This is a genomic window from Streptomyces sp. P9(2023) (genome assembly GCF_032436795.1).
Lineage (GTDB): Bacteria > Actinomycetota > Actinomycetes > Streptomycetales > Streptomycetaceae > Streptomyces.
This window is the reverse complement of the sequence record NZ_JAUPWM010000023.1, coordinates 56,226-97,484: the sequence shown is the minus strand read 5'-3', so window position 1 is coordinate 97,484 and position 41,259 is coordinate 56,226. Positions and strand designations below refer to the sequence as shown.

34 protein-coding genes and 1 pseudogene (1 of these 35 cut by a window edge) are annotated in these 41,259 nt (G+C 72.9%); 18 read left to right on the top strand and 17 right to left on the bottom strand.

Going from position 1 to position 41,259, the window contains the following annotated elements; genetic code table 11:
- Positions 1 to 6: 6 nt before the first annotated feature.
- From Q5762_RS25430 to Q5762_RS25420, 3 genes are all read right to left on the bottom strand, one after another.
- Positions 7 to 780 carry a polysaccharide deacetylase family protein gene (locus tag Q5762_RS25430; RefSeq protein ID WP_315894558.1) on the bottom strand — a complete coding sequence of 258 codons (774 nt, stop codon included), beginning with the start codon at positions 778 to 780 and terminating at the stop codon, positions 7 to 9.
- Positions 781 to 800: 20 nt separating this feature from the next.
- Complete coding sequence (locus tag Q5762_RS25425; protein ID WP_315894557.1) at positions 801 to 1,808, bottom strand: glycosyltransferase family 2 protein; 1,008 nt, start codon at positions 1,806 to 1,808, stop codon at positions 801 to 803.
- A gap of 65 nt (positions 1,809 to 1,873) precedes the next feature.
- Positions 1,874 to 2,722: a glycosyltransferase family 2 protein gene (locus Q5762_RS25420; RefSeq protein ID WP_315894550.1), complete on the bottom strand. Its 849-nt coding sequence runs from the start codon at positions 2,720 to 2,722 to the stop codon at positions 1,874 to 1,876.
- Between the two features lie 607 nt (positions 2,723 to 3,329).
- Here Q5762_RS25420 and Q5762_RS25415 point away from each other — a divergent pair.
- Entirely contained in the window at positions 3,330 to 4,136 is an 807-nt protein-coding gene (locus Q5762_RS25415; protein WP_315894549.1) for an SGNH/GDSL hydrolase family protein, read from the top strand.
- Here the strand turns inward: Q5762_RS25415 and Q5762_RS25410 are convergent.
- Positions 4,120 to 5,712 carry a serine/threonine-protein kinase gene (locus tag Q5762_RS25410; RefSeq protein ID WP_315894548.1) on the bottom strand — a complete coding sequence of 531 codons (1,593 nt, stop codon included), beginning with the start codon at positions 5,710 to 5,712 and terminating at the stop codon, positions 4,120 to 4,122. The two genes, Q5762_RS25415 and Q5762_RS25410, sit on opposite strands and share 17 nt — an antisense overlap.
- Positions 5,713 to 6,093: 381 nt before the next feature.
- On the opposite strand from Q5762_RS25410, the gene Q5762_RS25405 reads away from it, so the two are divergent.
- Complete coding sequence (locus Q5762_RS25405; RefSeq protein ID WP_315894547.1) at positions 6,094 to 6,357, top strand: hypothetical protein; 264 nt, start codon at positions 6,094 to 6,096, stop codon at positions 6,355 to 6,357.
- A gap of 93 nt (positions 6,358 to 6,450) precedes the next feature.
- Here the strand turns inward: Q5762_RS25405 and Q5762_RS25400 are convergent, their stop codons facing one another.
- The 3 genes from Q5762_RS25400 to Q5762_RS25390 are packed head-to-tail and all read right to left on the bottom strand — an operon-like array spanning position 6,451 to position 9,467.
- Positions 6,451 to 7,647 (bottom strand): CaiB/BaiF CoA-transferase family protein, encoded by a 1,197-nt coding sequence (locus Q5762_RS25400; protein ID WP_315894546.1) that lies wholly within the window; start codon positions 7,645 to 7,647, stop codon positions 6,451 to 6,453.
- A 57-nt stretch (positions 7,648 to 7,704) separates the two neighbouring features.
- On the bottom strand, positions 7,705 to 8,472 hold the full coding sequence (locus tag Q5762_RS25395) for an ABC transporter permease (RefSeq protein ID WP_315894556.1): 768 nt from the start codon (positions 8,470 to 8,472) through the stop codon (positions 7,705 to 7,707).
- A gap of 56 nt (positions 8,473 to 8,528) precedes the next feature.
- Positions 8,529 to 9,467: an ATP-binding cassette domain-containing protein gene (locus Q5762_RS25390; protein ID WP_315894545.1), complete on the bottom strand. Its 939-nt coding sequence runs from the start codon at positions 9,465 to 9,467 to the stop codon at positions 8,529 to 8,531.
- Positions 9,468 to 9,529: 62 nt separating this feature from the next.
- Between Q5762_RS25390 and Q5762_RS25385 the strand changes: the two genes are divergently transcribed.
- Entirely contained in the window at positions 9,530 to 10,243 is a 714-nt protein-coding gene (locus tag Q5762_RS25385; RefSeq protein WP_315894544.1) for a TetR/AcrR family transcriptional regulator C-terminal domain-containing protein, read from the top strand.
- A gap of 47 nt (positions 10,244 to 10,290) precedes the next feature.
- Here the strand turns inward: Q5762_RS25385 and Q5762_RS25380 are convergent, their stop codons facing one another.
- The 3 genes from Q5762_RS25380 to hmgA form a co-directional block, all read right to left on the bottom strand.
- Complete coding sequence (locus Q5762_RS25380) at positions 10,291 to 11,502, bottom strand: type ISP restriction/modification enzyme (protein WP_399495263.1); 1,212 nt, start codon at positions 11,500 to 11,502, stop codon at positions 10,291 to 10,293.
- A 119-nt stretch (positions 11,503 to 11,621) separates the two neighbouring features.
- Positions 11,622 to 12,374: a GntR family transcriptional regulator gene (locus tag Q5762_RS25375; RefSeq protein ID WP_315894543.1), complete on the bottom strand. Its 753-nt coding sequence runs from the start codon at positions 12,372 to 12,374 to the stop codon at positions 11,622 to 11,624.
- A gap of 33 nt (positions 12,375 to 12,407) precedes the next feature.
- Complete coding sequence (gene hmgA / locus Q5762_RS25370) at positions 12,408 to 13,730, bottom strand: homogentisate 1,2-dioxygenase (RefSeq protein ID WP_315894542.1); 1,323 nt, start codon at positions 13,728 to 13,730, stop codon at positions 12,408 to 12,410.
- Positions 13,731 to 13,881: 151 nt separating this feature from the next.
- On the opposite strand from hmgA, the pseudogene Q5762_RS25365 reads away from it, so the two are divergent.
- The 8 genes and pseudogenes from Q5762_RS25365 to Q5762_RS25330 form a co-directional block, all read left to right on the top strand.
- A pseudogene (locus tag Q5762_RS25365) lies at positions 13,882 to 15,020 on the top strand (right-handed parallel beta-helix repeat-containing protein); the annotation flags it as partial.
- A gap of 245 nt (positions 15,021 to 15,265) precedes the next feature.
- A complete protein-coding gene (locus Q5762_RS25360) occupies positions 15,266 to 15,952 on the top strand; it encodes a hypothetical protein (protein WP_399495262.1) in 687 nt (228 codons plus the stop codon).
- Positions 15,949 to 17,244, top strand: a complete 1,296-nt coding sequence (locus Q5762_RS25355; protein WP_315894541.1) for a hypothetical protein — start codon at positions 15,949 to 15,951, stop codon at positions 17,242 to 17,244. The genes Q5762_RS25360 and Q5762_RS25355 overlap by 4 nt, the downstream gene beginning before the upstream one ends.
- 51 nt (positions 17,245 to 17,295) lie before the next feature.
- The gene (locus Q5762_RS25350) at positions 17,296 to 17,970 is read left to right on the top strand and encodes a TetR/AcrR family transcriptional regulator (RefSeq protein ID WP_315894540.1); all 675 of its coding nucleotides are present in this window, start codon (positions 17,296 to 17,298) and stop codon (positions 17,968 to 17,970) included.
- Between the two features lie 75 nt (positions 17,971 to 18,045).
- Entirely contained in the window at positions 18,046 to 20,253 is a 2,208-nt protein-coding gene (locus tag Q5762_RS25345; RefSeq protein WP_315894539.1) for a molybdopterin oxidoreductase family protein, read from the top strand.
- A 158-nt stretch (positions 20,254 to 20,411) separates the two neighbouring features.
- The gene (locus Q5762_RS25340) at positions 20,412 to 21,833 is read left to right on the top strand and encodes a CitMHS family transporter (protein WP_315894553.1); all 1,422 of its coding nucleotides are present in this window, start codon (positions 20,412 to 20,414) and stop codon (positions 21,831 to 21,833) included.
- Between the two features lie 154 nt (positions 21,834 to 21,987).
- Positions 21,988 to 22,680 carry a hypothetical protein gene (locus Q5762_RS25335; RefSeq protein WP_315894538.1) on the top strand — a complete coding sequence of 231 codons (693 nt, stop codon included), beginning with the start codon at positions 21,988 to 21,990 and terminating at the stop codon, positions 22,678 to 22,680.
- Positions 22,667 to 23,422, top strand: a complete 756-nt coding sequence (locus Q5762_RS25330; RefSeq protein ID WP_315894537.1) for a class F sortase — start codon at positions 22,667 to 22,669, stop codon at positions 23,420 to 23,422. Before Q5762_RS25335 ends, Q5762_RS25330 begins: the two co-directional genes overlap by 14 nt.
- Positions 23,423 to 23,521: 99 nt before the next feature.
- Here the strand turns inward: Q5762_RS25330 and Q5762_RS25325 are convergent, their stop codons facing one another.
- Genes Q5762_RS25325 through Q5762_RS25315 form a run of 3 tightly spaced genes read right to left on the bottom strand, consistent with a single transcriptional unit; the run spans position 23,522 to position 32,350 of the window.
- Complete coding sequence (locus tag Q5762_RS25325) at positions 23,522 to 26,908, bottom strand: AAA family ATPase (protein ID WP_315894536.1); 3,387 nt, start codon at positions 26,906 to 26,908, stop codon at positions 23,522 to 23,524.
- 55 nt (positions 26,909 to 26,963) lie between these two features.
- The gene (locus Q5762_RS25320; RefSeq protein WP_315894535.1) at positions 26,964 to 29,828 is read right to left on the bottom strand and encodes an FG-GAP-like repeat-containing protein; all 2,865 of its coding nucleotides are present in this window, start codon (positions 29,826 to 29,828) and stop codon (positions 26,964 to 26,966) included.
- Positions 29,825 to 32,350, bottom strand: a complete 2,526-nt coding sequence (locus Q5762_RS25315; protein WP_315894534.1) for a S8 family serine peptidase — start codon at positions 32,348 to 32,350, stop codon at positions 29,825 to 29,827. The genes Q5762_RS25320 and Q5762_RS25315 overlap by 4 nt, the downstream gene beginning before the upstream one ends.
- 191 nt (positions 32,351 to 32,541) lie before the next feature.
- On the opposite strand from Q5762_RS25315, the gene Q5762_RS25310 reads away from it, so the two are divergent.
- From Q5762_RS25310 to Q5762_RS25300, 3 genes are all read left to right on the top strand, one after another.
- Positions 32,542 to 33,024, top strand: coding sequence for a DUF3574 domain-containing protein (locus Q5762_RS25310; protein ID WP_315894533.1), 483 nt, complete (start codon positions 32,542 to 32,544; stop codon positions 33,022 to 33,024).
- 97 nt (positions 33,025 to 33,121) lie between these two features.
- The gene (locus Q5762_RS25305) at positions 33,122 to 34,513 is read left to right on the top strand and encodes an aldehyde dehydrogenase family protein (protein WP_315894532.1); all 1,392 of its coding nucleotides are present in this window, start codon (positions 33,122 to 33,124) and stop codon (positions 34,511 to 34,513) included.
- 85 nt (positions 34,514 to 34,598) lie between these two features.
- A complete protein-coding gene (locus Q5762_RS25300) occupies positions 34,599 to 35,678 on the top strand; it encodes a Zn-dependent alcohol dehydrogenase (RefSeq protein WP_315894552.1) in 1,080 nt (359 codons plus the stop codon).
- Here Q5762_RS25300 and Q5762_RS25295 read toward each other — a convergent pair.
- Genes Q5762_RS25295 through Q5762_RS25285 form a run of 3 tightly spaced genes read right to left on the bottom strand, consistent with a single transcriptional unit; the run spans position 35,675 to position 38,121 of the window.
- On the bottom strand, positions 35,675 to 36,631 hold the full coding sequence (locus Q5762_RS25295) for a DMT family transporter (protein WP_315894531.1): 957 nt from the start codon (positions 36,629 to 36,631) through the stop codon (positions 35,675 to 35,677). The two genes, Q5762_RS25300 and Q5762_RS25295, sit on opposite strands and share 4 nt — an antisense overlap.
- A gap of 56 nt (positions 36,632 to 36,687) precedes the next feature.
- Entirely contained in the window at positions 36,688 to 37,383 is a 696-nt protein-coding gene (locus Q5762_RS25290) for a winged helix-turn-helix domain-containing protein (RefSeq protein ID WP_315894530.1), read from the bottom strand.
- Positions 37,384 to 37,401: 18 nt separating this feature from the next.
- Positions 37,402 to 38,121, bottom strand: coding sequence for a TetR/AcrR family transcriptional regulator C-terminal domain-containing protein (locus tag Q5762_RS25285; protein ID WP_315894529.1), 720 nt, complete (start codon positions 38,119 to 38,121; stop codon positions 37,402 to 37,404).
- A 73-nt stretch (positions 38,122 to 38,194) separates the two neighbouring features.
- On the opposite strand from Q5762_RS25285, the gene Q5762_RS25280 reads away from it, so the two are divergent.
- The 3 genes from Q5762_RS25280 to Q5762_RS25270 all read left to right on the top strand — a co-directional run bounded on the left by Q5762_RS25280 (position 38,195) and on the right by Q5762_RS25270 (position 40,458).
- Positions 38,195 to 39,346 (top strand): acyl-CoA dehydrogenase family protein, encoded by a 1,152-nt coding sequence (locus tag Q5762_RS25280; protein WP_315894528.1) that lies wholly within the window; start codon positions 38,195 to 38,197, stop codon positions 39,344 to 39,346.
- A 138-nt stretch (positions 39,347 to 39,484) separates the two neighbouring features.
- Positions 39,485 to 39,772, top strand: a complete 288-nt coding sequence (locus Q5762_RS25275) for a YiaA/YiaB family inner membrane protein (protein ID WP_315894527.1) — start codon at positions 39,485 to 39,487, stop codon at positions 39,770 to 39,772.
- Positions 39,773 to 39,831: 59 nt separating this feature from the next.
- Positions 39,832 to 40,458, top strand: a complete 627-nt coding sequence (locus Q5762_RS25270; protein ID WP_315894526.1) for a TetR/AcrR family transcriptional regulator — start codon at positions 39,832 to 39,834, stop codon at positions 40,456 to 40,458.
- On the opposite strand, the gene Q5762_RS25265 is transcribed toward Q5762_RS25270, so the two are convergent.
- Positions 40,449 to 40,910 (bottom strand): MaoC family dehydratase, encoded by a 462-nt coding sequence (locus tag Q5762_RS25265; RefSeq protein ID WP_315894525.1) that lies wholly within the window; start codon positions 40,908 to 40,910, stop codon positions 40,449 to 40,451. The two genes, Q5762_RS25270 and Q5762_RS25265, sit on opposite strands and share 10 nt — an antisense overlap.
- A gap of 110 nt (positions 40,911 to 41,020) precedes the next feature.
- On the opposite strand from Q5762_RS25265, the gene soxR reads away from it, so the two are divergent.
- Positions 41,021 to 41,259, top strand: the 5' portion of a protein-coding gene (soxR, locus tag Q5762_RS25260) for a redox-sensitive transcriptional activator SoxR (RefSeq protein ID WP_315894524.1). The gene runs 226 nt beyond the window's last position; only the first 239 of its 465 coding nucleotides appear in the window; the start codon lies at positions 41,021 to 41,023; the stop codon falls past the right edge of the window.

The following is a 41,259-nucleotide window of genomic DNA, read 5'->3' as shown; positions in this document are numbered from 1 at the left end:
GGATTCTCAGTGGCCGAGCCGGCCGGCCGCCCGCGCCGCTCCCCGGGTCCGGCGCACCACCGCGTACCCCTTCGTCAGGAGGCGGTCCTTCGCGAAGGTGCGGGTGATCGCCTGGCCCTCCACCAGACGGGCGAACTCCTCGATCCGGGTGGAGCGGCGCACCGTCAGGCGTTCCAGGGCGTACGGGCCCTGGCGGCGGCGGGCGGTCGTGTTGCCCACCGCGAGGGCCTGGGCGTAGCCGACCGCCCGGACCGTCCGGCGGACGCGCCGGTCGGAGTACCCGTACGGGTAGGCGAAGGAGACCGGCGCCCGCCCCAGCTCCTCGCGGACGATCTCCTTGCAGCGCAGGGTCTCGTACCAGAGCCGCCGGTCGTCGACCTGGTCGAGTTGGGGATGGCTGTGGCTGTGGCCGCCGATCTCCGCACCGGCGGCGGCCAGTTCGCGGACCTGGTCCCAGTCGAGCATGGTGTCCAGCGCCCCGCCCTCGTCGTGCGCGCCGCGCAGCCAGCCCGTGGAGACGAACACCGTCGACGCGAAGCCGTGCTTGGCGAGCACGGGCAGCGCGTGCCGGTGCACGCCCTCGTAGCCGTCGTCGAAGGTGATCAGGACCGGGCGCGCGGGCAGCGGTCCGCCCGTGCGCCAGGCCTCGGCCAGCTCGGACGTGGTCAGCGGGGTGAGCCCGCGGTCGGCCACGACCGCCATCTGCGCCGCGAACGCCTCGGGCGAGACGGACAGCCGGTGCGCGGCCGGCGCGGGCTCGTGGTCCACCGCGTGGTACATCAGGATCGGTACGGGTCCGTTCACGTGACCACCTCCGGAGCAGCCGCTCCCGAGGACGCGTCCGACCAGCTCGGGATCGGGCCCGACGAGAACGTCGCCCCGCCCCCGCGCGCCCGCGCCGTCGCCCGTACGTAGCCGCCCGCCGCCATCGCCACGCCCGCCACGATCGCGCCCGCCCGGCCCGCGCCGCCCGGCCGGCCGAGCAGCGCGTCGCGCAGTCCGCGTACCACCCCTGCCGGCAACACCCTTGTGGTGTAGCGGCGTTCCGCCTCCAGGCCCCTGCTCGCGCCCACGCTCCTCGACACGAGCGCCTTCGAGAGCCCTTCGGCGTACGTCCGGGTACGGAAGTAGCCGAACCGTTCGCGCGCGGCGGGGACCTTGTGGTGGATGACGGACCGGTCGTCGATCAGCAGGACCGCGTCGGGGAGGGCCTGGGAGAGCCGGATGCAGAGCTCGGTCTCCTCGCACCCCAGCGGCCGCCGGTCGCCGTCCCGCCCGATGCCTGTGGCGAAGCCGCCCGCCGCGTCGAAGGCCGTACGGCGGAACGAGGCGTTGCCGCCCAGCACGTTCCGTACCCGGACCAGGCCGGGTGGCAGGCCGCGGTACGTGCAGCCGACGACCCAGTCGAACTCCTCGGGGAACCAGTCCGGCCGCCGGCCCGACGCCCAGGCGGGCACGGTCCGCCCGCCCACCGCCATGACGCGCGGATCGTCGTAGCCTGCGGCGAAGTACCGCAGCCAGTCCCGCTCGGCCACGGCGTCGTCGTCGAGGAAGGCCACGAACTCGCCCCGGGACGCCGCGATTCCGGTGTTGCGGCCGGAAGACAGGCCGCGGGGGCCCGCGTTGGCGAGCACCCGCACCTCCTTCTCGTCCCTCTCGGCCCCGAACCGCTCCACAAGGCGTGCCAGGAGCCGCTCGTTGTGGTCGACCACGAGCAGGATCTCCTGGGCCGGAAGCGACTGGTCCCGCACGGAGTCGACCGCCGCGAGGATGTCCTCCCAGCGCTCCTCCGTGTAGACGCAGATCACGACGGAGAACCGGCGGTCGCCCGGGACGCGGTCGTTCGTGACGCCGTCGCTCGAGGCACGGCCGTTCAAGACACCTCTCCCCGGGGGACGTTGACCGAGAAGGCGGTCGGCCTGCGGCGGGCCGCGCGTCTCACGCCCTTCTCGTTGAGGATGACCTTGAGGACCCTGATGCCGTCCCGCACGGCGTTGAGGTTGCTGACGCCGTGGATGCGCAGGTACTCGTGGCTGGGTACCTCCTGGACCTTGAGGCCGGCCTTGACGACCCGGATGTTGATCAGGGTCTCGATCTCGAAGCCGGTGCAGTCCAGGGTGACCTTGTCGAGGCAGTGCCGCCAGAAGGCGTTGTAGCCGTAGCAGAGGTCGGTGTAGCGGGCGCCGAACTTGCGGTTGACCAGGGCGCACAGCGCCCAGTTGCCGAGCCGGCGGATCGGCGTCATGTCGTCCGTCCCACCGCCGTTGGCGAAGCGGGAGCCCTTGGCGAAGTCGGCCCCGCCGACCAGGGCGGAGACGTAGGAGACGATCTCCTGGCCGTCGGCGGAGCCGTCCGCGTCGACCATCACGATGATGTCGCCGGTGCAGGCGGCGAAGCCGCTGATGAGCGCGTCGCCCTTGCCCTTGCCGACCTGCTTGACGACCTTGACGTCCGGCCGGAGCTCCCGGGCCACACGCACGGTGTCGTCGGTGGAATTTCCGTCGACGAGTACGACTTCGTGGATCCAGTCCGGCAGGGACTTGAAGACGTAAGGCAGATTTTCTGCTTCGTTCATCGCGGGGATGACCACACTCACCGGCGGTGTGATCGCCAAATGCGAGGTGATCGCGCGGTATTGGGCCGCTATTCGGCTCTGTTCACTCTGGTCGCTCTGATCCACCGCTTCGAGGCCGCTGACGGCCGGGCGCAGGAATGAACTCATGAGTGGTGTTTCCCTCTCGTCCGGTGGACCGCCCGCCCCCGGGCTGTCCCGTGGTCTGTCCGGTTACGAAAGGGGGGTCCTCACCCCGTCCGTGCAGCGGTGATCGCCGTACGGCATGGGTGAGTTGGCATCTCAAACCGCGCGGCACGCGACCCGGCGCACACACAGCGCACGCCGAGACAGCACCCCCCTACCGCGCCCCGCTCCGAGACCGTCACATCGCTTGAGCCCTCCCCTGAGCTGTTGGCGCGACGGGTCGATGCGGGTGAGATGTACGACGGTATTGATGAATGCGACTGTATGGCAAGCCCTGGATCTGATGCTCCCGTTTCCGGTAATTGGCGAACCTTCGTCGGTCAGATGTGGAACCGTCCCGATCGGTTTTTCGCAATCCGTTTTCTGGTGGTGCCGTTGGGGTCGAATTGAACTCCTGCACATTGTTGTGCGAATTCTTTTCGACGAATGATCCATCAGATGGCTTGATCTCGACGGTCGCTGACGGGGGGTCTGCAGGATCTCGCCAAATCTTCTTGGCATGGACACTTCCAACAGGGCCGGGATGGCGCTACTACCTAGTAACGCAGAGATCCTGCTACAGGGAGGTTCCATGAAACTGTCCCGATTCACGGCGTTCTCGTCCTCGCTCCTGCTCGGCGCCGTACTCGCCCTCACCGGGGCGGGAGCCGCACAGGCCGCAGAAACCGCCGCCGTCGACTACGTGGCGCTAGGCGACTCGTACTCCTCAGGCGTCGGAGCGGGGAGCTATGACAGCGCCAGCGGCGACTGCAAGCGCTCCACGAAGGCCTTCCCCGTCCTCTGGAAGAACGCGAACTCACCCTCGTCGTTCGCGTTCACGGCTTGCTCGGGCGCCCGTACGGGTGATGTCACGAGCGGTCAGCTCGGACCTCTCTCCACCGCCACCGACCTGGTCTCCGTCACCATCGGAGGCAACGACGCCGGCTTCGCGGACGTCATGACCACCTGCGTCCTCCAGTCGGAGGCCTCCTGCATCAACCGCGTGAATCAGGCCAAGGCCTACGTCGACAGCACCCTGCCCGGGAAGCTCGACGCGGTGTATTCGGCCATCAGAGCCAAGGCCCCCAACGCCCGGGTCGTCGTCCTCGGCTACCCGCGCTTCTACAAGCTCGGCGGCGGCTGCGTCGCCGGACTGAGCGAGAACGAACGGCGCGCCATCAACGAGGGGTCGGACCTCCTCAACGAGGCCACCGCCAAGCGCGCGGCCGACCACGGCTACACCTTCTCCAGCGTGGTCCCCGCCTTCACCGGCCATGAGATCTGCTCCAGCGCCTCCTGGCTGCACAGCGTCAACTGGCTCAACATCGGCGAGTCGTACCACCCCACCGCGGCCGGCCAGTCCGGCGGCTACCTGCCCAGCTTCAGGGCTGTGGCGTAGGCGTAGCGGAGCCGCTCGGGGAGGCGGCCCCGCCCGTCGGGGTCGCCTGCTCGCACGTCACCGAGAACTCCACCCAGTTGGAGTTCTTCTCCACCGGGACGCGCACCTCCATCCTGATCCGGTCGCGCCAGGTCTCGTCGGTCCGGTACGTCGACTCGGTGTGCTCGACGCTCCTCTCCTGCGGGCCGTCCGCCGGGAACTCCAGCTTCCGCCAGCCCTCCTCGGCCGAGCTCTCTCCGCTCTCGGTGACCCAGCGGTACTCCACCGAGGCGGGCGTCCGGCCCACCGTGAGGGTGGCGGCGAAGGCCGGCGCCCGGTCCTCGGGCGGCGGGCAGGACCCGCTGTAGTCCTCGCGCACGGCCCGTACGTACACCAGGACCGTCGGCACCGGCGGCGCGGTGGTGGCGCTCGGGGTGGCGGTCGGCGGGGGTGTCGTCGTGGTGGGGGCGGCGGTCGTGGGCGGGACGGTCGTGGGTGGGGCGGTCGCCGGCGTACTCGTCACCGCGCCACCGCCGCCCGCCCGGTCGTCCCCGTTCCGCAGCAGCGCGTACGTCAGTCCGCCCACGGCGAGCAGCAGGAGCACCACCCCGGTCGCGAGGACGGCCACCGCGCGCCCGGAGCGGTTCTCGGGAGCCGGGTCCTGGGGGGCCGGGCTCTGCGGCAGGGGGAGCGGCAGCGGCGGGGTCGGGGCCGAGTCCGTACCGCTGTCCGGCGCCGGGCGGCCGTTCGGCCCGTACGGATCCGAGCGCACCGGTCCCGAGCTCGGCGAGCCGCCCGCGCCCACCAGCCTCAACTGCCGCTCCGCGTCGTCCGCTTGAAGCCGCTCGCGCGGATCCTTGCGCAACAGGCCCTCGATGACGGGCGCGAGCGCCCCCGCGCGGCGCGGCGGCGGCAGCTCCTCGTCCACCACGGCCTGCAGGGTGGTCAGCGGAGAGTCCCGGCGGAACGGCGAACCGCCTTCCACCGCCGTGCAGAGCAGCACCCCGAGCGACCACAGGTCCGAGGCCGGGCCCGGCGTCATGCCCAACGCCCGTTCGGGGGCGAGGAATTCGGGCGAGCCGATCAGCTCGCCCGTCATCGTCAGCGGAGACGTGCCCTCCACCGAGGCGATGCCGAAGTCGGTCAGCACGACCCGGCCGTCGTTCGCGAGCAGCACGTTGCCCGGCTTCACGTCCCGGTGCAGCACCCCCGCCTTGTGCGCGGCCCGCAGCGCGGCGAGGACCTCGGCGCCGATGAGCGCGGCGCGCCGCGGCGGCATCGGGCCCTCCGCTTCGAGGACGTCGGAGAGCGTCAGGCCGTGGATCAGCTCCATCACGATCCAGGGGCGGCCGTCCTCGGTGGCCACGTCGTAGACCGTCACGACCCCGCGGTGCGCGATCCGGGCGGCCGCCCAGGCCTCCCGCTCCAGGCGCGCGTACAGCCGCTGCTGGTCGTCGGCGCCCAGCCCGGCCGGGGCGCGGACCTCCTTCACGGCCACGTCGCGGCCGAGGGCCTCGTCCCTGGCCCGCCAGACGGTGCCCATGCCGCCCTGCCCGAGGACGTCCAGGAGCCGGTACCGCCCCGCGATCACGGTCATGGCGCGTCCCCATCCGTCGTCGGCTCCGGTGGACCATTTCTGCCCCCGGGGCGGGTGGTTCGAACGCCACTCCGGAACCGCGACGGAACCGCGACGGAATCGTGAACGGAGCCGCGAAGTGATCTTGGTGGCGGAGATCACACCTCGTCGGCGGGTGACGGATGGCGACAGGTGACGGCCTTGCGTGCAGGATGGTTCCTGACGGTCCGGCAGGTGTTCGAGACCCTGTCCAACTCACCCTGAAATCAGATGGATTCGGACAGTAGTCGTCAACCCCCGTACGAGTGCGGTGAATCCTGCCGGCGGGATACACGAGTGTCACAGCGGAGCGATAGGGTTAACCTGCCCGGGCCGGGTGCCCTCGTTAGGGTGGGGAGTGTCATGGAACAGATAGCAATGCGCAGCAGGCCGCGAGTGCCTGCCATCACATGCGGGAGCAGTGCGACCAGTTCGCGGCTCGACCGTCATCTCGCGGTGCTCGGCGGCCCCGTCGTGCCCCAGCGCGAAGCGGCCGAGGCGACGCTGCTGATGCGCGAGCTGACGTCGCGCGACGTCACGCGGAGCCGCCGCAGCAAGAGCGCCCGCGTCTCGCTCTTCGCCCCCCTCCGCCGCCTCCGCCGCAGCCTCTTCGGCAGCAAGCGCTAGTCGCGGGGTTGTGGGCATGTGTTCCGCAGGGCGGAACAGGTGGTCACAACCCGTACGACGGCGAGAGACCACCCCCGTTCACCCCGGGGGCGGTTACGCCACGACCCCGTCCACCCGTAGCGCCTCAAGCTCCTCCGGGCCGACGCCCAGCTCCCCGAGCACGGCGTCGGTGTCCTCCCCCAACGAAGGCACACGCGCCATGGGCGCGTCCGGCCCGTCCGGAAAAGTGACCGGCGGCACCAGCGACCGCAACGACCCCACCGGCGACCCCACCTCCCGCCACCGCTCCCGCGCCGCCAGCTGCGGATGCTCCGCCAGATCCGCCACCGTGTTCAGCCGCGCGCACGCGATCCCCGCCCCGTCGAGGCGCGCCAGCGCCTCCGTCGCCGTCAGCGGCGCCAGGGCCCCGGCCACCACCGCGTCGGTCGCGGTGCGGCCGGCCACCCGGGCCGTGTTCGTCGCGAAGGCCGGATCGTGCGCCAGATCCGGCCGTTCCAGTACCTGATCGGCCAGCCGGCGCCACTCGCGGTCGTTCTGGACCGACAGCAGCACCATGCTCCCGTCCGCCGTCGGATAGGCGTCGTACGGCGCGATGACGGCGTGCGCGAGCCCCGTGCGCGCCGGTGCCGTGCCTCCGTGCATCACGTGGTGCAGCGGATGCCCCATCCACTCGGCCAGCGAGTCGAGCAGCGACACCTCCACCGGCCCGCCCCGCCCGGTCGTCCCGCGCCGTACGAGAGCGGCGAGGACGCCCGCGTACGCGTACATCCCCGCCGCGATGTCGGCCGCCGGGATCCCCGACTTCACCGGCTGCTCCTCGGTCCCGGTCACCGACACGAGACCCGCCTCGCACTGCACGAGCATGTCGTAGGCCCGCTTGTGCGCGTACGGGCCGCCCGGCCCGTACCCCGAGACGTCGACCGCGATCAGCCGGGGATGCGCGGCGCACAGGGTGGCCGCGTCCAGACCGAGCCGGGCCGCCGCGCCCTGCGCCAGGTTCTGTACGAAGACGTCCGCACCGGCCACCAGCCGTCGGACCAGCTCAAGGCCGCGCTTGTCCTTGAGGTCGACGGCCACCGACTCCTTGCCGCGGTTGCACCAGACGAAGTGCGAGGCGAGCCCCCGGGCGGCCGTGTCGTACCCGCGCGCGAAGTCACCGCCGTCCGGGCGCTCGATCTTGATGACCCGGGCGCCCAGATCCGCGAGCTGGCGGGTGGCGAAGGGGGCGGCGACGGCCTGTTCGACCGCGACGACCGTGACCCCCTCCAGGGGGAGTGGCTGAGTGCTCATGACAGCCCTGCCTACCCTGTGGGCGACGCCTTGTCACCGTCGCCCACGTCACCCGCGTCATCCGCGCGCGTACCGCCGTACCGCGAGCGGCGCGAAGACCGCGATCAGCGCCAGCGACCAGAGCAGCGCGCCGGGTACCGGATGGGCCACCGGCCAGGCCGCGTCCGCCGGGACGGCCGCGTTGCCGAAGAGCTCCCGTACCGCGGTGGTGACCGCCGAGATCGGGTTCCACTCGGCGATCGTCCGCAGCCAGCCCGCCATGTTCTCGGTCGGGATGTACGCGTTCGACAGCAGCGGCAGCATGAACGTGGCGCTGCCCAACTGGCCGGCCGCCTCCTCGCTCTGCGAGGCGAGGCCGAGCAGGATCCCCACCCAGGTGCACGCGAACCGGAAGAGCAGCAGCAGCCCGAACGCGGCCAGCGCCTCCAGGGCCGTGCCCTCGATCCGCCAGCCCATGGCGAGCCCGACCAGCATCATCGGGACCATGCCGACCGCGCTGGTCAGCAGATCGGCGAGGGCCTGTCCGAGGGGCACGGCCGCCCGGCTGACCGGCATCGTCCGGAAGCGGTCCATGACGCCCCGGTGCGCGTCCTGGGCGGCCTGGAACATGCCGGTCATCACGCCGCCCGCCGCCGTCGCCACGAGCAGCCCCGGCACGAGGTACGCCCGGTACTCGGTGCCGGGCATGGCGAGCGCGCTGCCGAACACGTACCCGAAGAAGAGCAGGAAGGCGATCGGCATCGTCTGTGTCATGACGGTGATCGCGGGGGCCCGGCGGACCTTCACCAGATGCCGGCCGAGCACTGCCCACCCGTCTCCCACCACCGCCCTTGCAGAGAGCGCTTCGCGCGCACCTTCCCTTTCATCGTGGGCGAGCGCGTTCACGCGGCGGGTTCCTTCCGGTCGGTGAGGCGGAGGAACACCTCGTCGAGGGTGGGCGGACGCAGGGACGCGTCGATGAGGTGGACCCCGGCCGCGTCGAGCTCGCGGACGATCCGGGGGAGCGTGAGCGTGGCGTCCGTGGTGACCGCGCCGACCGTGCGGCGCTCGGCGTCCAGCGCCGGTGCGGAGCCGGTCAGTTGGTCGAGCACGGCCGCCGCCGCGTCGAGCTGCCCGAGGTCGGCGACCACCACCTCCGCCCAACTGCCGATCATCGCCTTGAGTTCGGCCGGGGTGCCGCGATGGGCTGCCCGGCCGCCGTCGATCAGCACGATGTCGTCGGCGAGCTGGTCCGCCTCGTCCAGGTACTGCGTGGTCAGCAGCACGGTCGTGCCACGGGACGCCAACCCCCGTACGGCGTCCCAGATGTCGTTCCGGCTGTGCGGGTCGAGCCCGGTCGTCGGCTCGTCGAGGAAGAGGACGTCAGGCGGTACGAGCAGGCTCGCGGCGAGGTCGAGCCGGCGCCGCATCCCGCCCGAGTAGGTCCGCGCGGGACGCCGGGCCGCCTCCGTGAGCCCGAACCGGTCGAGCAGCTCGTCGGCGCGGGAGCGCGGGGCGCGCAGCAGGCGGGCGAAGAGCCGGAGGTTCTCGGCGCCCGAGAGGTCGCCGTCGACCGAGGCGTACTGGCCGGTGACCGCGATCCGCTTCCGTACCCCCGCCGGGTCGCGGACCACGTCGCGTCCGGCGACCCGCGCGCTGCCCGCGTCCGGGGCGACCAGGGTGGTGAGGACCCGGACGGCGGTGGTCTTGCCCGCGCCGTTGGGGCCGAGGACGCCGCAGACCGTGCCCTCGGGGACCGCCAGATCGAGCCCGCGCAGGGCGTGGACCTCGCCGTAACGCTTCTGCAGACCCTCACTAAGTACAGCGTACGTAGTAGTCATGGGTCGACCGTACCGCACTACGTACGCCGTACGTAACTAGGATGGGGGCGAGGTGATGATCCATGGCGGGCCGAGCGGCCGAACCGGAAGTGATCTGGGCGCGCCCCGAGCGCACGGGCCGTGGCCCGAAACCCGCGTACAGCAGGGCTGACATCGTGGCCGCGGCCGTCCGCATCGCCGACGCCGACGGCATCGACGGGCTCTCCATGCGGCGGATCGCGGCCGACATCGGCTGCGGCACGATGTCGCTCTACAACTACGTGCCGCGCAAGGAGGACCTGTACGAGCTGATGGTCGACGCCGTCAGCGGCGAGTACGAGCTCCCCGATCCTCCGAGCGGTGACTGGCGCGCGGACATGCTCACGGTGGCCCGCCAGGCGCGGTCCATCCTGTACCGCCACCCCTGGGTGATCCGGCTGATGACGACCGGCTACGCCTTCGGCCCCAACGCCCTGCGCTTCCTCGAAGGGTGCCTGGCCTGTCTGGACGGCCTCGACCTGCCCGGCGGCGCCAAGATGGAGCTGATCGCGACGGTCAACGGCACCGTGATGACCCTCGTCGCCAACGAACTCGCCCTCGCCGAGCGGGCCCGCGGGCTGCCCTGGTCCGAGGAGCAGGAGCAGGCCGTGCGCGGCGCCTATCTGACGGGGCGGCTCGCGGGCGGTGCGTACCCCAGGCTGGCGGCGGTGTTCGGCGAGGCCGGGGTCGAACGCCTCGATCCGGAAGAGGTCTTCGACCGGATGCTGGGGCGGGTGCTCGACTCGTTCACGCCCTGACCGTTCACACCCTGGCAGTTCACGCCCTGACCGTTCACACCCTGACCTCAGAGCAGCGCGAACTGGCCCTCCGGGCCCTCCTCCTGGTGGTCCAGTACGGAGGCGGGGCGGCGGGCCGCGTCCGGCACGGGGAGGACGCCCGCCTCGCGCAGCGCGGCCCGGGTCAGCCGTGGCCCTGCGCCGAGCGCCGCGCGGGCCCCGTCCCGCTCGGCGAGCAGTGCGAGCACGGTGATGAGTTCCAGGAGTTCGGAGGTCCACTCCTGCGGCCAGGCCGCCGGACCGATCGCCTCCAGGGTGCCGGGCTCGGCGGGCGCGGTCCGGTGCGTGAACCACTGCTCCAGCATCCGTACGCCCCCGACGTGGAACTCCCAGGCCTCGGCCGGTACGGGCGAGATCCGGCCCTCGTCCAGGGCCAGGGTCTCCTCCCCGGGTTCGTACGCCAGCGTCGTCGGCCGGGCCGGGATCGGCGCCCGTACGTAGGGGCGGCGGCCGCCGGGCAGGCGGGGCCGCTCGCCGCCCCGGGCGCCCCGCAGCTGGATGTCCGTGAGCCGCCTGCCGAGCTCCACGCCCGCCGCCCAGGCCTCCGGGTCCGCCGGGAGCGGGACGCGGCAGCCGGCGGGGGAGGGGCTGGCCGCCGCCACGGCCCAGGCCAGGAGGGCGTGGGCGGTGACCTCACACCCGTACCGCTCGCTCAGCAGGGGCAGCAGACCGGGCGCGAGGTTCGGCTCCTCGCCCCCGGGGCGGCGGAACAGCGGACGGATCCGGCCCGGGCGGCCCGCGGGGGAGCGGCCGGCGGGCAGCGCCCCGGTGACCAGGAGCGAGGGGCCGGCCGCGCCGGGCACGTACCCCTGCTCGACGGCGAAGAGCTGCTGCTCGTCGGCGACCCGCCACAACTCGGGGCGCGCGGTGTCGATGAGGCGGTGATCGGGGAGCAGCCACTGCTCGTCGAAGGGGCCGGTCGCCAGCCGTACCGGCTCCGGGCACCGCCCGCTCTCGCGGGCGAACCGGACGGTGCCGGTCCGTTGCCCGGGCAGCGCGGCCACCGAACTCGACGGCGTACGCGCCCGGCTGGGCCTGAACAGCTCCTCGCGCTCGGTCCCCTCGGCCTTCACCAGCCGGTTCCAGCGCTCGCGCAGGGTACGGACGTCCGGCGCCACGATCCACGACCTGCCGAGCCGCAGCGGCGCGACGGACCACGGCATCAGCTCGTCCAGGAGGGGCGCGTCGTCCAGCGGTACGTCTTCGGTCACGCCTCGGATGCTAGCGAGCGGGGTTGGTGCGGCTCCACCGGTCGGTGCAGTGCGTACCGTCAGTGCGAGGCCTCCACCGTCGTCAGTGCGAGGCCTCCACCGTCGTCAGTGCGAGGCCTCGACCGTCGTCAGTGCGAGGCCTCGACCGTCACCGTGAACGAGAACCGGTCGCCCCGGTACCGGATCCGGGCCACGTCCACCACCCGGCCGTCCTCGTCGTACGTGACGCCCGTGTAGTGCAGGATCGGCGAGAGCAGCGGCACCTGGAGGAGGGCCGCCGTCTCCGGGTCCGCGAGCCGCGCCTCGACGGTGTCCGTGATCCGGCTGATCCGGACCCCCACCACGTCCCGCAGTACCTTCGTCATCGGCCACCGCTCGAGGTCGGCCGGGTCGAGACCGGCCGCGACGTCCGGGTGTACCGCGTTCTCCGCCCAGTTCGTGGGCTCGCCGGTCTCCCCGTCGCTCCGCAGCCGCTTGTACGCGACCACCTCCGTGACGTCCGGGAAGAACTCGGCGAGCTCGCCCGGCACCGGCGCGGTGCCGTGGCCGAGGACGGTGGTCCGCTCGCCGGACTGCTGGGCCACGATCGCGTCGATGGAGCCGAGCAGCCGGCGCGGCGAGGAACGCCGGGCGCCGGGCTCGATGAACGTGCCGCGCCGCCGGTGCCGGCTGATCAGCCCCTCCTCCTCCAGCTCCTTGAGGGCCTGCCGCATCGTCAGCACGCTCACGCCGTAGTGCGCGGCGAGCTGCTCCTCGGTGGGAAGCCGCAGCGAGGCGTCGGGCGTGCGGCCCAGTATGGAGGCGCGCAGCGACTGCGAGACCTGATACCAGAGCGGCAGCTTGCGGTTCAGGACCAGCGAGTCGGGAGCGAAGGCGGTCACGGCGTTCTCCGTACGATGGCGACTCTGGGGCTTCTACGGCCGGAAGTGGCGCTCCAGACCCTGCCATACGTCGTCGTAGCCGCTCTGAAGGTGGTCGGCGCCGGCCGCCTGGGCGGTGGCCGTGACCGGCCAGCGGGTCTCGAACATGAAGGCCAGACCGTCGTCGATCTTCTGCGGCTTCAGCTCGGCGGCGCTGGCCTTGTCGAAGGTCTCCCGGTCGGGGCCGTGCGCGGACATCATGTTGTGCAGCGAACCGCCGCCCGGGACGAAGCCCTCGGCCTTCGCGTCGTACGCGCCCTCGATGAGGCCCATGTACTCGCTCATCACGTTGCGGTGGAAGTACGGCGGCCGGAAGGTGTCCTCGCCCACCAGCCAGCGCGGGGCGAAGACCACGAAGTCGACGCCGGCGAGTCCGGGGGTGTCGGTCGGCGAGGTGAGGACCGTGAAGATCGACGGGTCCGGGTGGTCGTACGAGATCGTCCCGATGACGTTGAAACGGCGCAGGTCGTAGACGTACGGGGTGTGGTTGCCGTGCCAGGCGACGACGTCGAGCGGCGAGTGGTCGTAGGTCGCGGACCAGAGGTTGCCGCAGAACTTGTTCACCACCTCGACCGGACCCTCGACGTCCTCGTACGCGGCGACGGGCGCGCGGAAGTCGCGGGCGTTCGCCAGGCCGTTGGCGCCGATCGGGCCGAGGTCGGGGAGCTGGAAGGGCGCGCCGTAGTTCTCGCAGACGTAGCCGCGGGCGGTCGCGTCGAGGAGCTCGACGCGGAAGCGGACACCGCGGGGGATCAGCGCGATCTCGCCGGGGTGGACGGCGAGCAGGCCCAGTTCCGTGCGGAGGAGCAGGTCGCCGCGCTCGGGGACGATCAGCAGCTCGCCGTCGGCGTCGCTGAAGACCCGCTCCATGGAGGCGTTCGCGTGGTAGAGGTGCACCGCCATGCCCGTGCGCTGGGTTGCGTCGCCGTTGCCGCCGAGCGTCCAGAGGCCGGCCAGCCAGTCCGTGCCCGGCGCAGGGTCGGGGAGCGGGTTCCAGCGCAGCCGGTTGGGGTCGGGGACGGCCTCGGTGAACGGCGCGGAGCGGACGGCTCCGTTGTCGGTCCGGGTGAACGGGGGGTGCGCGGCCGAGGGGCGGATGCGGTAGAGCCACGAGCGGCGGTTGTGGGCGCGCGGCTCGGTGAACGCGCTGCCGCTCAGCTGCTCCGCGTAGAGCCCGAGGGGGGCGCGCTGCGGTGCGTTGCGGCCGTGCGGCAGGGCGCCGGGGACCGCCTCCGAGCTGTGCTCGTTGCCGAAGCCGGTGGAGTACGGGAGGTCCTCGGCCGTCTTCCGCGCCTGCTCGGTGTTCTCCGTGGTCATCGCACGCTCCTGTCCTGATGCCCAAAACAATCCTATGCATGACCGTAGGATTCCGCGCCCGCTCGCGTCAACGGGGTCGCCGAGGTCTCGATTCGACGTGATGCGTGCGTGAGGGGTTCCAAAAGATGAACAATGCTCTACTCTCACGCGCATGACGTGGACCCGCAGGCTCCTTGTCGCGCTCTCGGTCGTTCTCGCGGCGCTCGCCGCCGCCCTCGTCACCGCCCCCGGGGCCCAGGCCCACGAAGAGCGGCCCGTCGGCTTCCCCGACGGTTCCGGCAGCGTGCCGACGCTCCGTACCGGGGAACCCGATCTCCTGGTCTGCAAGACGGACCGGGCCGACTTCGCCCGCCGGGTCTCCGGTTTCCCGGCCGATGTGAAGGCCCGGAACCTGGCCCTCCTCGACCGCTGCGCGCGCAGCGGCTTCCGCCATCTCCAGCAGGCCGTCGACGCCGTCGACCGGCCCGGGATGACCATCGCCGTCCTGCCCGGCCTGTACGAGGAGGAGCCCTCACAGCCCGCGCCGACCGGCGCGTGCGCCGCGCTGAAGGCCCCCAAGTCGGCGCTCGGGTACCAGATCCTGTCGTACGAACAGCAGAAGCAGTGCCCGCACAACCAGAACCTGGTCGCCATCCTCGGCAAGAAGAACCTGCAGATAGAGGGCACCGGCGCCTCTCGCGCCGACGTCGTCATCGACGCGAAGTACACCAAGCTCAACGCCCTGCGCGCGGACGGCTCCGACGGCATCTACTTCCGCAACTTCACCGCCCAGCGCACCACCTTCAACTCGCTGTACGTGCTCGCCGCCGACGGCTTCGTCATCGACGACGTGCTCACCCGCTGGAACGACGAGTACGGCTTCCTCACCTTCGCCTCCGACCACGGCCTCTACAAGAACTGCGAGTCGTACGGCAACGGCGACTCGGGCATCTACCCCGGCTCGGGCTCCGACATCAACGACGGCCGGGGCTACGACGTCCCGCGCTACTCCATCGAGATCACCGGCTGCCGCAGCACCACAACATCGTCGGCTACTCCGGTACGGCGGGGGACTCCGTGTGGGTCCACGACAACGAGTTCGACCACAACATGGGCGGCGCCTCCATGGACTCCGCCTTCCCCGGTCACCCCGGGCTCCCGCAGAACCACGCCCGCTTCGAGCGGAACCTGATCCACGACAACAACCAGAACTACTACCGGTACGTCGCCGACGGCACCTGCGCCAAGCCCCCGGTCGAGCGCGGCTACGAACAGGGCGTCGTCTGCCCGCAGATATCCATGCCGCCGGGCGAGGCCCAGCGGGGCACGGGGCACCCGCCGGCCGCCCCACGCCCCGCCGCCCCACGCCCCGCCGCCCCACGCCCCGCCGCCCCACGCCCCGCCGCCCCGCGCCCCGCCGGGCCGCGGCCGGGCTCGTCGGGGTCCTGCTCGCCGTCGCCCTGACGGCCACCGGGTGCGGCGGGCGGGCCACCACCCACCACAAGCCGGGTACCAGCCACCAGGAGGCGACCGGCGGGAGCGGCACCCTGCTCGCGGTGAGGGACGAGGGCGGGCACCGGCTGCGGGAGGTGCCGGCCGAGGGCGCGCCCGCAGTCCGCGCCGAGGTGCGGCCCGACACCGAGGGCGGCTGGAACATCCACCTCACCGTGGAGAGGTTCCGCTTCACCCCCGAGAGTGTCGGCGGCGCCGCCATCCCGGGCCGCGGCCACGCCCGGCTGCTGGTCGACGGCAAGGAGACCGACCGGCTCTACGGCCCCTGGCGCCACGTCCCGCCGGGCGCCCGCTCCGTCACCGTCCGGCTCCACGCCGACGACCACACCGTCTGGGCGGTCGGGGGCAAACCCGTCGAGGCCACCGTCCCCCTCGGCACCACCCCACCGACGGCGACCGCACGGACGACGCCCGCTCCGACGACACCCACTCCTTCGACACCCACTCCTACGACGCCCGCTCCCGCCCCCGGCCGGACCGTCGAGATCGCCGTCACCGGCACGTCCGTCCAACCACCGCCCTCCCGCATCGAGTTGAAGAGGGGTGAGCAGCTCACCCTCCGCGTCACGGCCGACCGCGCCGACACCCTCCATGTCCACGGCTACGACCGCGAACTGACCCTCACCCCCGGCGAACCCGGCACCCTGACCTTCACCGCCGACCGCACCGGGCTCTTCGAGGTCGAGACCCACGGATCCGAGCTCCTCCTGACCCAGCTCGTCGTCCGATGACCGTCCCGGCCCCCATCCCTGTCCCCGCACACCTCCTCGCCCACGGCATCGGCTCCCAGCACGACCTCCCTCTCTCGCCCTTCTACGCCTACGCGGGAGCCTTCGCCGCGCTCTTCGTCTCCTTCCTGGCGCTCGGCCTGCTCTGGCCGACCTCCCGGTTCCGCGGCGACCGGGCGGGCCGCCCGCTGCCCGCCGCCCTCCAGCGCCTCGCCGACGCCCCGGCCACCCGCACCGCCCTCCGCCTGCTCGGCGCGGCCGCCGCCCTCACCGTCCTCCTGTACCTCCTCCTCGGTCCCGACGACCCCGACCGCAACCCGGCACCCGGCGCCGTCTACGTCCTGCTCTGGGTCGGGCTCGTCCCCGCCTCCCTTCTCCTCGGGCCCGTCTGGCGCCTCCTCAACCCCCTGCGCACCCTTCACTCCCTGCTCCCCGCTCCCCGTCACCCCCGCCCCGTGCCCGCCGGCCTCGGCGTCCGCCCCGCCGCCGCGGGGCTCCTCCTCTTCGCCTGGCTCGAACTCGCCGCCCCCGACCCGGCGTCCACCACCACCCTCCTGACCTTCCTCGCCGTCCTCACCGCCACCGGCCTCCTCGGCGCCGCCCGCCACGGCCCCGACTGGTTCGCCCGCGCCGACCCCTTCGAGGTCTACTCCTCCCTCCTCGCCCGGCTCTCCCCGCTCGGCCGCCGGGCCGACGGCCGCCTCGTCCTCCGCTCCCCCTTCAACAGCCTCCACTCCACCCCACCCACTCCCGGCCTCGTCGCGACCGTCTGCGTCCTGCTCGGCTCCACCGCCTACGACGGCTTCTCCGACAACCCCCGCTGGATCACCACCCTCCAGACCTCACCCCTCGGCCCGACCGCCACCGCCACCCTCGGCCTCCTCGCCGCAGTCGCCCTCGTCGCCGCCCTCTACGCCCTCTGCGCAGGCACCCTGCGTCTGATGTCCCGCGAGCTCACCACCCCCCTCACCTCCTTCGCCCACTCCCTCCTGCCCATCGCCCTCGGCTACCTCGTCGCCCACTACTTCACACTCTTCGTCACCGAAGGAACACGTACAGTCATGATGGCAGGGGGCACTGACAACGCCCCCGCACCCGCCCCGCCACTGGCCCCCGGGGCCCTCGCCACCCTCCAGGTCACCGCGATCGTCGTCGGCCATGTCCTCGGCGTCGTGGCCGCCCACGACCGCGCCGTGCGCCTCTTCCCGCCGGCCCGGGCCGTGGCCGGTCAGCTCCCGCTGTTCGCGCTGATGATCGCGTACACCCTCGGCGGCATCGGCCTGCTCATCGCCTGACCGCCGGCCGACCGGCCCATCGCCCGACCCGGCCCGGAACGGAGCGGCATCATGGACCCCGTGCCCCAGCCATCCCTCCGCCGCACCCCCGTCCAGCAGCGCAGCGCCGAGCGCCTCGCCCGGATCCTCGACGCCTGTGCCGAACTCCTCGACGAGGCCGGCTACGAGCAGCTGAGCACCCGGGCCGTCGCCCAGCGCGCGGGAGTTCCCATCGGCTCCGTCTACCGCTTCTTCGGCAACAAGCGCGCCATGGCCGACGCCCTCGCCCACCGCAACCTCGACCGCTACGCCGAGCGGATCACGGCCCGACTCGCCGCGACCGGCCCGGTCGACGCGTACAGCGCGATCGACGGCGTCCTGGACGAGTACATCGCGATGAAGCGCACCGTCCCCGGCTTCGCGCTCATCGACTTCGGCGTCCCCGCCCCCACCGCCGACGAGCGGTCCGGCGACGACACCGGAGGCAACGCCGGCGTCGACTCCGGCGCCGACCCCGGCGTAGACCCAGGAGCCAACCACCTCGTCGCCGACCGCCTCTGCGGACTCCTCGCCGCCCATCTCGGCCGCACCGCCGACGAGGCCCTGCACCGTAAGGTCCTGGTCGGGGTCGAGGCAGCCGACGCTCTGCTGCAACTCGCCTTCCGTACCGCCCCGTCCGGGGACCCCGCCCTCATCGCCGAGACACGTGAACTCCTCTACGCCTATCTCGCACCCTCGCTGACCTGACCCTCCCCACCGTGCGTACCGGTCGGTATGCTCGCTGGTGCCCGCGCGCCACCGTCGCCGCCCCAGGGAGTCGCCATGTCCACCGCCCTGCGCATCTGTCCGCTCTGCGAAGCCACCTGCGGGCTGACGCTGACCCTCGACGGCACCCGGATCACCGGCGTTCGCGGGGACCGCGACGACGTCTTCAGCCAGGGCTTCATCTGTCCCAAGGGCGCCTCCTTCGGCGAGGTCGACGCCGACCCCGACCGGCTCACCGGACCGCTCGTCCGTAAGGACGGCAGGCTCCAGGAAGCCACCTGGGAGGAGGCGTTCGACACCATCGCCGCCCGGATCCGGCCCCTGGTCGAGGCATACGGGCCGAACGCCGTGGGTATCGTCCTCGGCAACCCGAACGTCCACACCATGGCCGGCGCCCTCTACCCGCCCCTGCTGATAGGCGCCCTGCGGACCCGGAACCTGTTCACGGCGTCCACGCTCGACCAGATGCCCAAGCACGTCTCCAGCGGACTGCTCTTCGGCGACCCCTTCGCCATCCCCGTCCCGGACCTGGACCGCACCGACCACCTCCTGATGCTCGGCGCCAACCCCCTGGACTCGAACGGCAGTCTCTGCACCGCCCCCGACTTCCCCGGCAAGCTCAAGGCGCTCCGCAAGCGCGGCGGCACCCTCACCGTCGTCGACCCGCGCCGTACCCGGACCGCCCGGCTCGCCGACCGTCATGTCGCCATCCGTCCCGGCGCCGACGCCCTCCTCCTCGCCGCGCTGGTCCACACCCTCTTCGCGGAGGGCCTGACCGCCCCCGGCCGGCTCGCCGAGCATGTCGAGGGCATCGAGGACGTACGGGAAGCGGTACGGGAGTTCACGCCCGAGGCCGTGGCCCCCGCCTGCGACATGGACGCCGCCACCATCCGTACCATCGCCCGCGAACTCGCCGCCGCGCCCACGGCCGCCGTCTACGGCCGGATGGGCAGCTCCACCGTCGCGTACGGCACCCTCGCCAACTGGCTCGTCGACGTCCTCAACGTCCTCACCGGCAACCTCGACCGGCCCGGCGGCGCGCTCTTCCCGCTCTCCGCCACCGCCCCGGCGCCCCGGCCGGCGGGCCCCGGCAAGGGCTTCGCGCTCGGCCGCTGGACCAGCAGGGTCTCCGGCCACCCCGAGGCCAAGGGCGAGCTCCCGATGGCCGCGCTCGCCGAGGAGATCGAGACCGAGGAGCGCGTGGCGGGGGAGGGGCGGATCCGTGCGGTGATCACGCTCGCCGCCAACCCCGTCCTGTCCGCCCCCGACGGGCTGCGCCTCGACCGGGCGCTCGGCGCGCTCGACTTCATGGTCGCGGTCGACCCGTACCTCAACGAGACCACCCGCCACGCGGACGTCGTCCTGCCCCCGCCGCCGCCCTCCCGGAGCGCCCACTTCGACTTCGCCTTCAACGGCTTCGCCGTCCGCAACCAGGCCCGCTTCACCCCGCCCGCCGTCCCTCTGGAAGAGGGACGCCTGGACGAGTGCGAGATCCACGCCCGGCTCGTCCTCGCCGTCTCGGGGATGCACGGCGCGCCGCCGTCGGCCGTGGACGACCTCGCCATCGAGACCACCCTCGCCAAGGCCGTCGCCCAGCCGCACTCACCCGTCCACGGCGCGGACCCCCAGGCCGTCGCCGCCGGGCTGAGCGGAAGCACCGGACCCGAGCGGCGCCTCGACCTGATGCTCCGCCTCGGCCCGTACGGCCTCACCCTCGACGCCCTGCGCCACGCTCCGCACGGCATCGACCTCGGTCCGCTGAAGCCCCGCCTCCCCGGGCTGCTGAAGACCCGCAGCGGACGCGTCGAGCTGCTGCCCGCCCCGATCGCCGCCGACCTGCCCCGGCTGCGCACCGCCCTCGACGCCGAACCGGGCGGACTCGTCCTCGTCGGCCGCCGCCATCTGCGCTCCAACAACAGCTGGCTGCACAACGCGCCGTCCCTCAACGGCGGTTCGAACCGGTGCACCCTGCAGATCCACCCGGCCGACGCCGACCGTCTCGGCCTCGCCGACGGCAAGCCCGCCCGGATCACGGCCGAGGGCGGGGCCCTGGAGGTCGAGGTGGAGATCACCGACGCCGTACGGAGCGGCGTGGTGAGCCTGCCGCACGGCTGGGGCCACGACCGCCCCGGCACCCGCCTCACGGTCGCCGCCGCCCGCCCCGGCGTCAACGTCAACCAGCTCCTCGACGGCTCCCGGCTCGACCCGCTGTCCGGCACCGCGGTGCTCAACGGATTCCCCGTCGAGGTGGCGCCCCTACCGTGACCCCTGCCCTCACCCCTGCTGTGACCTGGGGTTTTGCTCGTATTGCTCACGCGTCAACATCTTGTTAACGGCAGAAGAAGACACCTAACGTCATCCGGACCGCCCCACCGGGGGAGCCGCCCCGGTGCGAGTTCAAAGGTGAACGTGAGGTGTCCTCCATGCTGACCGTCCTCGGCTTCGCCATGATCGCGACCTTCCTGGTCCTGATCATGACGAAGAAGATGTCGCCGATCGCGGCGCTCGTGCTGATCCCCGCGCTGTTCTGTGTCGCCGTCGGGCAGGGGGCGGAACTCGGCGACTACGTCATCGACGGCGTGGAGAAGCTCGCCCCCACCGCCGCGATGCTCATGTTCGCCATCGTCTACTTCGGCGTGATGATCGACGTCGGCCTCTTCGACCCGATCGTCCGGGGCATCCTGCGCTTCTGCAAGGCCGACCCGGTGCGCGTGGTCGTCGGTACGGCGGTGCTCGCCGCGATCGTCTCGCTCGACGGCGACGGCTCCACCACCTTCATGATCACGGTCTCGGCGATGTACCCGCTCTACAAGCGGCTCGGGATGAGCCTGGTCGTGATGACCGGTGTCGCCGCCACCGCCAACGGCGTCATGAACACCCTGCCCTGGGGCGGCCCGACCGCCCGCGCGGCGACCGCGCTCAAGGTGGACGCGTCGGACATCTTCGTCCCGATGATCCCGGCGCTGGGCGTGGGCCTGCTCTTCGTCTTCGTCCTCGCGTACGTCCTCGGCCGCCGCGAGCGCAAGCGGATCGGCTACCTCACCCTGGACGAGGCCCTGGAGCCGCAGACCGAGACCGTGCTGGTGGCGGCCGGTGGTGGCGGTGGTGGCGGTGGTGCGGACCTCGTGAAGGCATCCGGCGGGCCCGCTGCCGGGGCCGGCGACGGCGCCGGGACGGCCGGGTCCGACGGGCCCGGCGAGGGCTTCCAGGGCCTCGACCCGAACCGCTCGACCCTCCGGCCGAAGCTGTACTGGTTCAACGCCGGCCTCACCGTCGCGCTGCTCACCGCGATGATCCTCGAACTGCTGCCGATCCCGGTCCTCTTCCTCCTCGGTGCCGCCCTCGCGCTCACCGTCAACTATCCGAACATGGCCGACCAGAAGGCCCGGATCGCCGCCCACGCCGAGAACGTCCTGAACGTGGCAGGCATGGTCTTCGCCGCCGCCGTCTTCACCGGCGTCCTCACCGGCACCGGCATGGTCAAGCACATGGCCGACTGGCTCGTGGGCGCGATCCCTGAGGGCATGGGCCCGCACATGGCGCTGGTCACCGGGGTGCTGAGCCTCCCGCTGACGTACTTCATGTCGAACGACGGCTTCTACTTCGGCGTCCTGCCGGTCCTCGCCGAGGCGGGCGCGGCGCACGGCGTGTCGCCGCTGGAGATCGCCCGGGCCTCGATCGCGGGCCAGGCCCTGCACATGTCCAGCCCGCTGGTCCCGGCCGTGTACGTCCTGGTCGGCATGGCGAAGGTCGAGTTCGGCGACCACACCCGCTTCACGGTGAAGTGGGCGGCGCTCACCTCGCTGGTGGTCCTCGCGGCGGGGATTCTGTTCGGGATCATCTAGCGGCGAAGGTCACCGAGGGTGACCGGCTCTGGGCTGGGGGAGTGAATATCGGAGGGGACACGGCGCAGTTACCACCCTCCGTATTCGTGTCATGACAGATAGTCAGATTATCGGCTGATCCATCCGATGTCTTCATGACTGGAGGAACCCCCGCATGACCGCTCTGGCAGTCCGCCCTCTGCTGTCCACCGGCGTCGCGACCCTCGCCCTCGGCGGCGTTGCGCTGGCCGGCGCGCCCGTCGCTTTCGCGGCCCCCGGCGACAACGGCGACGTCAAGATCCACCACGCCGGGCGGCCCGACGAGCCCCCGCGCACGTCCGAGACCGACCAGCGCAACGAGCCCAGGGTCTGCACGTTCTACGTCGCCGCCCTCGGCTTCGACGGGCTCCAGGTCCTCAACTACGAGATCCAGCCGCAGCCACCGAAGGGCGGCATGGTGGTGCCGCCCGGCACGATCGCCGTCGACGCCCAGGGCAACGGGATCACTCCGGACCTGGAGCTTCCCGACGGTCACTACAAGGTCGAGTGGACCTGGGCGGGGCAGCAGGGCGCGAAGAAGAGCAAGGTCTTCAAGGTCGACTGCGAGGACTTCACCAACCCGACCAAGCCGCCCACCACTGGCGGAAACGGCAACGGCGGAAACGGCGACAACGGCGGCCAGGGCAAGCCGCCCCAGCACAAGCCCCCGCACGGCCCGGTCGGTGCCGGCGGTGGCGGCAGCGCCGAACTGGCGAGCGAGGACAGCTCCGGCTTCGGGGTCGGAGCGGCCATCGCCGCCGGCCTCGCGGGCACGGTCGGTCTGATCCTCGTCCGCCGGTCGCGTCGCCGCACCGATGGCGCCGCGTAGGTCCCGCACCACGCGCAGGCAGCGGCGCCGCCTCCGGCTCACCCGGACCGTGGTGGTGACCCTGTCGCTGGTCGGCGGCGGCATCTGGTGGGCCCAGGACGAGGAACCGTCCGATCCGCCGGCGGCCGCGCACGCGACGGGGGCGGAGGGGTTCAAGGCCGCGGACGTACCCGGGCAGCAACCTGACCAGAAGCCCAAGGCACAGCCGAGGCCCCCGGCCCGGGCCGACGCCGGGGCCAAGGCTGCTGAGAAGCCCAGCCCGCCGCCCGCGCCCCTGGCCCGCTCGCGCGCCACCGATGTCGCCATCCCGGCGATCACCATCGAGGCTCCGGTCGTCAGCCTGCGTCTCGACCCGTCCGGACAGCTCGGCTCCCCGCCGATCGAGAACCCCCGGATCGTCGGCTGGTACGCGGCCGGCCCCGCCCCCGGCGAGCGCGGTACGGCGATCGTGGTCGGCCACCGCGACACCCGTACCGGGCCGGCCATCTTCATCAACCTCGACTCGCTCGCCCCCGGCAACACCGTCCGGGTCGCCCGCGCCGACGGCAAGGTCGCCGTCTTCACGGTCGACAAGGTCCGCACGTACACGAAGGAGGATTTCCCCGACCGCGAGGTCTACGGGTCCACGGGCCGCCCCGAACTACGGCTGCTCACCTGCGGCGGTCCCTACGACGCGAGGACGGGCTACGCGTCGAACATCGTCGTCTTCGCCCACCTCACGGACGTCGCCCGGTCGATCTGACCGGCACGCCGTCACCTCAGGGACGTAGCGCGGTCGATCTGACCGGTACGCCGCCGGCTCACGACGTCGCCCGGTCGATCCGACCGGTACGCCGTCGCCTCAGGGACGTAGCGCGGTCGATCTGACCGGCATGCCGTCCGCCGTCCCGCGGGCCCGCGCCACCCGGAGCGCGCCCGCGGGATACGGCAGTTCCGCCGCCAGCGCCGCCGCCCTGTCGAACCCTTCCGCCGCCTCCCGCGCGCGGCCGAGGGCCGCGAGGGCGGCGGCGTGCGCGGTACGGGCCTCCGTCTCCGCGAGCCGTTCCCCGGCCCCCTCCGCCCGCACGACCTCCGTGCCGGCCACCGCGACCGCCTCATCGGCCCGCCCGCACGCCAGTTGGGCCCAGGCCGTCAGATGCGCGGTCCCCGGCTCCCGGCTCTCCGCCAGCAGGGCCAGCGCCTCGCCCGGCCGGTCCTCCCGTATCGCCCACTCGGCGCGCGCCGCACGCACCTCGAGCCGCGCCTGGTGGTCGCCCTGCGCCCGCGACGCGCCCTCGGCGGCGTCGAGGAGCGCGACGGCGCCCGGCTCCGCCATCCGCATCCGCACCCGGGCCAGCGCCACGCGCGCGTACGGCGCGCACCAGACGCTGCCCGGCTCCGCGTCCCGTACCGCCGTCTCCGCCAGCTCGCGTGCCTCGGCCGTCTCCTCCACCAGGAGGTGGAGCTCGGCGAGGTTGGCCCGCTCGAAGACCGACGCGGTCGGATCGCCCGAGCGCTCGGCGAGGTCCAGCGCCCGCCGGCCCGTCGCGATCGCCTCCCGCAGCCGCCCCGCCCGGCGCGCCGTCTCCCGCAGCACCGACAGCACCGAGGCGAGCAACTGCGCGTCGCCGTACGCCTCCGCGTGCGGCAGCGCCTCGTCGGCGACCGGGCCCGCCTCCCCGAACCGGCCCGCCAGACCCAGCGAGGTGGCCCGCGCCGCCAGCGCGCGGGCCAGCAGACCGCGCCGCTCCGGGCCGTCCACCGCCTGCGCCGTCTCCTCCGCCGCCCGGGCGGCCGTCACCCCCTCCTCGTACCGCCCCGCCACAAAACACAGCACCGCCCGCGCCAGATGGTGCGCGCTCGCCGTCGCCGCCGGTGTGCCGGGCCCGGGCGGGCAGGAGTCGAGCATCCGCAGCCCCTCGTCGGTGGACCGGGTCTTCGGCATCAACTCGGCGAGCCGGGACGTCGCCAGGACCTGGCCGTCCCGGTCGCCGCGCCGCCGCAGCTCCGCCCGAGCCTCGGTGAGGAGCCGCGCCGCTTCCTCGAAGCGGCCCATCCGGCGCAGGACGGTGCTGCGGTCGATCCTGGCCCGGGCCGATTCGGCGGCCAGCGCGTCGAGGCGCTCGGTGAGTTCCGCGTAGTAGCGGTCGGCGGTGTCGTTGGCGTAGAGGGCGGCGGCGCGTTCGGCGGCGCGGCGCAGATAGCCGGTGGCGCGCGGGTCGTCGGCGCGGGCCAGATGGGCGGCGAGCGTGTCCACCGCCTCCGGCCTGCGGCGCAGCACCGCCTCCGCGTACGCCGAGTGCAGCAGCCGGCGGCGGGCCGTCGACAGCCCTTCGTAGCAGGTCAGCCGTACCAGGGGGTGGCGGAAGGCGAGCCCGGCCGCCGGCCGGCCCTCGGCGACGACGATCCGCTCCTCGACCACGGAGGCGGCGACGGCGGCGTCCACCGCCTCGGTCGCCTCGGCGGCCGACAGCCGCGGATGACCGCCCCGCCGGGCCACGTCGAGGACCTCGGCGAGCGCCGCGTCCTGGCCCGCCACCGCGACCACCTCGACCACCCGGCGGGCCGCGCCGCCGAGCCGGCCGAGGCGTTCCGCGACCAACTGCCGTACGGTCTCGGGGGCGCCGGCCCGCCCGTCGCCGCCCTCCCGCACCGCGCGGGCCAGTTCGAGGGCGAACAGCGGATTGCCGAGCGACAGCTCCCACACCCGCTCCGGTACGGCCCCGGGACCGCCGGTGCCACCCGTCCCGGCATCCGCAAGGACGTCCGCCGTCAGGGCGAGGCAGGCCTCGCGGCTCAGCCGGGGCAGTTCGACGGTGGTGGCCAGCGACTGGCGCTGGAGCGCGTCGAGGGCGTGGCGGCGGGGGTCGGAGGCCGGAAGTTCCTCGGGGCGGACGGTGGCGAGAAATCGCCAACCCCTTCCGACCTCGTGCGCCCGGCGCGCAAGATGGCTGAGGAGTTGGAACGAGCCCGCGTCCGCCGCGTGGAGGTCGTCCAGCACCAGCATCACGGGCCGCTCCGCCGCCAGTTCCCCGAGCAGCCCGGCAGTCGCCCGGAAAAGGCGGTCCCGCTCCTCCTCGGGACTTCGCCGCCCCGACACCGGACGCACCCGGCCCAAGGAGGGCAGGAGCGCGGCCAGTTCGGGATACTCGGCGCCGGTCCGGGCCCGCTCGGCGGCCGGCCGGTCCGCCAGCCAGCCGTCCAGGGCCTCGGCGAACGGACCGTACGGAGTGTGCCCCTCCGCGTCGTGGCCCGCCCCCCACAGGACGGCCGTCCCCTCCTCGGCCGCCCTGCGGGCCGCGTCGCCGACGAGGCGGGTCTTGCCGAGACCCGCCTCGCCCGTGACCAGGAGCACGGGCGGGGACGCGGGGGCGAGGAGCCTGGCCAGCACCTCGTCCCGGCCGCGCAGGGGCGAGGCGGGCGGGCGGCGCACCACGGCCGGAAGCGTGGGGCCCATCGGCCGGGAGGCCGGTACGGGCGCGGCGAGCGCCTCCCGGTGCAGCCGCTCCGTCTCGGCACCGGGCCGCACGTCGAACTCCGCGTCCAGTGCCTCCCGGCACAGGTGGTACTGCGCCACCGCCCGCCGCCGCAGCCCCTGGCGGAGATACGCCTCGATCAGGATCCGGTGCGCGCCCTCCTCCGCCGGGGACGAGGACAGGACGCGCTCGGCCGCGGGCACCGCCTCCTCCGGTGCGCAGGCCGCGAGGTGGGCCTTCGCCAGGGCCAGGAGGGCGCGCTCCCGGAGGGCCGACAGGCGGGCGCGGCGGGCCTCGGCCCACGGGGCGTAGCGGTCCTCCGGGAGCAGCTCGCCGGTGAACGTGTCGAGGGCGGCGGCCAGACCGGCGCGCCCGCCGTCGGCGAGGGCCGCCTCGGCGAGCACCTCCGCCTCGTCGGCGTCGATCCGCACCGTCCGCGGATCGAGCCACAGCAGAGAGCCCTCGCCGATCAGATAGGAGGAGGCCGAGCGAGGCGGCAGCTCGGGTTCCAGGGCCCGGCGGGCCGCGTGCAGCGCGACGCGCAGACTGCCGAGCGCCGCCTGGGGATCCGCTTCGGGCCAGCAGGTCTCCATGGCCTGCTCACGGTGGAGTCGGTGGCCTGGCGAGACGGCCAGCAGCTTCACCAGCGTCCGGGCACTGGGGCGCGGCCACCGCTCGGCCAGCGGTGGCCCGCCGTCCCGGTCGACGCGGAACCCGCCGAGAAGGTGCACCCGCAGCACCGGGGGCGCACCCGCCGCTATGTCATCGCCCATGAGGGCGCCCACTCTAATGGGCGCCCCCAGGGCCGACGCGACCTCTTTCCGCTCGTCAGGAAGCGGTCAGAACACCCGTCACCATCCCGTGCATGCTGTTGTCCGAGAGGAGGTAGCGACCGCCGGACAGTTCGATCGTCCGGTCGAAACCGGTGTTGTCCTTGCCGAGGCCGACGATCTCGTCCACGCCGTCACCGGTCAGGTCCGCCACGATCAGGTTCTGCTGGGCGAAGCCCTGCAGACGGGTCAGCTGGTTCGGATAGTGGGCGCCGGCCGTCAGCACCGCCGGATCCCAGAGGTACGTCGCACCCTCCGTGCCGCCGACCAGCAGCCGCCGCCCGCCCGGGCCGGTCGCGAACGCGCCCCGGTGCACGGTCGGCAGCGTGTAGATCTCGTGCTCGCCGCCGTCCGAAGCGAAGGTGCGGAAGGACGCCGTGCCCGCGAGGACCAGGCCCTCGTCGCCCGTGAACCAGTTGCCGAGGGTCCAGGGGCCGCCGCCCGTGCCGGTCCGGACGACCTTGCCCGTCCGTATGTCCCGGAACTCGAGGTACGTCGTCAGGAAGTCGCCCTCCCGCACGATCCAGGAGTGCACGACCGCGTGGCCGTCGGCGTACGGGATGGCGGCCGAGGCGTAGACGCCGTGGTAGAGCTGCGCCGCGTAGACCCGGGTGTCCGGGTCGCCGGTCCAGGTCGGGTCGGCGGTCCAGGCGAGCCGGCCCGTCCGGCCCTCAAGCGCCATGCCGTTGACGACACCGCCGCCGTCGAGGGAGCCCGGCGTCTGGTACGAGCCCATCACCCGGCCGTCCGCCACCGCCAGGTCCGAGAAGACGACCGGGCCGGCGCCCGCCGGGACGTACGACCACAGGAGCCGCCCGCCGCCGTTGTAGGCCCGTACCGCGTCCGTCGGCACCAGCACCTCGTCGTCCCGGTCCCCGTCGAGGTCGGCGACCGTCACCGAGCGGACGAACTGCCCGCGCCCGTCGATCTCCTCGCGCACCGAACCCGTCCGGGCGTCCACGATCACCGCCGCCGCGTCCGCCGCGACCACCAGGTCGTCGTCGCGCCCGTCGCCGTCCGTGTCACCGACCGCGATGTCCCCGCTCACCGACCCCGGCAGCGCGGCCTGCCACAGCAGCCGTGGCTTCCCGGCCGCCAGCGAGGGCCCGTCGTACGCCCACAGCCCGTGCGACTGCCCGGCCGCCACCACGTCCTTCTTCCCGTCGCCGTTCACGTCCACCGCGATGCCCGTGGACAGATCGGCCTGGAGCGGAGTGAGCGTACTCGCGCGGCCGTTGCTCAGCCGGTACGAGCGGATGTTCTGCTCGTTGTCGACCGTCCGCACCAGCCAGTCGTCGCCGGAGCGGTACGGCTGGGCGTACAGCGGCGAGGCCACCGCGCCCTTCCGCGACCACCGGACGCCACCGTCACGGCCGTTCAACGCGGTCAGCGTGCCGTAGCGGGAGCCGCCCGGGTTGGCGGCGGTCTCCTTGCCCTCGGTCGTCACGTACGAGGCGAGGACCGTGCCGTCGGCGACCTCCAGACCGAGCGCCGAGTCCCCGTCCTTGTCGTTGTCCTCCCCGCGCTTGACCGTGTGCGACCACAGCTCGGTGGCGTCCGAGCCCTTCAGCGCTCGTACGGTGGAGGCGTTGACGAAGAGGTACTCGTCGAGCGTGGCCTCGGCGACCGCGTACTCGCTGCCGCCGCCGTCCCGCAGGTTCCCGACGGCCAGTTCGGTGCCGACGGCGTTGACCCGCTCGTCCAGGACGGTCCGGGTGCCGTCGGCGAGGTCGTACGCGACGACCTCGTACCGCAGCCCGTCGCGGTAGTCGGACTGCTCCAGGGCAACCAGCCGGCCGCGCGAGGTGTCCTGCACCGCCTCACGCCCGTACAGGCCCCCGTCCGTCCGCCAACGCGCCGAGCCGTCGGCCGTGTTCAGGACGAGCGTGTGGCTCTCGGCGGGGGCCGTGGCGGTCTTGCGGACGTGCCAGGAGACAGCCGCCCGGCCACCGCCGAGCGGGGTGACCGACGACCACCGGCCGTCGCGCTTCCCCGTCTCGTACGTCCAGGTCGCCGTCGGCGTCAGCGTCCCCTCCGCGTAGGCGAAGCGGAAGCCCTGCAGGGTGGCCGTGGCGGCCTTGTCCGCGTTCAGGTTGGTGGAGGGCTGGTCGGCGACGAGCAGGGTGTCGCCGGCCAGGACGACCTGCTGGGCGTCGGCGAAGAGCCGGCTCCAGACCGTGGCGCCGGTCCGGCCGTCGAGGACGGTCACGAACGTGCCGGTGGACAGCGGCGATCCGGGCGAGGTGAAGGGCCGGTACGGGCTCGTCCCCACGTCCGCCGTGAAGACGACGTCGGCGACCCCGTCACCCGTCAGATCGCCCTGCGACCAGCCACGGTCCGCGACATCCGCGAACGGGCTGTTCGCGTGGTACCCGAGCGTGATCCGCGCCGGATACGGCTCCGTCTGCCACGGGCGGACGTTCGTGACCTGCCAGTCGGCGTGCAGCGAACCGTTGTCCCGCTTCCACACCGTACGGCCCGAGGCGGTGAGACGGGTGACCGTGCCGAGGCTGTGCACAGCGAGGAAATCGCCCTGCCCGCCGCCGAGTTGAGCCGTCTCGGCCTGACCGCGATACGTCTCCAGGGCGGAGGCCGCGGTGAGGGAGACCCCGCCGGTCGCTGTCGTACCGGGGTCCGTGGTGAGCGCTCGACCAGGTGAGGCCGCCTCCTGCGGAGTGACCTGCTGCGGCTCGGCGGCCTCGACCGCGCGGCGCTCCAGCGCGTCGGCCTCGGTGTCCGTCAGGACCCGCGCGACCGGCTCGTCGTCCGCGTGCGCGGTGGTGGCGGGCAGCGCGGTGAGCGCGAGACCGGCCGCGACCAGGGCGGAGGCGAGGCGCAGGGCCCGCCGGGAGGTGGATGTCATCGGACGACCGCCTTCGGGGTGATGCGGATCGCGGACCTGTCGGCGATCACGGGCTCGTTGAAGGAGAACGGGAGGGCGTCGGTGCCGGCCTGGTTCTCGACGCCGACGGTCGCCTTGCCGCCCGCCTCCAGGGCGGAGCCGGCGCCGATCGCCTGGTACTGCAGGACGACCGCGCCGGTCGCCTCCTCGAAGACGGCCTCGAAGGTGACACGGCGGCCGGGGTCGGCGGCGAAGGCCGCGTTCTCCCAGACGATCGCGAACGTCCGCTGTCCGGCCGTGCCGGTGGTGGCGGTCCTCACCGCGGACTTCGCGTCCAGGGTGAGGTCGTCCCAGTACACGGCGAGGATGCCGTTGGGCTGACCCGGGGAGGGCAGCGCGGTGTTGGCGTAGTCGCCGAGGCGCGGGGCGAGGAAGTTGACCAGACCGTTGGTGGTGACGCTCGCCCGGCTGTACGGGACGCCGTAGAAGGAGACCGGGAAGGGGAGGTCGATCGACTTCGCGTTCTCGTCGCCCGAGAGTGCCAGCTTGGTCTTCCCGTCGACCCACGCGTACGCGGCGGGCCGGCAGCTGTTCCCGGCGGCGTCGCTCCGGGCTGGCAGCGCGGCGGTCACGCTCTCGGCGCCGTCCACGGTCAGGGCGGCCGTGTGCGTGCCGTTGCAGAGGACGGGCGCGGCCGGGGTCGCGGTGAGGGTGAAGGCGCCCTCGGCGACGGCCGGGAAGCGGAACGTTCCGGCGGCGTCGGTCACGACCGGGTCGAGCGGGGCGTCGGTGAAGCGCACGGTGGCACCCTTCAGCGGCGTGCCGGTGACGTCGAGGACCGTCCCGGAGACGGCGTGCGCCGGTACGGCGTCCAGGGCGAGGTCGTGGTCGAGGGCCTGGCCCGTGGTGACGGTCAGGTTCTCCTCGGTGGCGGCCCGGTAGCCGTAGCCGGTGGCGGTGAGGGTGTACGTACCGGCCGCCAGGGTCAGCCGGTAGGCGCCGGACGCATCGGTGGTCACCGAGCGGCGGCCGTCCTCGGCGCGGGCGGTGAGGGTGACACCGGCGAGCGGGGCGCCGGTCGCGCGGTCGGTGACCGTACCGGTGACGGTGGCCGCGGTGTGCGGGGCCCGGTCGACGGCGGCGAGGATGTCCAGCTTGCCCTCGCCCCAGACGTTGTTGGCGTCGGCGGTGCCGCCGCAGTGGGTGTCGTCGACGTCGCGCGCGGTGGCGTTCAGGGCGGCCCGGGTGGCGTCGATGTCCCCGATGAGTGACGGGGCCGAGGACCAGAGCAGGGCGACGGCGCCCGCGACGTGCGGGGTGGCCATCGACGTACCGGAGATGGCGCGGTAGCTGTTGCCGGGCCAGGTCGAGCGGACGTCGACACCGGGCGCGGAGATGTTCGGCTTCATCGAGCCGTCGACCAGGGACGGACCGAAACCGGAGAAGCCCGCGATCTTCCCGTTCACGTCGTACGCGCCGACACCGTAGGCCGGGGCCTGGGCGCCGGGAGCCTTGGTGGTCGAACAGGTGGTGCCGTTGCCGTCGTTGCCGGCCGCGAAGGCCTCGAAGATGCCCGCGGCGTTCCAGGACTCGATGATGTCCTGGTAGAAGGTGGTGTTCCCGCCGCCCCAGGAGTTGTTGACGATGTCCGGGGCGAGATCGGGGCGCGGGTTCTCGCCGTTGTGGTCGGTCGGCGCGAGGATCCACTGGCCGGACTTCAGCAGTGAGGAGTCCGAACAGCTGCGGGCCTCACAGCCCTTGGCCGCGATCCACGTCGTACCCGGTGCGACGCCGACGCCGCCCGAGCCCGCGATCGTGCCCATGGTGTGGGTGCCGTGCCCGTTGTTGTCGCAGGGCGTACCGCCGGCGCACTGGCCGGTCGGGTCGTACCAGTTGTAGTCGTGGCTGAAGGTGCCGTCCCCGAGGTTTCCCCGGTAGTTGCCCTTCAGGGCCGGGTGGTCGTACTGCACACCCGAGTCGATGTTCGCGACGACGATGCCCTCGCCGCGGTTGCCGTACCGCTCCCAGACCTGGTCGGCCTTGATGTCCTTGACGCCCCACTCCGGGGTCACCGCGTCCTCGGCGGTGACCGCGCCTTGCGCCTCGGTGTCGAGCGCGTAGTGCCGCTCCTGGCGGATGGACGCCACGTCGGGGCGGGCGGCGAGCTTCGCCACGAGGGCCTTGTCGCCGGTCACCTTCACGGCGTTGGCGATCCAGTACGACTCGTAGCCGACGTTCGCCTTGTCCAGATAGCGGGTCAGCGAGGACTGGCTGCGGGCGGCTCCGGCGCGCAGCGACGCGAACGCGGCGGCGGCCTTCTTCTCGTGCCCGCGCTCCTGCCGGGCGCTCGACAGGTCGGCGCGGTCGGCGAGGACGACGAAGAACGTCGCGTCGCGGCCGGACCCGACGGCGGCCGTGACGCCCGGATCGACCTGGGCGGCGGCCGGCTGCCCGGGGGTGGGGGCGGCCGTCGCGGCCGGTGCGCCGAGCAGGGCCGCGGCCGTGACGGCGACCGCGGCCCAGACGGTGGATCTGCGATGCATGTGGGTGGCTCCTCCATCGCTGGTACGGGGGAAGCCGGCGCCCCGCATCCGCGTGGTTCCGGGGGATGGAGCGCGAGGGTGGCGGGGCGGGCTCGGCCGGGACGCTAGAACTGGTCCGTTACTGGGGAATTACTGAGCCGGGATCCAGACCCGGGCCCCGGACCCGCCCCCCTGACCACGAGGACGTGCACATGCCCATCCGTCTGCCGCTGACCACCCGTACCCGCGTCGCCGTCGCCACCGCCGGGCTCCTGATCGCGGTCGGCGCCCCCACCGCGTACGCCGGTCTGGGCGAGAACACGCCCGAGGCGCCGGCCGCCGCCACGGCGCAGGCCGCGCGCGGTAAGGCGTACGTCGAGACCCGGCTCTTCTTCGGGACCGAGCGCCCCGACGGCGGTCCGGCCGTCACCGACGAGCAGTTCATGGCCTTCGTCGACGCCGAGGTCACCCCGGACTTTCCGGCCGGTCTGACTGTCCAGAACGGGCGTGGACAGTGGCGCGACCAGAACGGCACCATCGAGCGGGAGCGTTCGTACGAGTTGATCCTGCTGTACCCGGCGTCGGAGGCGCGGCTCCATGACCCGCACATCGAGGACATCCGGGAGGCCTACCGGAAGGCCTACGGGCAGGAGTCCGTGGCCCGGCTCGACGAGCCGACCCGCGCCGACTTCTGACCGAGGCAGCCCTGGTGCCAGTAGCCCTGGTGCCAGAAAACTAACAGCGCTAGTTTGGGTGCCGGTGTCGAACCGGCAAGGACCGAAGGAGCAGCGGATGAAGAGCCACGACGCGATGTACATCGGCGGGGAGTGGCGGCCCGCCGCCACCTCGGACACCATCCCGGTCGTCAACCCGGCGGACGAGCAGGTCATCGGCCGCGTGCCGGCCGGTACCGCGGAGGACGTCGACGCCGCCGTGCACGCCGCCCGCGCCGCCTTCCCCGGCTGGGCCGCCACCCCGCCCGCCGAGCGCGCCAAGCTGATCGGCGCGCTCCGCGACGGCCTCGCGGCCCGCGCGGAGGAGATCGCCGCCACGGTCACCGCCGAGCTCGGCGCCCCGCCGCAGCTCGCCGCCGCCGTCCACGCCGGGCTGCCGATCGCGGTGGCCGGCTCGTACGCCGAACTCGCCGCCACCCACTCCTTCGAGGAGAAGGTCGGCAACTCCACCGTCTACTCGGAGCCGGTCGGAGTCGTCGGCGCGATCACCCCGTGGAACTACCCGCTCCACCAGATCGTCGCCAAGGTCGCCCCCGCGCTCGCGGCCGGCTGCACCGTCGTCCTCAAGCCCGCCGAGGACACCCCGCTGACCGCCCAGCTCTTCGCCGAGGCGGTACACGCGGCGGGGCTCCCGGCAGGCGTCTTCAACCTGGTCACCGGCCTCGGCCCGGTCGCCGGGCAGGCGCTCGCCGAGCACGAGGGCGTCGACCTCGTCTCCTTCACCGGCTCGACCGCCGTCGGCAGGCGGATCGGCGCCCTCGCGGGCGGCGCGGTCAAGCGGGTCGCCCTGGAGCTCGGCGGCAAGTCCGCCAACGTCATCCTGCCCGGCGCCGACCTCGGCAAGGCCGTCGCCGTCGGCATCGCCAACGTCATGAGCAACTCCGGCCAGACGTGCAGCGCCTGGACCCGGATGCTCGTCCACCGCGACCAGTACGACGAGGCGGTGGCGCTGGCCGCCGAGGCCGTCGCCAAGTACGTCCCCGGCGAGCGCGTCGGCCCGCTCGTCAACGCCAAGCAGCAGCAGCGGGTGCGCGGCTACATCGAGAAGGGCGTCGAGGAGGGGGCCAGGATCGTCGTGGGCGGCCCCGAGGCCCCGCGCGAGACCGGCTACTACGTCTCCCCGACCGTCTTCGCCGACGTCACCCCGGAGATGACCATCGCCCAGGAGGAGATTTTCGGGCCGGTCGTCTCGATCCTGCGGTACGAGGACGAGGACGACGCCCTCGCCATCGCCAACGGGACCGTGTACGGGCTCGGCGGCGCCGTCTGGGGCGAGCCGGAGGAGGCCGTCGCCTTCGCCCGCCGCATGGACACCGGCCAGGTCGACATCAACGGCGGCCGCTTCAACCCGCTGGCCCCCTTCGGCGGCTTCAAGCAGTCGGGCGTGGGACGCGAGCTGGGCGCCCACGGCCTCGCCGAGTACCTCCAGACCAAGTCCCTCCAGTTCTGAGCCGATCCGGCCAGTTCCGCCCACCGATCCGAGCATCGATCCGCACACCGATCCGAGCACCTGAGGAGCAAGACGCGTCATGAGCGTGGTCCGCGCCGCCTTCCTGCCCGCCGTCGGCTCTCCGCTGGAGATCACCGGCATCCGGCTGCCCGAGCCCGGCCCCGGCCAGGTCCGGGTCCGCCTCGCCGCCGCCGGGGTCTGTCACTCCGACCTGTCCCTGACCAACGGAACCATGCGGGTGCCCGTCCCCGCCGTCCTCGGCCACGAGGGCGCCGGTACGGTCGTCTCCGTGGGCGAGGGGGTCACCCACGTCGCCCCCGGCGACGGCGTCGTCCTCAACTGGGCGCCGTCCTGCGGCGACTGCCACCCCTGCTCGCTCGGCGAGGTCTGGCTCTGCGCCGACGCGCTCACCGGCGCCGGGAACGTCCACGCCGCCACCGAGGACGGCACCGACCTCCACCCCGGCCTCAACGTGGCCGCCTTCGCCGAGGAGACCGTGGTCGCGGGGAACTGCGTCCTGCCCGTCCCGGACGGCGTTCCGCTCACCGACGCGGCCCTCCTCGGCTGCGCCGTCCTCACCGGCTGGGGCGCGATCCACCACTCGGCGCGGGTGCGGCAGGGCGAGTCGGTCGTCGTGTACGGAGTCGGCGGCGTCGGCCTCGCCACGATCCAGGCCGCCCGGATCGCGGGCGCCTCGCCGATCATCGCCGTGGACGTCTCGCCCGAGAAGGAGGCCCTGGCCCGGGCCGCCGGCGCGACCGAGTACGTCGTCGCCTCCGAGACCACCGCCAAGGAGGTCCGGAAGCTGACGGGCGGCCAGGGCGCCGACGTGGCCGTCGAATGCGTCGGCCGCGCCACCACCATCCGTACCGCCTGGGACTCCACCCGGCGCGGCGGCCGCACCACGGTCGTCGGCATCGGCGGCAAGGACCAGCAGGTCACCTTCCACGCCCTGGAGCTCTTCCACTGGGGCCGGACGCTGTCCGGCTGCGTGTACGGGAACTCCGACCCGGCCCGGGACCTGCCCGTCCTCGCCGAACACATCCGGGCCGGCCGCCTCGACCTGAGCGCGCTCGTCACCGAACGGATCACCCTGGACGGCATCCCGGGCGCCTTCGACAACATGCTCGCGGGCAAGGGCGGCCGGGCGCTGGTGGTCTTCTAGCGGGTCCCGACGCTGTCGGCCGGGGCCTTCGAAGGATCCTTCGACGGAGGCTTCGGCCGGGAGCGCGAGACCGCCACACCCGCCAGGCAGAGCGCCCCGCCCGCGAGCGTGAGCAGGCCGGGCAGTTCGCCCAGGAAGACCCACGCCATGAGCACCACGAGCGCCGGCACGGCGTACGTCGTCGCGCCCATCCGGCCGGCAGTCGTACGGGCCAGGGCGTAGGCCCAGGTCGTGAAGGCGAGGGCGGTCGGGAACACCCCGAGGTAGACCATGTTCAGCGTCGCCGAGAGCGGCGCCCGAGCCGCCTCGTCGACCAGCTGCCCGGCGAAGGGCAGGCACGCCACGGCGCCGACCAGACACCCGAAGGTCGTGACCTGGAGGGCGCTTCCGTGCGCCAGGGCGGGCTTCTGCGCGACGACACCACCCGCGTACGCGACCGCCGCCACCAGGCACAGAAGGACACCGAGGACCGAGGCGTGCCCCTCGCCCGACATCGAGAGCCCCACGGCCACCGCGCCCGCGAAGGACACCGCCATGCCGGCGATCAGCCGGGGCGGCAGCTTCTCGCCGAGGAACCGGGCACCGAGCAGGGCGATGAGGATCGGCCCGATGTTCACGACCATCGCGGCCGTACCGGCGTCGACCTCCTGCTCGCCCCAGTTGAGGGCCACCATGTACGCCCCGAACCACAGCACCCCGGAGACCGCGATCCCCGGCCAGGCCGCCCGCGGCGGCAGCCCCTCGCGCCGGATGAGCAGGACCGCCGCGAGGACCACGGCCCCGGAGAGGAGCCGGCCGAGGGCTAGCGCGCCGGGGGAGTAGGCCGCCCCCGCGCTGCGGATCGACACGAAGGCGGAGGCCCACAGGACGACGGTGACGGAGGCGGCGACGAGCGCCAGGCGCGCGTGGCGGGGCGAGGTGGGGGATCCGGAGGTGGCAGGGGAGTTGGTCATGGGGCGACCGTAGGCCCCGGACCCTTCGGCGCTCACCGAATTATCGAGGCGCTCCCTCACCGGAGCACCGCCGGATCGATGCCCAGTGCCTCCTGGAGCGCGCGCTCGCCGTCGGCGGACACCTTCACGGCACGCTCGGAGCCGATCCGTACGCACCAGCCGCTGTCCAGCGCGTGCCGGCACAGAGAGGCCCCCGCGATCCCGGCCAGGTGCGGCTTGCGCTCGGTCCAGTCGAGACAACCGCGCGCGACGGGCCGCCGCCCTGTGGCCGCCAACGGGATCCCGCGGTCCCCGAACCACGCCATGCCCCGGTCGGTGAGCGCGAACCCGGTGTCCTGGCGCAGCAGCCCGCGCGCGGTCATCGCCTCGGTGATCGTGATCCCGAGCCGCCCCGCGAGATGGTCGTAACACGTGCGCCCCCGGGCCATCGCCCGCCCCGCGCTCGCGGCCCGCAGGGTGCCGGGCGCTGCCTTCCGGGCGGGCTCGGAGCGGGCGGCGAGGTCCTCGACCAGGTGAGCGATCCCGGCGTCGGCGAGCCGCACGTACCGGTGCCGTCCCTGCCGCTCCTCGGCGAGCACCCCGCCCGCGACGAGCTTCCCGAGGTGCTCACTGGCGGTGGACGGCGCCACGCACGCGTGGCGCGCGAGCTCCCCGGCGGTCCAGGCCCGCCCGTCGAGCAGAGCGAGCACGAACGCGGCGCGCGTCTCGTCGGCGAAGAGCGCGGCGAGGGCGGCGAGGTCTTTGGATGCCATGAGGACAGGATGCCGCGATCACCGTTCGGCAGCGGCCGAACCGTTCTTCCCCCGCGCCCCTACCTCGTTCTCCCCCTGCGCCCCCGCCTCGTTCTTCCCCTGCGCCCCCGCCTCGTACTGCATCGCCAGCCCGTCGAGCAGTGCCCGCAGGCCCGTCTCGAAGGCGCCCTCGTCGACCTTCTGCCGGTGCTCCGCCAGTAGGTGTGCCTGGCCGAGGTGCGGGTAGTCGGCGGGGTCGTACGCCGTTTCGTCGTCGACGAAGCCGCGTGCGAAGGAGCCAAGGGCCGAGCCGGTGACGAAGTAGCGCATCAGCGCGCCGATGTACGTCGCCTGGGCGGGCGGCCAGCCGGCCCGGACCATCGCGCCGAAGGCCGCGTCGGCGACCCGGAGGCCCGCCGGGCGGCGGCCCGGGCCCTGGGCGAGGACCGGGACGATGTTCGGGTGGTCGGCGAGGGCGGCGCGGTAGGAGGCTGCCCAGTCGTGCAGGGCCGTACGCCAGTCGCGGCCGTCGCCTTCCTCGAACATCGACAGGTCGACTTTCGCGCTGACCGCGTCGGCGACCGCGTCCAGGATCTCGTCCTTGGTGCGGAAGTGGTTGTAGAGGGACGGCCCGCTCACCCCGAGTTCGGCCGCGAGCCGCCGCGTCGAGAGCGCCGCGAGGCCTTCGGCGTCCACGAGCGCACTCGCCGCCTCGACGATCCGGTCTCTGCTCAGCAGGGGCTTGCGCGGTCGGGCCATGGCGCACATAGTAGGCCTGCGCAGAGGAAACTAGCAGTGCTAATTAAACGTCTTCCCGAAGGTCGGTGGCGAAGTGAACCTGGAGCTCAGCGAGGAACAGGAAGCCGTCCGGCAGCTCGCCGAGGACTTCGTCGCCCGCGAGGTCGCCCCGCACGTCGTCGCGTGGGACCGCGCCGAGGACGTCGACCGGTCGATCGTGAAGAAGCTGGGGGCCGTCGGCTTCCTCGGCCTGACGATCCCGGAGGAGTACGGCGGCTCGGGCGGCGACCACCTCTCGTACTGCCTCGTCACCGAGGAACTCGGCCGCGGCGACTCCTCCGTGCGCGGCATCGTCTCCGTCTCGCTCGGCCTCGTCGCCAAGACCATCGCGTCCTGGGGCAGCGAGGAGCAGAAGCGGGAGTGGCTGCCCGGGCTCGCCTCGGGCGACGCCCTCGGCTGCTTCGGGCTGACCGAGCCCGGCACCGGTTCGGACGCCGGCAACCTCGCCACCAGGGCCGTACGGGACGGGGACACGTACGTCGTCAACGGCTCGAAGATGTTCATCACCAACGGCACCTGGGCCGACGTGGTCCTGCTCTTCGCCCGTACCGGAGACGCCCCCGGCCACAAGGGTGTCTCCGCCTTCCTCGTCCCCGCCGACACTCCCGGCCTCACCCGCCGCGCCATCCACGGCAAGCTCGGCCTGCGCGGCCAGGCGACCGCCGAACTGGTCCTTCAGGACGTCCGCATACCCGCCTCCGCGATGCTGGGCCCCGAGGGCAAGGGCTTCTCCGTCGCCATGTCCGCTCTGGCCAAGGGGCGGATGTCGGTCGCGGCCGGCTGTGTCGGCATCGCGCAGGCCGCCCTCGACGCGGCGGTGCGCTACGCGGGGGAGCGCGAGCAGTTCGGCAAGCCCATCGCCTCGTACCAGCTGGTGCAGGAGCTGATCAGCGACATCGCGGTCGACGTGGACGCCTCCCGGCTGCTGACCTGGCAGGTCGCCGACCTGATCGACCGGGGCCAGGACTTCGCCACCGCCGCGTCGAAGGCCAAGCTGTACGCCTCCGAGGCCGCCGTGCGCGCCGCGAACAACGCCCTCCAGGTCTTCGGCGGCTACGGCTACATCGACGAGTATCCGGTCGGCAAGCTGCTCCGCGACGCGCGCGTGATGACGCTCTACGAGGGCACGAGCCAGATCCAGAAGCTGATCATCGGGCGCGCGCTCACGGGCGTGTCCGCGTTCTGAGCGCGTGGACGTTCTGGTGCGTGGATGTTCTGAGCGCGTGGATGTTCTGGGTACGTGCATGTTCTGAGTACCCGGATGCGGACCGCTGAGTACGCGGCCGGATGTGGCGCCCGCCACATCCGGCCGATGCTTACGGCCATGAGTGACACACCGGTCAAGCAGCAGAACACGGCCGCCTACTACACGCAGTCCGTCCTCTCCTTCGGGCTCGCGCTCGCCGCCGTCGCCGTCGGCATCTACCACCTGGACGTGGACGGCTGGGTCCGCGCCTTCCTCGCCATCGCCGTCCTCTACCTCACGACCTCCGCCTTCACGCTCGCCAAGGTCGTCCGCGACCGGCAGGAGGCGGGCCAGATCGTCAGCCGCGTCGACCAGGCGCGCCTCGAGAAGCTCCTCGCCGAGCACGACCCCTTCCAGAAGCTCTAAGCGCTTGCTCAGCTTCGTTGTATGGTGTTCGTCCTGACGGCTGGAGAATGGGGCGAACGATGAGCGTCACGGAGGAGACGCCCGGCGGCGAGGACGCGCCGTGGGGCGAGGTCACGCCCGAGGCGGCCAGGCGGCTGCTCGTCGCGGCCGTCGAGGCGTTCGCCGAGCGCGGTTACCACGCCACCACGACCCGGGACATCGCCGGCCGCGCCGGGATGAGCCCGGCCGCGCTCTACATCCACTACAAGACCAAGGAAGAGCTGCTCCACCGGATCAGCCGCATCGGTCACGACAAGGCACTGGAGATCCTCCGGGCCGCGGCGGACGGCGAGGGCACGGCGGGCGACCGGCTCGCCGACGCCGTACGGTCCTTCGTGCGCTGGCACGCCGAGCGGCACACCACCGCGCGGGTCGTCCAGTACGAGCTCGACGCGCTCGGGCCCGAGCACCGTACCGAGATCGTGGCGCTGCGCCGGGAGTCCGACGCGGCCGTGCGCCGGATCATCAACGAGGGCGTGGCGGCAGGGGAGTTCGACGTGCCGGACGTGGCCGGTACGACGGTCGCGGTGCTGTCGCTCTGCATCGACGTCTCGCGCTGGTTCAACACCCAGGGCCGCCGGACGCCGGACGAGGTCGGCGCGCTCTACGCCGACCTCGTGCTGCGGATGGTCGGCGCTCAGAAGTAGTAGCGCGAGACCGACTCGGCGACGCAGACCGGCTTGTCGCCGCCCTCGCGCTCCACCGTCACGGTCGCGGTGACCTGCACCCCGCCGCCCGCCTCCGTCACCTCGGTCAGCACGGCCCCGGCGCGCAGCCGTGAGCCGACCGGCACGGGGGCGGGGAAACGGACCTTGTTGGTGCCGTAGTTGAGGCCCATCTTCATGCCCTCGACGCGCATGATCTGCGGAACCAGGGTCGGCAGCAGCGACAGCGTCAGATAGCCGTGCGCGATGGTCCTCCCGAACGGCCCGCCGGCCGCCCGCTCCGGGTCCACGTGGATCCACTGGTGGTCACCGGTCGCGTCGGCGAACAGATCGATCCGCTTCTGCTCGATCTCCAGCCAGTCGCTGTGCCCCAGCTGCTCGCCGACCGCGGCACGCAGCTCCTCGGCGGAGGTGAAGATCCTCGGCTCAGCCATGTTTCCGTCGTCCCTTCGTGAACCTGTGACTCCAGTTTCTAAGCGCTTGCTCAGCATGTGGGGGTGAGGACCTCGCTGTCAACGGACAGGCGGACAGTAGGGTTGGAGGAGTGCCGCAGATTCCAGAGAAGATCCATGAACTCACCGTCGGCCAGCTGTCCGCGCGTAGCGGCGCCGCGGTGTCCGCCCTGCACTTCTACGAGACCAAGGGCCTGATCAGCAGCCGCCGTACGAGCGGCAACCAGCGCCGCTACGGCCGTGACACCCTCCGCCGGGTCGCCTTCATCCGGGCCGCGCAGCGCGTCGGCATCCCGCTGGCGACGATCCGTACGGCGCTCTCCGAACTCCC

Bases quoted from the DNA above. Each gene is read 5' to 3' on its own strand.
- Q5762_RS25335 (WP_315894538.1), top strand. From the start codon at position 21,988: ATGACCGCTCTGGCAGTCCGCCCTCTGCTGTCCACCGGCGTCGCGACC.
- Q5762_RS25285 (WP_315894529.1), bottom strand. From the start codon at position 38,121: ATGGCCCGACCGCGCAAGCCCCTGCTGAGCAGAGACCGGATCGTCGAG.
- Q5762_RS25275 (WP_315894527.1), top strand. From the start codon at position 39,485: ATGAGTGACACACCGGTCAAGCAGCAGAACACGGCCGCCTACTACACG.
- Q5762_RS25410 (WP_315894548.1), bottom strand. From the start codon at position 5,712: ATGACCGTGATCGCGGGGCGGTACCGGCTCCTGGACGTCCTCGGGCAG.
- Q5762_RS25340 (WP_315894553.1), top strand. From the start codon at position 20,412: ATGCTGACCGTCCTCGGCTTCGCCATGATCGCGACCTTCCTGGTCCTG.
- Q5762_RS25270 (WP_315894526.1), top strand. From the start codon at position 39,832: ATGAGCGTCACGGAGGAGACGCCCGGCGGCGAGGACGCGCCGTGGGGC.
- Q5762_RS25420 (WP_315894550.1), bottom strand. From the start codon at position 2,722: ATGAGTTCATTCCTGCGCCCGGCCGTCAGCGGCCTCGAAGCGGTGGAT.
- Q5762_RS25295 (WP_315894531.1), bottom strand. From the start codon at position 36,631: ATGACCAACTCCCCTGCCACCTCCGGATCCCCCACCTCGCCCCGCCAC.
- Q5762_RS25430 (WP_315894558.1), bottom strand. From the start codon at position 780: ATGTACCACGCGGTGGACCACGAGCCCGCGCCGGCCGCGCACCGGCTG.
- Q5762_RS25265 (WP_315894525.1), bottom strand. From the start codon at position 40,910: ATGGCTGAGCCGAGGATCTTCACCTCCGCCGAGGAGCTGCGTGCCGCG.
- Q5762_RS25400 (WP_315894546.1), bottom strand. From the start codon at position 7,647: ATGAGCACTCAGCCACTCCCCCTGGAGGGGGTCACGGTCGTCGCGGTC.
- Q5762_RS25390 (WP_315894545.1), bottom strand. From the start codon at position 9,467: ATGACTACTACGTACGCTGTACTTAGTGAGGGTCTGCAGAAGCGTTAC.
- Q5762_RS25385 (WP_315894544.1), top strand. From the start codon at position 9,530: ATGGCGGGCCGAGCGGCCGAACCGGAAGTGATCTGGGCGCGCCCCGAG.
- Q5762_RS25310 (WP_315894533.1), top strand. From the start codon at position 32,542: ATGCCCATCCGTCTGCCGCTGACCACCCGTACCCGCGTCGCCGTCGCC.
- Q5762_RS25320 (WP_315894535.1), bottom strand. From the start codon at position 29,828: ATGACATCCACCTCCCGGCGGGCCCTGCGCCTCGCCTCCGCCCTGGTC.
- Q5762_RS25345 (WP_315894539.1), top strand. From the start codon at position 18,046: ATGTCCACCGCCCTGCGCATCTGTCCGCTCTGCGAAGCCACCTGCGGG.
- Q5762_RS25315 (WP_315894534.1), bottom strand. From the start codon at position 32,350: ATGCATCGCAGATCCACCGTCTGGGCCGCGGTCGCCGTCACGGCCGCG.
- hmgA (WP_315894542.1), bottom strand. From the start codon at position 13,730: ATGACCACGGAGAACACCGAGCAGGCGCGGAAGACGGCCGAGGACCTC.
- Q5762_RS25350 (WP_315894540.1), top strand. From the start codon at position 17,296: ATGGACCCCGTGCCCCAGCCATCCCTCCGCCGCACCCCCGTCCAGCAG.
- Q5762_RS25305 (WP_315894532.1), top strand. From the start codon at position 33,122: ATGAAGAGCCACGACGCGATGTACATCGGCGGGGAGTGGCGGCCCGCC.
- Q5762_RS25325 (WP_315894536.1), bottom strand. From the start codon at position 26,908: ATGGGCGATGACATAGCGGCGGGTGCGCCCCCGGTGCTGCGGGTGCAC.
- Q5762_RS25290 (WP_315894530.1), bottom strand. From the start codon at position 37,383: ATGGCATCCAAAGACCTCGCCGCCCTCGCCGCGCTCTTCGCCGACGAG.
- Q5762_RS25415 (WP_315894549.1), top strand. From the start codon at position 3,330: ATGAAACTGTCCCGATTCACGGCGTTCTCGTCCTCGCTCCTGCTCGGC.
- Q5762_RS25405 (WP_315894547.1), top strand. From the start codon at position 6,094: ATGGAACAGATAGCAATGCGCAGCAGGCCGCGAGTGCCTGCCATCACA.
- Q5762_RS25355 (WP_315894541.1), top strand. From the start codon at position 15,949: ATGACCGTCCCGGCCCCCATCCCTGTCCCCGCACACCTCCTCGCCCAC.
- Q5762_RS25330 (WP_315894537.1), top strand. From the start codon at position 22,667: ATGGCGCCGCGTAGGTCCCGCACCACGCGCAGGCAGCGGCGCCGCCTC.